This window comes from Paenibacillus glacialis, assembly GCF_001637205.1.
GTDB lineage: Bacteria > Bacillota > Bacilli > Paenibacillales > Paenibacillaceae > Paenibacillus_AQ > Paenibacillus_AQ glacialis.
On record NZ_LVJH01000002.1, the window covers coordinates 173015 to 230685 of the forward strand.

The 57671-nt window shown below is 40.9% G+C and carries 63 protein-coding genes and 2 tRNA genes (2 of these 65 running past the window's edge); 12 read left to right on the top strand and 53 right to left on the bottom strand.

The features are described from left to right. The 23 genes from pheT to PGLA_RS01325 form a co-directional block, all read right to left on the bottom strand. A protein-coding gene (gene pheT, locus PGLA_RS01225; protein ID WP_068527524.1) for a phenylalanine--tRNA ligase subunit beta crosses the window boundary here: on the bottom strand, positions 1-1541 show its 5' portion. The gene continues 910 nt to the left of window position 1, outside the view; only the first 1541 of its 2451 coding nucleotides appear in the window; the start codon lies at positions 1539-1541; its stop codon lies beyond the left edge, outside the window. Positions 1542-1567: 26 nt separating this feature from the next. Further along, on the bottom strand, positions 1568-2602 hold the full coding sequence (pheS, locus tag PGLA_RS01230; RefSeq protein WP_068528333.1) for a phenylalanine--tRNA ligase subunit alpha: 1035 nt from the start codon (positions 2600-2602) through the stop codon (positions 1568-1570). A 536-nt stretch (positions 2603-3138) separates the two neighbouring features. Further along, the gene (abc-f, locus tag PGLA_RS01235) at positions 3139-4995 is read right to left on the bottom strand and encodes a ribosomal protection-like ABC-F family protein (protein ID WP_068527526.1); all 1857 of its coding nucleotides are present in this window, start codon (positions 4993-4995) and stop codon (positions 3139-3141) included. Positions 4996-5409: 414 nt separating this feature from the next. Beyond that, positions 5410-5745, bottom strand: coding sequence for a holin (locus tag PGLA_RS01240; RefSeq protein WP_068527527.1), 336 nt, complete (start codon positions 5743-5745; stop codon positions 5410-5412). 256 nt (positions 5746-6001) lie between these two features. Continuing rightward, positions 6002-6607 (bottom strand): M23 family metallopeptidase, encoded by a 606-nt coding sequence (locus PGLA_RS29330; protein ID WP_068527532.1) that lies wholly within the window; start codon positions 6605-6607, stop codon positions 6002-6004. Further along, the gene (locus tag PGLA_RS01250; RefSeq protein ID WP_211269480.1) at positions 6604-7011 is read right to left on the bottom strand and encodes a phage holin family protein; all 408 of its coding nucleotides are present in this window, start codon (positions 7009-7011) and stop codon (positions 6604-6606) included. Before PGLA_RS01250 ends, PGLA_RS29330 begins: the two co-directional genes overlap by 4 nt. A gap of 90 nt (positions 7012-7101) precedes the next feature. Beyond that, positions 7102-7227, bottom strand: coding sequence for a hypothetical protein (locus tag PGLA_RS29335; RefSeq protein ID WP_281197247.1), 126 nt, complete (start codon positions 7225-7227; stop codon positions 7102-7104). A gap of 30 nt (positions 7228-7257) precedes the next feature. Further along, entirely contained in the window at positions 7258-7587 is a 330-nt protein-coding gene (locus PGLA_RS01255) for a hypothetical protein (RefSeq protein ID WP_068527535.1), read from the bottom strand. Between the two features lie 17 nt (positions 7588-7604). Next, positions 7605-9221: a tail fiber protein gene (locus PGLA_RS01260; protein ID WP_068527538.1), complete on the bottom strand. Its 1617-nt coding sequence runs from the start codon at positions 9219-9221 to the stop codon at positions 7605-7607. A gap of 11 nt (positions 9222-9232) precedes the next feature. After that, positions 9233-9874, bottom strand: a complete 642-nt coding sequence (locus PGLA_RS01265) for a hypothetical protein (protein WP_068527541.1) — start codon at positions 9872-9874, stop codon at positions 9233-9235. After that, entirely contained in the window at positions 9867-11039 is a 1173-nt protein-coding gene (locus PGLA_RS01270) for a baseplate J/gp47 family protein (RefSeq protein WP_068527543.1), read from the bottom strand. Before PGLA_RS01270 ends, PGLA_RS01265 begins: the two co-directional genes overlap by 8 nt. Then, on the bottom strand, positions 11029-11397 hold the full coding sequence (locus PGLA_RS01275) for a DUF2634 domain-containing protein (protein ID WP_068527544.1): 369 nt from the start codon (positions 11395-11397) through the stop codon (positions 11029-11031). Before PGLA_RS01275 ends, PGLA_RS01270 begins: the two co-directional genes overlap by 11 nt. Beyond that, entirely contained in the window at positions 11385-11771 is a 387-nt protein-coding gene (locus tag PGLA_RS01280) for a Gp138 family membrane-puncturing spike protein (protein ID WP_068527546.1), read from the bottom strand. The genes PGLA_RS01275 and PGLA_RS01280 overlap by 13 nt, the downstream gene beginning before the upstream one ends. Continuing rightward, complete coding sequence (locus PGLA_RS01285; protein ID WP_068527549.1) at positions 11768-12562, bottom strand: phage protein; 795 nt, start codon at positions 12560-12562, stop codon at positions 11768-11770. Before PGLA_RS01285 ends, PGLA_RS01280 begins: the two co-directional genes overlap by 4 nt. Further along, positions 12555-12881, bottom strand: coding sequence for a phage baseplate plug family protein (locus PGLA_RS01290; protein WP_068527550.1), 327 nt, complete (start codon positions 12879-12881; stop codon positions 12555-12557). The genes PGLA_RS01285 and PGLA_RS01290 overlap by 8 nt, the downstream gene beginning before the upstream one ends. A gap of 16 nt (positions 12882-12897) precedes the next feature. Continuing rightward, entirely contained in the window at positions 12898-13449 is a 552-nt protein-coding gene (locus tag PGLA_RS01295; protein ID WP_068527553.1) for a phage baseplate protein, read from the bottom strand. Continuing rightward, positions 13449-15569, bottom strand: a complete 2121-nt coding sequence (locus PGLA_RS01300) for a phage tail tape measure protein (RefSeq protein WP_068527556.1) — start codon at positions 15567-15569, stop codon at positions 13449-13451. Before PGLA_RS01300 ends, PGLA_RS01295 begins: the two co-directional genes overlap by 1 nt. Positions 15570-15612: 43 nt before the next feature. After that, positions 15613-15801 carry a hypothetical protein gene (locus PGLA_RS27250; RefSeq protein ID WP_139331556.1) on the bottom strand — a complete coding sequence of 63 codons (189 nt, stop codon included), beginning with the start codon at positions 15799-15801 and terminating at the stop codon, positions 15613-15615. After that, positions 15764-16072: a hypothetical protein gene (locus PGLA_RS01305; protein WP_068527557.1), complete on the bottom strand. Its 309-nt coding sequence runs from the start codon at positions 16070-16072 to the stop codon at positions 15764-15766. Before PGLA_RS01305 ends, PGLA_RS27250 begins: the two co-directional genes overlap by 38 nt. A gap of 20 nt (positions 16073-16092) precedes the next feature. After that, positions 16093-16485: a phage structural protein gene (locus tag PGLA_RS01310; RefSeq protein ID WP_068527560.1), complete on the bottom strand. Its 393-nt coding sequence runs from the start codon at positions 16483-16485 to the stop codon at positions 16093-16095. A gap of 12 nt (positions 16486-16497) precedes the next feature. Continuing rightward, positions 16498-17502 carry a DUF3383 family protein gene (locus PGLA_RS01315; protein WP_068527563.1) on the bottom strand — a complete coding sequence of 335 codons (1005 nt, stop codon included), beginning with the start codon at positions 17500-17502 and terminating at the stop codon, positions 16498-16500. 5 nt (positions 17503-17507) lie between these two features. Further along, positions 17508-17987, bottom strand: coding sequence for a phage neck terminator protein (locus tag PGLA_RS01320; RefSeq protein ID WP_068527566.1), 480 nt, complete (start codon positions 17985-17987; stop codon positions 17508-17510). A gap of 236 nt (positions 17988-18223) precedes the next feature. Continuing rightward, a complete protein-coding gene (locus PGLA_RS01325; RefSeq protein ID WP_145939449.1) occupies positions 18224-18589 on the bottom strand; it encodes a hypothetical protein in 366 nt (121 codons plus the stop codon). 295 nt (positions 18590-18884) lie between these two features. On the opposite strand from PGLA_RS01325, the gene PGLA_RS01330 reads away from it, so the two are divergent. Next, positions 18885-19316, top strand: coding sequence for a helix-turn-helix domain-containing protein (locus PGLA_RS01330; RefSeq protein ID WP_068527574.1), 432 nt, complete (start codon positions 18885-18887; stop codon positions 19314-19316). Between the two features lie 16 nt (positions 19317-19332). Further along, the gene (locus PGLA_RS01335; RefSeq protein ID WP_068527577.1) at positions 19333-19743 is read left to right on the top strand and encodes an ImmA/IrrE family metallo-endopeptidase; all 411 of its coding nucleotides are present in this window, start codon (positions 19333-19335) and stop codon (positions 19741-19743) included. Positions 19744-19855: 112 nt separating this feature from the next. On the opposite strand, the gene PGLA_RS01340 is transcribed toward PGLA_RS01335, so the two are convergent. From PGLA_RS01340 to ilvB, 15 genes are all read right to left on the bottom strand, one after another. Next, positions 19856-19926, bottom strand: a tRNA-Gly gene (locus PGLA_RS01340). Positions 19927-19938: 12 nt separating this feature from the next. After that, positions 19939-20012 (bottom strand) — tRNA-Pro (locus PGLA_RS01345). A 333-nt stretch (positions 20013-20345) separates the two neighbouring features. Continuing rightward, complete coding sequence (locus tag PGLA_RS01350) at positions 20346-21305, bottom strand: aldolase catalytic domain-containing protein (protein ID WP_068527580.1); 960 nt, start codon at positions 21303-21305, stop codon at positions 20346-20348. 121 nt (positions 21306-21426) lie between these two features. Further along, positions 21427-21582, bottom strand: coding sequence for a FeoB-associated Cys-rich membrane protein (locus tag PGLA_RS01355; protein WP_145939450.1), 156 nt, complete (start codon positions 21580-21582; stop codon positions 21427-21429). Positions 21583-21622: 40 nt separating this feature from the next. Then, the gene (feoB, locus tag PGLA_RS01360; protein ID WP_068527587.1) at positions 21623-23665 is read right to left on the bottom strand and encodes a ferrous iron transport protein B; all 2043 of its coding nucleotides are present in this window, start codon (positions 23663-23665) and stop codon (positions 21623-21625) included. Positions 23666-23745: 80 nt separating this feature from the next. Further along, the gene (locus PGLA_RS01365; protein WP_068527590.1) at positions 23746-23982 is read right to left on the bottom strand and encodes a FeoA family protein; all 237 of its coding nucleotides are present in this window, start codon (positions 23980-23982) and stop codon (positions 23746-23748) included. Between the two features lie 19 nt (positions 23983-24001). Further along, positions 24002-24217, bottom strand: coding sequence for a FeoA family protein (locus PGLA_RS01370; RefSeq protein WP_068527593.1), 216 nt, complete (start codon positions 24215-24217; stop codon positions 24002-24004). A 243-nt stretch (positions 24218-24460) separates the two neighbouring features. Then, positions 24461-25561, bottom strand: a complete 1101-nt coding sequence (locus PGLA_RS01375; protein ID WP_068527596.1) for an ATP-binding protein — start codon at positions 25559-25561, stop codon at positions 24461-24463. 232 nt (positions 25562-25793) lie between these two features. Then, positions 25794-26201 (bottom strand): hypothetical protein, encoded by a 408-nt coding sequence (locus PGLA_RS01380; protein WP_068527599.1) that lies wholly within the window; start codon positions 26199-26201, stop codon positions 25794-25796. Positions 26202-26436: 235 nt separating this feature from the next. Continuing rightward, on the bottom strand, positions 26437-26976 hold the full coding sequence (locus PGLA_RS01385) for a peroxiredoxin (RefSeq protein WP_068527603.1): 540 nt from the start codon (positions 26974-26976) through the stop codon (positions 26437-26439). 153 nt (positions 26977-27129) lie between these two features. After that, the gene (leuB, locus tag PGLA_RS01390; protein ID WP_068528340.1) at positions 27130-28209 is read right to left on the bottom strand and encodes a 3-isopropylmalate dehydrogenase; all 1080 of its coding nucleotides are present in this window, start codon (positions 28207-28209) and stop codon (positions 27130-27132) included. Between the two features lie 276 nt (positions 28210-28485). Further along, on the bottom strand, positions 28486-30027 hold the full coding sequence (locus tag PGLA_RS01395) for a 2-isopropylmalate synthase (RefSeq protein WP_068527605.1): 1542 nt from the start codon (positions 30025-30027) through the stop codon (positions 28486-28488). 190 nt (positions 30028-30217) lie between these two features. Further along, the gene (gene ilvC, locus PGLA_RS01400; RefSeq protein ID WP_068527608.1) at positions 30218-31210 is read right to left on the bottom strand and encodes a ketol-acid reductoisomerase; all 993 of its coding nucleotides are present in this window, start codon (positions 31208-31210) and stop codon (positions 30218-30220) included. Between the two features lie 358 nt (positions 31211-31568). Then, positions 31569-32060, bottom strand: a complete 492-nt coding sequence (gene ilvN / locus PGLA_RS01405; RefSeq protein ID WP_068528342.1) for an acetolactate synthase small subunit — start codon at positions 32058-32060, stop codon at positions 31569-31571. Between the two features lie 8 nt (positions 32061-32068). After that, on the bottom strand, positions 32069-33811 hold the full coding sequence (ilvB, locus tag PGLA_RS01410) for a biosynthetic-type acetolactate synthase large subunit (protein WP_068527610.1): 1743 nt from the start codon (positions 33809-33811) through the stop codon (positions 32069-32071). Positions 33812-34361: 550 nt separating this feature from the next. Here ilvB and PGLA_RS01415 point away from each other — a divergent pair. Beyond that, positions 34362-34811 (top strand): GNAT family N-acetyltransferase, encoded by a 450-nt coding sequence (locus PGLA_RS01415; protein WP_068527613.1) that lies wholly within the window; start codon positions 34362-34364, stop codon positions 34809-34811. A 7-nt stretch (positions 34812-34818) separates the two neighbouring features. Here the strand turns inward: PGLA_RS01415 and PGLA_RS01420 are convergent, their stop codons facing one another. The 9 genes from PGLA_RS01420 to PGLA_RS01460 all read right to left on the bottom strand — a co-directional run bounded on the left by PGLA_RS01420 (position 34819) and on the right by PGLA_RS01460 (position 42996). Next, positions 34819-35160 carry a hypothetical protein gene (locus PGLA_RS01420; RefSeq protein ID WP_068527615.1) on the bottom strand — a complete coding sequence of 114 codons (342 nt, stop codon included), beginning with the start codon at positions 35158-35160 and terminating at the stop codon, positions 34819-34821. A 158-nt stretch (positions 35161-35318) separates the two neighbouring features. Further along, positions 35319-36281, bottom strand: coding sequence for an ABC transporter permease (locus PGLA_RS01425; protein ID WP_068527617.1), 963 nt, complete (start codon positions 36279-36281; stop codon positions 35319-35321). Then, the gene (locus tag PGLA_RS01430; protein ID WP_068527620.1) at positions 36282-37361 is read right to left on the bottom strand and encodes an ABC transporter permease; all 1080 of its coding nucleotides are present in this window, start codon (positions 37359-37361) and stop codon (positions 36282-36284) included. Next, complete coding sequence (locus PGLA_RS01435; protein ID WP_068527623.1) at positions 37354-38892, bottom strand: ABC transporter ATP-binding protein; 1539 nt, start codon at positions 38890-38892, stop codon at positions 37354-37356. The genes PGLA_RS01430 and PGLA_RS01435 overlap by 8 nt, the downstream gene beginning before the upstream one ends. Before the next feature lie 124 nt (positions 38893-39016). Beyond that, on the bottom strand, positions 39017-40051 hold the full coding sequence (locus tag PGLA_RS01440; protein ID WP_068527626.1) for a BMP family lipoprotein: 1035 nt from the start codon (positions 40049-40051) through the stop codon (positions 39017-39019). Positions 40052-40383: 332 nt separating this feature from the next. Next, positions 40384-40743, bottom strand: coding sequence for a 50S ribosomal protein L20 (rplT, locus tag PGLA_RS01445; protein ID WP_068527629.1), 360 nt, complete (start codon positions 40741-40743; stop codon positions 40384-40386). A 30-nt stretch (positions 40744-40773) separates the two neighbouring features. Beyond that, a complete protein-coding gene (rpmI, locus tag PGLA_RS01450) occupies positions 40774-40974 on the bottom strand; it encodes a 50S ribosomal protein L35 (protein WP_068527635.1) in 201 nt (66 codons plus the stop codon). An 18-nt stretch (positions 40975-40992) separates the two neighbouring features. Further along, on the bottom strand, positions 40993-41490 hold the full coding sequence (gene infC / locus PGLA_RS01455; RefSeq protein WP_068527638.1) for a translation initiation factor IF-3: 498 nt from the start codon (positions 41488-41490) through the stop codon (positions 40993-40995). Positions 41491-41754: 264 nt separating this feature from the next. Further along, positions 41755-42996, bottom strand: a complete 1242-nt coding sequence (locus PGLA_RS01460) for a glycosyltransferase family 2 protein (RefSeq protein WP_068527641.1) — start codon at positions 42994-42996, stop codon at positions 41755-41757. A gap of 576 nt (positions 42997-43572) precedes the next feature. Here PGLA_RS01460 and PGLA_RS01465 point away from each other — a divergent pair. Then, on the top strand, positions 43573-44100 hold the full coding sequence (locus tag PGLA_RS01465; protein WP_068527643.1) for a phosphatase PAP2 family protein: 528 nt from the start codon (positions 43573-43575) through the stop codon (positions 44098-44100). A 51-nt stretch (positions 44101-44151) separates the two neighbouring features. Beyond that, the gene (locus PGLA_RS01470) at positions 44152-45285 is read left to right on the top strand and encodes an MGDG synthase family glycosyltransferase (protein WP_068528347.1); all 1134 of its coding nucleotides are present in this window, start codon (positions 44152-44154) and stop codon (positions 45283-45285) included. 31 nt (positions 45286-45316) lie between these two features. Here the strand turns inward: PGLA_RS01470 and trmB are convergent, their stop codons facing one another. Next, entirely contained in the window at positions 45317-46057 is a 741-nt protein-coding gene (trmB, locus tag PGLA_RS01475) for a tRNA (guanosine(46)-N7)-methyltransferase TrmB (RefSeq protein ID WP_068527646.1), read from the bottom strand. 223 nt (positions 46058-46280) lie between these two features. Next, on the bottom strand, positions 46281-46466 hold the full coding sequence (locus tag PGLA_RS01480; protein ID WP_068527649.1) for a hypothetical protein: 186 nt from the start codon (positions 46464-46466) through the stop codon (positions 46281-46283). 239 nt (positions 46467-46705) lie between these two features. On the opposite strand from PGLA_RS01480, the gene mnmL reads away from it, so the two are divergent. Genes mnmL through PGLA_RS01500 form a run of 4 tightly spaced genes read left to right on the top strand, consistent with a single transcriptional unit; the run spans position 46706 to position 50226 of the window. Beyond that, positions 46706-47659, top strand: a complete 954-nt coding sequence (gene mnmL, locus PGLA_RS01485; protein ID WP_068527652.1) for a tRNA modification radical SAM protein MnmL/YtqA — start codon at positions 46706-46708, stop codon at positions 47657-47659. A gap of 1 nt (position 47660) precedes the next feature. Continuing rightward, positions 47661-48242, top strand: coding sequence for a tRNA 5-(aminomethyl)-2-thiouridylate-methyltransferase MnmM (gene mnmM, locus PGLA_RS01490; protein ID WP_068527656.1), 582 nt, complete (start codon positions 47661-47663; stop codon positions 48240-48242). 38 nt (positions 48243-48280) lie between these two features. After that, entirely contained in the window at positions 48281-49249 is a 969-nt protein-coding gene (locus PGLA_RS01495; protein WP_068527659.1) for a type I phosphomannose isomerase catalytic subunit, read from the top strand. A gap of 53 nt (positions 49250-49302) precedes the next feature. Then, positions 49303-50226, top strand: coding sequence for an alpha/beta fold hydrolase (locus PGLA_RS01500; protein WP_211269482.1), 924 nt, complete (start codon positions 49303-49305; stop codon positions 50224-50226). Positions 50227-50309: 83 nt separating this feature from the next. Here PGLA_RS01500 and PGLA_RS01505 read toward each other — a convergent pair whose 3' ends face one another. Continuing rightward, positions 50310-52085: a B12-binding domain-containing radical SAM protein gene (locus PGLA_RS01505; protein ID WP_068528349.1), complete on the bottom strand. Its 1776-nt coding sequence runs from the start codon at positions 52083-52085 to the stop codon at positions 50310-50312. An 18-nt stretch (positions 52086-52103) separates the two neighbouring features. Continuing rightward, the gene (recQ, locus tag PGLA_RS01510; RefSeq protein WP_068527665.1) at positions 52104-53969 is read right to left on the bottom strand and encodes a DNA helicase RecQ; all 1866 of its coding nucleotides are present in this window, start codon (positions 53967-53969) and stop codon (positions 52104-52106) included. 181 nt (positions 53970-54150) lie between these two features. Between recQ and PGLA_RS01515 the strand changes: the two genes are divergently transcribed. From PGLA_RS01515 to PGLA_RS01525, 3 genes are all read left to right on the top strand, one after another. Continuing rightward, positions 54151-55122 (top strand): RluA family pseudouridine synthase, encoded by a 972-nt coding sequence (locus PGLA_RS01515; RefSeq protein WP_068527668.1) that lies wholly within the window; start codon positions 54151-54153, stop codon positions 55120-55122. 238 nt (positions 55123-55360) lie between these two features. Then, positions 55361-55699, top strand: a complete 339-nt coding sequence (locus PGLA_RS01520) for a hypothetical protein (RefSeq protein ID WP_068527671.1) — start codon at positions 55361-55363, stop codon at positions 55697-55699. 164 nt (positions 55700-55863) lie between these two features. Beyond that, positions 55864-56052 (top strand): hypothetical protein, encoded by a 189-nt coding sequence (locus tag PGLA_RS01525; protein WP_068527674.1) that lies wholly within the window; start codon positions 55864-55866, stop codon positions 56050-56052. Positions 56053-56136: 84 nt separating this feature from the next. Here the strand turns inward: PGLA_RS01525 and PGLA_RS01530 are convergent, their stop codons facing one another. Together PGLA_RS01530 and odhB are read right to left on the bottom strand one after the other, a co-directional pair. Continuing rightward, positions 56137-56457: a rhodanese-like domain-containing protein gene (locus tag PGLA_RS01530; protein ID WP_068527677.1), complete on the bottom strand. Its 321-nt coding sequence runs from the start codon at positions 56455-56457 to the stop codon at positions 56137-56139. A gap of 127 nt (positions 56458-56584) precedes the next feature. Further along, positions 56585-57671: the 3' portion of a 2-oxoglutarate dehydrogenase complex dihydrolipoyllysine-residue succinyltransferase gene (gene odhB / locus PGLA_RS01535; RefSeq protein WP_068527680.1), read on the bottom strand. 221 nt of this gene lie beyond the right edge of the window; the window shows 1087 of its 1308 coding nt (coding positions 222-1308); its start codon lies off the right edge, out of view; the stop codon is at positions 56585-56587.

The following is a 57671-nucleotide window of genomic DNA, read 5'->3' on the forward strand; positions in this document are numbered from 1 at the left end:
GTTAACATTCTCCGTAATTCACGACGTAAGGCTTGAGGTTTCGTATATGCTCCAGGAGTCGTTGGTCCTTCAATAGGCGTTGTCGGAATATTATCGTACCCATAGAGTCGAGCAATCTCCTCCATAAGATCAACGTCCGTTGTAATATCACCGCGACGAGTGGGAACTCTTACTTCGATAATCCCCTGAGCCGTATCAGCACAATCGAAGTTTAAGCGAGCAAATATAGTTTTCACTTCAAGCATAGATAGTTCCGTGCCTAAGACACCGTTCAGCTTCTCAAGACGTAATGTAATGGTTACCTCTTTAGCAGGTTCAACGATGGATTCAACAACACCATGATGTACCGCGCCCCCAGTAAGGCTAGCTATCAATGAAGCAGCTCTGTTCAATGCCTGAACAACTACACCTCGATCGACTTCTTTCTCAAACCGTAGACTTGCTTCTGAACGAAGACCTAACTGGCGAGATGTTTTACGTACAATAGCCCCGTCAAAATGAGCAGATTCCAACAGAATATTCACTGTTTGCTCTGTAACTTCGGAATTCGCTCCGCCCATAACACCCGCAAGGGCAATAGGTTTCACTCCGTCCGTAATAAGTAGCATATGAGGCTCCAACTTACGCTCTTGATCATCCAAAGTGATCAACGTCTCTCCGTCTTTAGCAAAACGAACATCGATAGCACCTTTGTTCAACTTATCCGCATCAAAAGCATGAAGAGGTTGACCATATTCCAACATCACATAGTTGGTGATGTCTACGATGTTATTGATAGGACGTACACCCGCTGCCATCAAGCGATTCTGCATCCATTGTGGAGACGATGTGATCGTTACACCCGTAATATAGCGAGCAGCATAGTGGGTACAGTATTCAGGAGTGCTAATACGAACCGAAATATGTTCTGCAGCTGCATCACTTACTTCAATAAGTTGATCTAATGGATTGGGGATATTCACTTCGCGTCCTAGAATAGCGCCAACTTCATATGCAGCACCGTGCATACTGAGGCAGTCTGAACGGTTAGGCGTTAAATCGAAATCAAGCACTTGATCATTTAACCCAAGTACATGACTAATAGGTGTGCCGATCTCTACGGATTCAGGAAGGACAAAGATACCTTCTTGTTGGGCTTTAGGTAGTAATTTCTCATTCAATCCTAGTTCTTTAGCAGAACAGATCATACCTTGAGATAATACGCCACGAAGTTTCGCCTTCTTAATCTGCATACCATCAGGCATGGTAGCACCGATAAGTGCTACCGGAACCTTCTGACCTGCATCCACATTCTTGGCTCCACAGACAATCTGTAATTCTTCTTCCAGCCCTGCATTTACGATGCAGACATTCAATTTGTCAGCGTCAGGGTGTTTCTCTTTACTAACAACATAACCAACAACAATTTTGTCCACGCCTTTATTGCGGTTCTCAACCTCATCTATTTCAATACCTGCACGTGTAATTTGCTCCGCTAAATCCTTAGGCGCTACGTTCTCTAATGTAACGTAGTCCTTCAGCCATTCTGTTGATACCTTCATGACGATCCCCTTCCTCTTTTCAAAATTTAAATCCGTGAGAACTGCTTCAAGAAAGCCATATCACTATTGTAGAAATGACGAATATCGTCAATACCATATTTCAAAATCGCAATACGTTCTACGCCCATACCAAATGCAAACCCAGTATATTTCTCCGAATCATAACCGCCTGCTTCCAACACCTTCGGATGAACCATTCCGCAACCTAGAATCTCTAGCCAACCCGTCTGTTTACACATCCGGCATCCACTTCCTCCACATTTCACGCACGTTACATCCACTTCAGCACTAGGCTCTGTGAACGGGAAGAAACTTGGGCGAAGACGAATCTGTGTACTGGGTCCGAACATTTCTTGAACGAACTGCTGTAACGTGCCCTTAAGATCACTCATACGAATGTTCTCGCCGATCACAAGACCTTCAATCTGATTGAACTGGAAGGAGTGCGTCGCATCATCATCATCACGGCGGTATACTTTACCTGGGCAGATGATTTTGACAGGAGATTCACCATTCATGCTCTGCATCGTACGCATTTGCACCGGAGAAGTCTGTGTGCGCATCAACAATTCTTCTGTAATATAAAAGGTATCCTGCATATCGCGAGCTGGATGATCCTTAGGTAGGTTAAGTGCCTCAAAGTTAAAATAATCCGTCTCCACTTCAGGACCTTCCGAAATGTTATAACCCATTCCAATGAAAATTTCTTCAATGTCTTGAATGACCTTGTTTAAGGGATGAACGCCACCTTGTGCCATTGGTCGTCCAGGCAATGTAACATCCACTTTCTCTGCTTGTAGACGTTTCTCTGTCTCTGCTTTTTGAAAAGCATTTTGTTTAGCTTCGATCACACTCTCGATCGCCGCACGCACTTCATTTCCCACTTGACCTATGACTGGTCTTTCTTCTGCGCTCAATGAACCCATTCCACGTAGAATCTCAGTCAATGCGCCCTTCTTACCCAAATACTTCACACGTAGATCATTCAGCGTCTCCGGACTGTCCACCTCTTGCAACTGAGCCAGAGCCTCATTCTTCAATGCTTCCAATCTCTCTTTCATAGCCATTCAAGCCCCCTTAATCCATAAATGTACGTTAAATTTTAAACAAAAAAGGCCCTTCCTCCCGAAAAAAGGGACGAAAAGACCGTGGTACCACCCTTGTTAGAAATCGTGTCAGTTGAACACAACATTCTCACTTTAAACGATGTAACGGATCGTGAACCGGTACCCTCTACTGTCATCGCTAGATATCCTGACTTACACAGAATACGACAAGTTCAAGGAACTGCTCCGGAGGGAACTTCAACAGCCTATTTCTGTAGAAACGCTCTCAATCAAACGACGTTTCCTCCCTGTAAAGAGGCACTGCTTACTCTACTCCATCATGGCATTTCATTCATAACACTCTATTCACCAATTATAGCATAATTGTGCCTACTGGCAAGAAGAAGCGGCTACATCTTCCCTCAAGGACGGATACCCGTCCCTTCGGAAATATAAGAAATAGCGTATCAAGTAAAACTTATGCGTTCTTTTATTTCAATTTCATTCCACTAATTTACAACAATTAAGCCGAGTAACTCATCTTAGCTTATTTAAAAACTTTTCAATTGCTTCTGAAGCATTCGTATACTTTGGAGACGCTCCATTTCCTCCACTTCCGTTCCTCCCTCATCACTAAGCAATCTTGCAAGTGTCCACTCTAACTCAATTCTTTCATTCTCTTGTGAAGAATCATCGCTTCTTCCCACTCTTTCACGCCTTTTGATATGCTCCTCTTCATCCTCTACAGTTCCTTCGAATAGCCGAGGTTTCTGATCCTCAGACAAGGTCAGCAAGCGATTCGCCAATTTACGTACTAACATTCGATCATGTGAGACGATGATAAAGGCACCTGAGTAAGACTGAAGTGCATCTTCAATGACTTCTCGTGTAGCAATATCAAGATAATTGGTGGGTTCATCAAGAACAAGTAGATTAGCCCCACTGAAATAGAGCTGTAGAAAAGCGGCCCTACATTTTTCTCCCATGCTCAGATCCCCAATTCTTTTGAACACATTCTCACGGGAAAATAGAAAACATCCAAGAATAGTTCGTGCGTTGGTCTCTGTCATACCAGGTAAAGTAAGAAGGCTATCTAACAGGGTCTTCTCCAAGTCTAGACCTTCTAGCTCCTGTGAGAAATAACCTATCTTCAGTCTTGGATGCGCTCGCACCTCACCCGCTTGAGGAATAAGCTTGTTCATCATCAGTTGTAATAAGGTAGATTTCCCCGTACCATTAGGACCGCGAACCGCAAGGCGATCCCCTCGAGAAAGAAGAAGGTCCAACCTATCGATTAATATTGTATGTTCTGTAAAACCAAATGTGACTTGCTTCAATTCTAAGAAGTGACGCGCAGCGAACCCCTCTGCCTCCAAGTTCATCTTTATACTCGGGGCATTCCGCGGCTTCTGAACGCTTTGCGCATCTAACCTTTCCATTTCCTTCTGCTTCGCATGATAACGAGAAATATTCTTCTTCGCCTTCGACTTATAGAAACTGGTGGCACTTGGCATTTCTTGCTTAGAAGCCGCTTGATCGGCTTTATTGAACCATTCCTGGTATCTACGTATCGATTCTTCTAGCGCTTTCCTTGCTAGCTGTTGTTGCTTATACAACGACTCTTGTTCACGGATCTCCCGGTCTTTCTCGCGACGATAGTCACGATAACCGCCGTTGTATTTCTTCAGACCTTGATTCGTCAGTTCACACACACCAGTAGCTACTTGATCCAGAAAGGTTCTATCATGAGAAACAAATAATACAGTCCCCTCATAATGGGTCAACCAATTCTCTAACCATAAAATACTAGATTCATCTAAATGATTCGTCGGCTCATCCAGTATTAGAAATTTAGGACGATGTACAAGTAAAGATGCGAGACGCACTCTTGTTTTCTGCCCTCCACTTAATTGAGAGAATGGCATTCCCCATAGCTCAACACCAATGTGTAGTACATTCAGAATCTTCTCCACATCCACTTCCCATTTGAATCCGTCCATTTGTTCATAACGTTCCAACCAATGCCCATATTCTTCTAACAAAGATTCATTCGAAACGATTGTATTGGTACGGTGACCAAGTTCATCTTCTAATCGCTTGATATGGCACTTAATTTGATATAACTCGGTGCTATCAACCTGCGCTGCTTCCAGCGTAGTCATCCCTAGTAACCCTGCCGAGGTTTGTTTCATAACCCCCCACTGAGCTAATGGAAGGCCGCGTTCAATTGTCCCTTCGGTGGGTTTTTCCTCACCTGCTAATATTTCAAGAAGCGTCGTCTTCCCAACACCATTGCTCCCAAATAGTGCTATTCTTTCGCCTTCATATATATCAATGTCTACTTGTTCAAAGCAGACTTTCCCCTGCCATTCTTTAGCCAAATTTCTACCACGTACGATATTCATCATCCATCATCACCCTTTCTAAATGTGCAAAAGAAAACCGCAGGCATAGGCCTACGGTGAAAGGTTATCGATAAGATGACTTAAACAGAGAGAAACCGTCAAAGAGGCCACAAAGCCCATTTGTAACGATACACCCTAATTTGGACACACCTATCCTCACCTCTACACACCGTAGAGACTGCCTGTTTCAGTTACATGCAGTTTATTGAGAAATAGATGGTTTACTTCATGGGCGTCGTGGTTACCTCATCATTCGTATTTGTGAATTACTGGTTACAGTATATCAGAAAGAATTTGGGAATGGAACTCTTAGTTATGTAAGTTTGCGCAAAATGTAAAAAAGGCCCCTTGCCGAAGCAAGGGCACTGAATAAGGAAGGTCATTGACCTCATCTATTTTACTTCGATCCAAACCGATTTACTTTTTTTCATTATCCTTATTGTCCTTACTGTCGTTGCTATCTCTATTAACTAAATTCACTATCGTGTTACCAGCTCGTTTATTAAAAGCTAACTCGAACAATCCTGTAGCTGCTAGTCCTGCCAGTCCTCCGCCCCACAGCCTTTCTACTGTCTGTAGATCTGTAAACGGGTAAAATGCTAACCCCAGCAGTAGCCCAATGAGCACCCCAACTAAAGGAATAATATTCTTAGGTAGATTTATCGTGATTTTGACCAGTTGAACAACCGCCATTACAAATACGGATAACAGCGAAGCAAAAGACAAGACATCATTTAAATTCTGATTCACCATACGTTATCACTACTCCTTTTCAAATCAACAGAATGAAGTAAAGTAATTCACTATACCTTGGAGGTCTTCATAACTTGCTTCATGGTCAAGATCCCCTTGAGAATAAATATGTTGTAAATGTGATAATAGTCCCCGATAGGACAAATTGATTGACTTGGAATTTAGAAGGGTGAAAGTATACAAACAAATAAGCCCCACCGACCGAAGTCAGCAGGACTTGTGGTCAAATTCCCAAGCGCTTGTGAATTTGCTTTGCTTATCCATTCTGTTTGATCTGTCCTGAAGCCATCCGTAATTCATCAGCCAATCTACCAATCTCCTGTTTATCTGCTGATGTCTTGGCATTCCCCCATGCTGGCTTAAGATACTTATCGATGATGGAGTTTGCATCTTTCTTGTCTAGGTTTAATATCTCCTCGTTGGAAAAAAAGTCTTGCAAGTACTTCGTAGGCTCCACCACACCGTTTTCCGAATCCGTATATCCATAGGAGGGTGCGCAAGATTTACGGATCTCATAATGAAGATGTGCACCTGTGGACACTCCTGTACTACCTTGAAGACCCACTTTTTGTCCTTTTTTCACCGTATCCCCTACACTTACCGATGCAGCAGACAAATGAGCATAACAATGAAGATATCCTTTGTTATCCTTAATTGCGACCACGATACCATAACCTCCGAATCCCGAACCTTTCATACCCTCTTTAGCATGAATGACTTCACCAGCTACCAATGCATTGATCGGACCCGTGGAGGGTGTCGTTACGAGATCAACGCCTTTGTGGAATTTTGGGATTTTATATACAGGATGCATACGCATGCCGAATGGACTTGTTAATCTGTAAGATTCAAATGGATTCATGATTGATCACCACCCTTTTGTTTGAGAATAGATATGATGTCTTTAATCTTATTCGGTAGGGGCAGACCCATCCTTCCATAGTTCTCAGTCACTGAAATCAGTTCATTCGTCAAATAAAAATAAATCGAACCGACCATAATGACATCGGTCCCAAACAACTCGTCTAATCGATGTGCCAGAATCACAACAAGAATCATAAGCCCTTTTTTAGCCAATCCCCAAAACCCAACATTACTACTAAGTCCGTTACCTACTTTTAATGATGCAACTATCCCCGTTAAATAATCGATCACAATCGCAAGTAGAAAAAATGAAATCAGTTCAGACCATTCTCCAAAGAAATAAGTCCCTATAGTCCCAAATAATGCAATGCCCCACTTTAAGCTCAAATCCAATCTTTCCATGCTATATCTCCCCCGTTTCTATTTATAAAAATAGCCCCCGAGGATCCGAGGGCACAAAAAAACACGCTTCATGTATCGAGCGTGTTTACTTTAATTCTGTGGAGTAACGACGATTAAATCTTTTTCTTCCTGTGTGATAACTTTAGGGACATAAGCCTGCAATTTTTCGTCTGTTACTTTACCAGATACCCACATTAGAGATAAGTACGGAAACATATATATTCACCCCTTTCAAGTCATTACTTATTATCCCATCGTGACTGAATCCATCAATGCCATGATTGCTAGGTCTGCCGCATCTTGCCGCGCCAATAGCTCTTTGTATTTGTCCTCTGTGATCGGCTCGACTGGTTTAGGTAAATACGTTTCGCGATATGTTGTGTAATCACTCTCGCCGATCATTGTTACATTGACATGACCGCCTTGATAATCCTCTGTACTAGCTACCGAAAACTCATTATCCGCATCATTGTAGACTTGCGATCCCGCCAAGAATTGATCAATATCAAGACCTTTGTAATCGTAAACCCCAAACGTAGTTAAATTAGTGATTAAATAAAAATACAATGTTCCCATAGTATCATTCTCCTTTTTTATGCTAATGATTGTAGAGCGAATAAAGCAAGAGGCGCATAAGATACTTTTATTGTTTGTGCCGGTATGTTTATCACAGCTGTAAATGCTACATTAACGTACATGCCTGACAGGTACAAGTTATCTCCGACTAATTTAGTCATTGTTGCATTACCTATTTGGCTCTGTGTATCTGTTGAAATAGACTTCACTAAAACTAAATTTTTAGTGAGACAATGCAGCTTTCCGGTATTTCCATAAATATAGGTATTAGCACCATCGCCATCGGCTATCAGTGGGGTACCCTCGTTTTCGTTAACTTCCCCACCTTTTAAAATCGTACCGCTATCATTACAAACGCGTATATTAGTTGTCCCCGAAAGGTAGGTGTAGTAGTACAACTCGTTACTGTTGATGTACCCAATGTAAGTCATTCCATTATACGGTATACGCTTGCTACGATTCCCATTTCTATCTCTTTGCTCAAATTCAGACCCTGTCGTTCTACCTACAATACTTCCATCATCTAAGAGTTTCTGAGGTTTAAAATCGCTATGATGCACATCACTTATAAATGACGCGTATTGTGTGAAGTCGTGTTTCATGGTACTTGCTGTACCGACCATACCCAGTATATCAACGCCTTTTTTTATGTTTCCAGGTATCAATGCAGGCGCCGGAGTAGCCACCCAAGATGCGCCATTATAAAAGCCGTGCGGCGGCTGTAAAAAAACGCGGTCACCTGTAAAAACAGTCGCGGCAATCGCTGGCATATGTTGGTTTTCTGCGCTTCTATTAGGCATGGCACCCTCAAACCACTTACCGTTCCACCAACCCGAATTTCCTTTTAGTATCACGTTTGGGTCAAGATACCCAATTGCTGTGTCTACTACGGTAGGACTTCCAGGAACCCCGAATATGGTTGTTCCTGCTCGGATATTAGCTGAAATGAAATTAGGGTCCCAGGCTTTTACCTGTGTATTAGCTTTTCCGTCATAGTACCCGATAGGGGGCGTTATCGTGACATCACCAGCCCCGTTACCCACACCAGTAGACCCCTGGAGCGTTCCTGCCCTGTTAGGCATGGTCCCAACCATCGCGTTTCCTGCGGCTGTACTGAATGTCTTCCCTGCCAATACATCGGCTAATGCTGCGGTTCCTGTCGCTGTTACGATTGCCGTAATTTTAGGTATGAGGGTTGCCCACAATTCATCTGTAGTCGCATGGATACCCTTGGCAATGAGCGCGGCAACCACTTCCGCTTTACGCTCATTGCCAGCTTGCTTTCCCGCTTGCGCCTCATCATATGCCATCTTCACCGCCTTCGGCGTCGCTGCCTCCGTCTCTGACGTACTATTCACAGCACTATTCAGTTGTATGATCCCTTTTACCGTTAACGATGCATCAGGAATATCTACGTCAATCCCCGCAATCGCTTCAGCTATTTTATCCTCAACATATGTTTTCTCTGCTGCCTTACTTTGCAACTCCTGAAGTGATTCAGCAGTCAGATTCATGAACCAATTCAACCACGCCGCAGGCGGACGATCTTCTACTTCCCAACCTATATTTCTTTTGGATTCGGGAGGCTCAATTCCAATTGCTCCCCACTTTGGTGCTTGTTTATTAAATGCCACGATAACCCCTCCTATATCGGTAATTCGTAATCATTGCCTGGTACATATACTTCTCCGAGCGTGCCACCAACGGTCATATCTGGGTCAGATAATCCAAAGACATCCTGTTGTAATCCATCATAAATGGATGACAACCGAAATGTACCTGTCAATTCGATCTGAGCAATACTAACGCCAGCAGCTACTGTCTTTTGAATGATCTTCGCAAATTGTGATGGAGACATTCCCACTTCATTCAGTCTTTTCATTGGTATTCGCATTAAGGATAGAGATGCCGCTTCCGGCTCAAATGGATCACTGAACTTTTCTTGAATCTGAATATCTTTATAATCACAATCCAATGCCAGAGCAAGTACTCGTATAATCGTGTTAATGTCTGTTTTCGATAAATTTCTAGCGATCTTAGACTTTAACAGCACCCTATACACTTCATCTGTCGCTGCACCACGTGGCTGAATGACATTCTGCCCGATACGATCCAACGTCGACCCTTGGGCTTTATCAATGTCACGCCACTCGCGAACCTTCTCAAGAGAAGTATTTAACTCGTCCATCTGACCGTATAGAATACCGATTAATTTGCCGATATTACTATTCGGATTTTTGTTGAATACGTCCGCGAATCGCGACATCATGTCCTTCACACTAAACATGACGATTCACCACAATGTCCTTGGCATTAATCTGCGCGACTTGATACCGTTCTAAAGTAACGTTACCCTCTTCCATAACATCATTTTTACCCACTTTTAACGTAAAATCCTCTATACCTTCAATTTGATCTACTGCACTGACCAACTTGTTGTATACAGCAGGTGCACCCATCGATAGTCCATTGTAGTAACTGCCACCATCTTCTCCACCAATGTAACGAACAATCGCTGAACGAATCTGCTCATCCCCGTCTGCGGGGTACTGTTCATTGGTCGTAAGCGTGACAACAACCTGCAAAATCACTTCTTGCGCTCGACTGAATTTCACCTCATGACCATAGCCACCAATGTCTAGGACCGTATTCACAACATCTCCGTATGACTCAATGCCACCCGCTCCGGTTGAAAATATAACTTGTGCGATCTCGTCATCATCTCCACCAAGCACATAACATTGATAGGTATGAGGAGGGCGCCCAGCAGTGTCCAATTCATTAGTGAAATTTTGAATAACCGTAGCTGCTCTAACCGTACTAATTCTGAGCAAAGCTCCAATTAGGGCGTCAATCGAAGCCGCACCGCCACCCGCAACTGACTGAGTAAATAAATCTCGAAATTCGGAGTCTGTCATTTTCTCTCGTCCACCTGCGGTTGGTACTACATTGGTCACACCTGTAACATCCGGAGTTGGATTTACAATGACGTTAATCAAACCAGCAGAGACATTACCTCCCTGACCTGGTTCTACAGCTTCAATAGGAACTATTGCTGTGCTGTTGCTATCAAACGTTATATCTTGCGTTGTATCGAAGTAGACTTTCGCTTCTGTTGCGACACGAAATCCTTGTACCAACGTGTGACCCGCTGCTCCCGTCAATTGAACAGAACCTCTAGCATATTGATCTAAGACCCGAGTGATGCCCACATGAGGTCCCAATCGATCCAAGCTACTGCCTTCTGCACTATTAATATAACTACTGTTGTATACATCCTCTGCTGTGACCCATAACTTAGAAAGAAACCATGCAAAGATACGTAGAATAATGCCTAACGGTGATCTTTCGGAAGTATTTACTTTATCTCCAAACGTCTCTTTAGCCTTATCATTCATTTCTGCAAAAAGGTCCTCAAACCGTCTGCGCTTAAATCCTGTTCTATCCAGCACCAAGACTCACCTCTTTCGCTTGTATCCGTTCTCCCTCTGTACTCGTAGCATCAAATGTTACCAGTAGCGTCCGGGAATTCTTCTCGATTGTGAAGTTGATTAAATCCACAGACTGAATTCGTTCTTCCTGCATCAGTCCTTGTGTCAATTCTTCACGCATCTCTTCCTCATTTATCTGTTTCCCCAGAAACTTAGAGAATGTAATACCCATATCCGGGTTCAGAAACCACTCGCCTTTATTCGTTCCAATTCCGATGTGACAACATTGAGCGATTTCCTCTGTACCTTCAACCATCACTAAATTGCCTGAGGCACTCATCAGAATATCTCCGGTCTCATTCAACTTTAAAGACTGCATGCAAACACCCCCACAATAACTGCATCATTCACGTCATGTCTTCTTTCTGTGTCTGCGGATGCGACCTGCCCATTCAGAGCATTCTTGATCTCCCGATCAGCACACACAACATATACCGTGTCCCCAGACTTCAAGGATGGTCTATAGACCTGTTCTATCTCATTCACTTTGGATCGATGTCCAAGCGCTGGGACGCCCTGAATCATCGCAGGTTCACTATCTGACGTTCGGACCAACGGCTGCACATCAGCCTTACATGTGACTTCATCAAATGAAATGACGCGACATGGGAAGCCCACATGAACTGCACTCAATTGGTGTACCATCATCTGAGCAATCACTTGGGACAATGTTGAAGCAGGATCATTTTTCACATGATCGCCTCCATTTCCGTGGTGAAATCTCCCGTGCGACTAATATGATGCTTACCACTCCTAACATATAAGCGGCCTTCAAATTGTGGAGATACCAGATCAACAACAGACGCGGTTGTAATACGGTGCTGTAATTGTGATTTGAGATTATATCCTTTGAATCCACCCTCTTCAAATCGTTCTGGCTTCCCAATTAGACCTGTCCCTTTGGATAATCGAAACACCTTGTCGCCTACACGACGTAAACTTCGCACATAGAGTTTTCCTTTGTTAATAAAAGCCGATGTGCCGCAATCTTTCGCTACCTTAGCAAGGATCTCAATGACAATCCCCTTGGCTGTGTAACCCTCTTTATACTGATAGTCCACATTCAAGTCCATTTGAGCTATAGGTAGATTGATAATTGCAGCCATTTGCTTGATGATATAGCTAGCCGATGTATTCTTAGCAAATGCGGTTTCGTTCACTTCTTTCTTAGCGTAATTCTTATCTTCACTGTCTAACACAAAGATAGATGTTACCTTATCAACACCCTCCCATTGTGTCTGAACCTTTGAGATATAGCCCTGAAGCATAAGACCCACATCTCCACGATAGCCACCATTCAATTGCAATAGGGCATCACACTTTATGTTGTTCAACGTCTTATCCGATAAGTTCCAAATTTTAATTTCACTCTCATTCGGCAAAATATCATTATCAAAAGGAATGGTAGCTTCCATTGCAAAATCATCCATACTGAATTTACGATTGGCGACAATCATTTCTGCCACTCGCCCAAAGTTAGCCATCCTCTTCCTCCCCATTTTCAATGACATATAAAAAAACACTCTCAGAGAGTGTTTCCCATGTCACATCTATACTGTTCTCAGATTCATCGTATGGGATGATCGATACTTTAGGGAAACGATGATCCATGACATCATAAAAGAGGGGCATCGCATAGATCAGCTTCTCACCTACAATTAATATTTCCCCATCTCGTTCTAAATCGACCGTAAAGAAATCATAATCCTCGTTGTAATTCACTTCAAAGGTAAATACCTCATCCGAAAGTGAAACATCAAACCGATACGGAATAAGATTCTTTTCAATATCAATATAATTCATACATCCTCACCCTCCCCTACATCGGCATTTCCCATGGTGTTCCCCTCTTATTTGTGGATTTCGGAACCTTTGGCGTTATCGTCTTCTTGGGAGGCGTCTTCACCACATTCGAGTTGCTACTCCCCTTATTCGTACTATTCTTTTTGCTAAGAGGTTGCTTAACTCCAGCATTCGCAGCCTTGGCGACTTGTGCTTTAATCGGTATTGAAAGAGGAACCTTAACATAAGATGAACCCGCAATTCGAACCTCTTTCATGCTCAACGTGAACGAGAATCCATCCATAATCGTATGATCATGCTTAGGCGAGAACCCTGAGATTAATCCTTTAAAAGTTGTTCGACCCGAAAAGTGAACTACCTCTCCTTGATCCTGAGCCTTCACAATCATCGTCCTTATCCTATCTGCATCGTCACCAACAATGATGCCACTAATCGAAAGTGTTCGGGCTTTACGCTGAACATGGTCGCTAAGATCGATATCCCTATCCACTGGCTGATCAGTGATTTCCACTTCATAACTCGGGCTCTCATCCTCTACTAGAATGTAATGACCGTTGAGTAATGCCATTATCCCATCGCCCCCAATCCGTTACGACGTAGTACGCTTTCCAATATTTTTTGAACTTCTTGGGCAACAACAACGCCCATATTCTGTGCATTCGGAAGCGTACCTGAGCCACCTTCCACAGTGACAGGAACGGTTACATTAATAGAGACTCCACCATTACTTGGTGCTACTCTAGCTGGATAGCTTCTTGCTGGATCTGCGGATGAATAGGCTTTATTCTCCGCAGCTGTCATGACTCTCTCACCCTTGTGGAGTTCAGCAATGAAACCATCGAAAGGAACATAATCTAGTCCTACAGCTAAACTACCATTAAGCGCGGGGCGACCACCACCTCCTCCTGTAACACCTTTAGAAGCCGACCCAGTAGGAATCGTAGGAATTGTAGGGATATTTACTTTAACCTCATATCCACCTAACAATTCAGGTAGCTTAAAACTAAGCGCACTGTTCACTTTTGCGATCATATCATTAAGTATGCTAATAATTGCATTAGCACCCGTTTTAAAGTTATTAGTTACCCCATCCAAAGTATTAAAAAAAAGTTGAGAAATTTTTGAGCCAAACCCTTCCAATATACCCCATATCTCACCCCATTTTCCTGTAACTATGCTTACAATAACCTGCCATACTGTAGAAAAAATCAATTTAATAAAATCAAATCTAGCTTTTATAAAATTTCCAATCATACTGAATATCGCCATCGTAAAATCTACTAATTGATTCCAATAACTTATTACAAAGGCTACTATAGAAATAATAGGTCCACCAATAATCATCAATAGACTTAATCCCCAAGTCCTTAAAAAACCCATAAGTCCAGTTAGTTTTTCGGCTATCCATGGTACAATTGTTCCTAAATTTTTAAAAATTAGGATAATCCCAGCTATTGCAGCACCCACGAGTAATGCAATTCCTATGATAGGTAGAAACGGTGCCGCCATTGCCCATACAGCTGGAATCACAGCACCTATAATCACCGCCGCCACCCCCGCTAAAGCAGGACCCAACACATCAATATGATCAACAAAAAAACCTACCATATCAGAAGCAGTTTGTAGTAATGGTAAAAGCATCATTCCAAGAGGAATTAGAACCCCTGTCTCAATCTGCCTTCCCATGACTTCAAGTGCTTCACCAGGTGATTCAAAATTTGTCTGATCCATCTGTGCCATCGTATCTTTCGTCATATCAAATTGACTTCTTGCTGACCCCATCGCAGCGATAATTGGTGCATCCAGTGATTTAAATTGATCTCCCATGAGGGCCACACCTATTGAGTTTCGTTTCATAGGATCTTCAATCTGAGAGAGCATCTGCATAATTCCTGAGAACGACTCCTTAGCCTGAGGTCCACCGGCAGTAAAGGTACTGATCATTTGATCTGCATTCAGTCCTAGGGATTCGAATGCCTTTTTCGTCCCCTCTGATCCATTTGCAGAAAGCGTGCTAAATTGTCCAATCGCAGCGCCTACGGTATCCAGACTAAGTGCACCGTTATCCGAACCAGCGGCTAAAGTATCGAACATTTCATTTGCAGTGAATCCCAGCGCTTGAAATGGCTTAGAGTATTGATTAGCCGTTTCTACAAGCTTCCCTGACTGATCTAATCCTTTTTGTGCACCTTGCGCTAATAGACCCATGGATTGCTCTGAAGTAACTCCAAAAGTTTGCATCATCGTATCTGCGGTCTTAACAGAATCTTTGATTCCATAACCGAATGCATCTCTTAATAGCAAAGCATTCTTAGTCGTATTCTGAAGATCATCCCCAGTCTGCTTCGTGATCTGCATCGTTGTTGATATAGCGCTCCCTAATTCTCCCCACGACTTCCCAAAATTATCTTTGTACAAATTATTAGCAATAGCCTCTGTGGCTTTCATCTGTGCATTTGTAGCTCCAGTAGCTTGTTGAATGGTCGTCATGGCTTCTGTATACTGACTTGCTGCTGTTATCGCCTGCTGACCTATTGATATTACTTTGGGTATTACCATACCTTTGGAGGCTACATTAAATTTATTTACCATATCCTTTAATTTACTTGTCTTCTTTTCTGCTTCGTCAAAATTAATAACTTTGATGTCTATCACATACGTACGATTACCTATGATTCCCTCACTCAAATAAACCACCTCACATGAAAGAAAGAGCACCCGAATTGGGTACTCATTTCTTATTCATTTCCTTTTTTTGATGCTCCATGTAAATATCCAGGGCCGCATTCGCTTCTGCGAGATCGTCGTTATCCATCTTATCTAGATCACTGTACGAAATCTTCATATCAGATAACATGAGCCGCCACATGAACCAATTCTCTTTAGCTTTCCTGCGGGCTTCCGCCTTGCTGATGGTCATCCGAGTCACCGTCCTCGTCTTGCCCCGAGATGAATGCATATGCTGCATTGATGACTTCGGTGTATTCCTTATAGTTCGAGAAATCATCAATTTTCAATTTGGGATTCACGACAACATGCTTTAGCACTTCTTCGGCTAGACGTTCCTCAAGAACAACACCGTGTTTGTTCATCGCTGCATCCTTAATTTTGGATACGGTACGTACCCCTGGATGTTGGAACATATATTCTTTCTCCAAAGCTTTAGATGTATAATTTTTCTGTTTAAACATGAATGATCGTCTCCTTTAATTTACTCGACCACATGGTCAAGGCATTGAATTTCATACTGGCGGTCTTCTGCTTCATTACCATACGTACGTGTTGCTGGCTTTTTAACAAAGGCTTGCGTAACTGTAATCGTTTCCTTAGGTTCTCCATTAAAAATAATCGAGATCGGCACAAGAGTACCTGTTCGTGCTAGCTTGTCCAAGTATGCCACCTGCGGACTTGTTGGAAATAAAGTCAATGTGAGTGTTCCCAATGGGTTATTCACTTTCGTCATGACAACATCACCCTGAGACCCTACCTTAGCTGTCTGTGCATCTTCATCCTTCTCAAATTCCACCATATCTTCTGAGAATCCAGTAATATATATCCCACCAATGGTCACCGTCAGGTCCATCGGATCATAAGTTGTTGCCATAGTTATCTCTCCTTACAGCTTAATTACGCCGCTTATTTTAGTTTTGTGAATAGCTCCTGCCAATTCGAATGAGAATGAACCGTCATTGTATTCCCGCTTCTCGCGATCCGCTGGATCGACTTGAGAGCGTGGTTTAAAGGTTGTGCTATAGAGTGGTAAACCGTCCTCATCTCGAGCAATCATGCCATTCATATCCGCACGCTTCAGAACTGTCTTCACTTCTCCCTCAATCTGAGAAATCCCCGTATTGTCATAGCGAACCTTATCTTGTCGATTGAAAAGCTTCTGTACAGCAAGTTCGATGCTCTGTGTGATATAGTCTTGGGAATGAATAATATCGATATATTCACCACTAACGGTCTTGCCTTCACTTGTAACGTCATCGCCTGCTTTAGTGACATACGTATTCGCACCAAGATCGTGAATACTTAGCAATTCCGTTGTATCCATATCTACAGGTACAATGCCTCGTAACGTCAGATTCTTCCATGTCAGACTCCCTGGAGCTGTTGATGCTGCTCTACCTACCCATGCAGCCTCAGGATAATGAGATACATCTTCATGATAGAACAGGGCAGTACGTGTGAATTTCTTAGCCTTCAATGTAGCAAGATTCGCTTTATCACTACTATGAGCAATAAACATCCGTGTACCGTTCTGCTCCACTGCCTCTGCAATAGCAGTAATATCAGCAATTGCTGTAGATGTTGATAGAAGGAAATACCAATCCTTCGTAAATATCTTACCTACCAAATCCTCTACTGTTTCTCCAACCGTCTTATGAAGCATGATGGCAATTTCAGCTGGTGAGTTATCTCCTTGATTCAAGAGCGCGTAAGCTGCCTTATATACTTCGGTATTCTCTGCAAAATCTTTCTTAACCGCTTCTAAATCCGCATACGTTGTATACTCCAACCCACTTGCGCTTGCACCAATAATCATAGGTTTACCAAAACCAAGCTTAGGTGTCGGACGCTGAATATCAATCGTTACTGTTACATCACTTGTTACTGACACATTCCTCAACTCCTCTGAATTTTTGTTTGCTCAATCCATTCTAAATCTGATTCCAAGATATCTAGGGTTCGGAACTCCACGTCAAATCCTTGTCGACGCTCCCATACCGTACCGTTCTGAATATCTCGATTTGTTACTGGTCCTACTTTTGCTACCACCACATTAACCTTTTCTTTCAGTTCTGCATGTCCCCTTGACTTAAACCAATCACGGGCTGTCCATGCATTCTGTAATCGCACTACCTTATCGTCATCGAAAGATAAGAAAGACATGGTGAAATGTACCGTCTCCGTCTTAACGAGCTTATCCCCCAATTGCATGACGGCTGGAAATCCACGACTACTATGGAACACATCTGAGAAATCGCAGGTAATCAATGCACCTTCTGGATTGTCACCCGTTCCATTCGTTACAACAACTTCCTGACCGACATGAGCAGATAACCCCGTGATAATAACGGTACGAATATCCTCCAATGCAAGCATAGGAACCTCCTTTCTTCGTGAGTACATCATAGAGTGGTCTTACCTCTGCTCCCCCGCACCGCACCCATGACGATTCACGTCTAAGGTCAATGAACTGACCCACAGCACAGCCGAGTTCTGCAACGATAAGGGGTAGCAGATACACCCGAGAGTGTGTTCCTCTCTATGAATCTACTATATCGCTGAACCCCCGCCAGAATGCTGTCACGTTGCCGCCACCTTACCGTCATTGTTTCTCAAATCACTCCCCACAGCTTCAAGCTTTCTGTGATCATGCATACACCCTTCTCAATCCTGCGATCTACGGTCCTCTCACTCATAATGCTTCGAAATTGTATAGATGTAAGAACATAACTCCGTGATTTGAAATACCGATGTTCAATAATGCGTTTCACTTCGTCATCTAATATAAGAGAGTGTGCTAGAAGCACATGCTCGACCAAGTGCTTATATGATTTATTCACCTGTTGCTCTTGTATCGTTAGATCCTGTTTATGTGATAATCCCGTAACCATCTGGCACATCTTGGCGTAATCTCTCAAAAGAGCTTTCGTAGCTTGTTTATCCTGTTTAGTTACTGCGGATAATACGACGTTCATCATGTACCCTCCCTCATTTCGTATGGTATAACTAATCTGATACAATGATCTGGTGACTCCTTCACAACAAATCCCAATACTTACCTCATGTGAATAATGTAAGGTAATCACGACATTTTGTAAAAGTTCATATTTAGGTAAATTAGCCCATTATCGATTAAAGTTTGTACATTGTCGTTAATTCACGTCTTAAATCTCATTATTACGTGTATATACGTCATTATTGAGTATTGTATGACCGTCTTTATGGGGTTATAATAATATACACGTGTCGGCAATACCGACAAAGGATGAGGGAGTGGACAAGGTGAATATCGGGGATCGAATCAAAGAACAACGCAAATTTCAAAAACTTACACAAGCTGAATTAGCAGAACAAGCGAACTTGTCCCGCTCATATCTAGCAGATATCGAACGAAATCGTTACAACCCAAGTGTAGATACTTTAAAATCAATAGCGAACGCACTTCATATCAATCTTTCACTGTTAATTGAAGAACAACCAGATGACAACACTACAATACCCGAATGGGCAACCTCTAAGGATAAAAGAGACTTCAAGAAAATTCTTGAGGATGATGGAGAATTGATGTTTGATGGAATACCACTGAATGAGGAAGACAAACGCAAAATTAAAGATGTGCTCACGGGATTGTTCTGGGAGGCCAAACATATGAACAAAGAAGCACGGAGAATAGGTCAGGAACAGAGACAAAATAATAAAGACTAACGATAGGGTGAATGATATGGATGATATTGTTAACAAGCTTATTCGTAAACACAAAACGAATGACCCTTTCGCTATTGCCCACAACATGAACATTTCCATTCGTTTTGCTGATTTAGGCAGTCATACGCGGGGAATTTATCATAGAACCCTGCGTCGCAGATTCATCATATTACATAATCAGCTTTCTCCCGAATGGCAACGTTTTATTTGTGCACATGAATTAGGTCATGACCGTCTTCATAAAGGCATTAATCGATTCTTCATCGATGAGCATTCTTTCTTTCATGCGGGGAAATACGAAAGGCAAGCCAATCGATTTGCAGTTCATCTGTTAACGGCATCTGATTCCCTCGCTCCGAACGAATGCGTGCAACAGTTTTTACAACGAAACCACATTCCTGAAGAGGTGCATCCTTTTTATTATTAATGATTTTCGCACGTCATAAAACAGAACATAAGTTCCTATATGGGTGTATTTAATAAAAAAAGACAAACAAAAAAGCCCTTGATGATCAAGGGCTTCAAAGTTTAACAAATGAAGCGGGTGATGGGAATCGAACCCACGCTATCAGCTTGGAAGGCTGAAGTTCTACCATTGAACTACACCCGCATACAATAAGAATCGGGACGACACGATTTGAACATGCGACCCCCTGGACCCAAACCAGGTGCTCTACCAAGCTGAGCTACGTCCCGACATGTCTAATGACACAAACAATCTTTAAGAGTACGAGAAATAATATACCACATATAGACGCCAACAGCAACTATAATTTAATGATTCTCAATATTTGATATTCTGACTTACGCTCGTCGTTATGCTACGTCTTCTTCATTCTCTCTCGTTATATATATGCTGTGTATTCTCACAATATTCATCGCTTAGCTTACGAGTTCATACAAATATTGCCCAATGATATCTCCCATCTTGATCACCACATATAAAAAGGCATATCAAATGATCTTCTCATTTGATATGCCTTTATGAAATTCCTATATAACACAGACCAATAAATCAATCAAAAAGCTCTATTTCTGATCAAATGTCACTTCAGGAGTCATTAATTTATCATAGAAATCTACAGATTTGTCCTTAGCATCTGATGCTCTTAACGCCATTGCGGATCGTGGATGCTCATCAAGTGTTCCTGTAATCATGTAAGGAATGATATATCCCCACTCTTCCTTCTCACGCAAAGGAATCATCAACTGTTCAATCACATCTAGTACAGGACGGAGCTTGTACTGCGTATTTTTCAACTGCGATACAAGTAACTCTGTAGGACAGTTCCCCGCAGCGCGACCCATTCCGTATACAGAAGCGTCTAACAGTTCAACGCCCTTCTCTGAAGCAATCAACGTGTTAGAGAAAGCTAGCTGCAGGTTGTTATGTGCGTGAATACCAAGACGTTTATTAGGTAAATGAGTCTGGAACTTCTCTACCAAGAACGTAATATCCTTATGATCCAGGCTTCCATAAGAATCCACGATATAGACGATATCAACAGCACTATCTTTAATCATCTCAAATGCTTCAACAAGCTCATTCTCCATCACATTAGATAGAGCCATGATATTTAGTGTCGTCTCATATCCACGATCATGGAATGTTTGAATTAATTGAAGAGCCTTGTCCACATCTTTGATATAACAAGCTACACGGATAAGATCAATCATGCTCTCTGAGCGATTAGGAATGTCGTTCTCATCCACACGTCCAATATCAACTAGTGCGGAAAGCTTCGTAAATCCCTTTTGAGGAATGACTTTTCTAAGAAATTCATCATCCAAGAATCTCCAAGGACCCGCTTGCTCTGCCCCCTTGAGTAATTTAGGAGAATTCTTATATCCAATTTCCATATAGTCAACACCAGCTTCATTTAAACCAGCGTATAATTTCTGGACAAATTCAATACTGAAATCCCAATTATTAACTAGACCTCCATCACGAATGGTACAGTCTACAATTTTACTTTGGTTTAATTTCATCGAACTAATCTCCTCTCACCTTTACAATATTACTTCATCATACTTGAATCAAGAACACGATGTAAAGGGGATTAAACATGCGAATCGAACATTTCCATCCTAACTTTTCAGTAATCCATTTTTATTGCGTATCACGATGTGGACAGGAACAATTCGTAGTCTCTTGTAATGAACAACCAGAGCAGGCCGTTTCTCCCTTCTGAAGACGTCGAACATTCTTTACAACGATAACGATAACCAGAGAAAAGATTAATCCCCCCAGAATCCAATTAATCAATAGTATCGCCTCTCTCTCATTAGAATTATACGTTTGACGATCAACCGAGACCAAGCAGCTTCCCACCCTGATAGACGATAAAAGAGACAATCCAAGCCGTACCCGTCTGGTATCCTACCGTAAACAACGTCCACTTCCACGAATTCATTTCTCTCTTAATCGCAGCAAATGCAGCAATACAAGGCATATATAATAACGTGAATGTCATAAATGCATAAGCCTTCAGCGGTGTGAAATAAGTCTGAAGCGAGGCCATAAGCTCCACTGAACCTTCTCCTACTTCACCTAGATTGTTCAGAATACCCATTGTAGCTACTACCGCTTCTTTTGCAACAAAACCGGTTAGAAGAGCAACGGATGATCTCCAATCTCCGAAACCTAGCGGTGCAAAGAATGGTGCTATAAACGCCCCTACAGATCCAAAAATACTATCACTGACTTCCTCCACCATATGGAGTGAGAAATCAAACGTTTGACCGAACCAAATAATAACCGATGCAGCAAAGATAACCGTACCAGCTTTCTTAATAAATCCTTTACCCTTATCCCACATATGAATCATCAGACCTTTAATTGTAGGAATACGGTACGGAGGAAGCTCCATGACAAAGGCTTCTGCTTCACCTTTAAAAAGTGTCTTTCTAAGTAGAATTCCTGACAATATGGCAACAACCATCCCTAATATATAAAGAGAGAAGATGACTAAGCTCTGAGCATTCGCAAAGAATGCAGCTGCAAATAGTGCATACACTGGAAGACGTGCTCCACAGGACATGAATGGCGTCAATATAATCGTTAACCTTCTATCTTTCTCATTCTCTAATGTTCTTGTAGCCATAATAGCTGGAACACTACATCCAATCCCCATTATCATCGGTATAAAAGATTTACCACTCAAACCTATTTTTCTTAACAATCGGTCCATCATGAAAGCCGCTCTAGACATATATCCACTATCTTCTAGAATCGCTAGAAAGAAGAACAAAATCATAATCTGAGGTACGAATACAAGAATGCTCCCAAGACCTGCTATGATCCCACCTACAATTAGAGAATCCAACCATTCTGCTGCTCCGGCACTGTGAAGTAATGTAGTCACTGCATCCGCTAACGTCACATTAATGAGATGATCAATATAATCGATGGTGAACGTTCCAATAAATCCAAAAGTGATCGTAAATACCACATACATGACTAGTAGAAACAAAGGAATAGCGAGAATACGATGCGTTAAGATTTTGTCGATTTTATCAGATACGGTTAGTCCACCAACACTCAGTTTCTTTTTGACCGACTTGCTTATGACTTTGGAAATAAACTGATAACGCTGGTCCGCTACGATTGTCTCCATGTCATTGTCATATTCTTGTTCCAACCGGCCTCGTGTTGTAGTGATTAACGCCATAAACGCACTGTTCGGCTGAAGTTTAGCAATTACAATTTCATCGCCTTCAAGTAACTTTACCGTTGCAAACCGTGGTGGATACACCTGGTTACACTGAGGTGTAATGAAGCTAAGTAACTCATCCAGACTCTTTTTGATTTGTTCATCAAATATAGTTATCGATTCGCCCAATTGTCCTGTCGCTGCGCTTTGGGCCACTTGAAGTGACTTTTCAATCAACTCCTTAGTACCCTGAGCTTTGTTAGCCGAAGTTGGAATTACGGGTACACCTAGCTGTTTCTCTAACCGAGGAATATCAATTTGGTCGCCTCTGGATTCAAGAGCGTCCATCATATTAAGCGCGACAACAACCGGTATACCAAGCTCAATCAGCTGTGTTGTTAAGTACAAATTCCGCTCAATATTAGTTGCATCCACGATATTGATGACCACATCCGGTTTTTCTTCCAATATATAATTTCTAGAAATGATTTCTTCTAATGAATAAGGTGATAACGAGTATATTCCTGGAAGATCAATAACCCTAATATCTTCTTTAAATCTTCTAGCTTTACCCTCTTTTTTCTCTACTGTTACGCCTGGCCAGTTACCCACATGCTGTGTGCTCCCAGTGACCTCATTAAACATTGTTGTTTTCCCACAGTTCGGGTTTCCTACAAGCGCAAATTTAAACGACATTCATCTTTCCCCCTACATACCAATTGAGAATAATTCTCATTGTTTCATATGTTTTAAAAGCTACCTATGGTGAGTAGCTTTTAGCTCTCGAGCTTTTGAATAATAATATTACCTGCATCTGCTTTCCGAAATGTTAATTCATACCCTCGTATATTCACTTCAATGGGATCCCCCATCGGTGCTACCTTTCGGACTAGAATCTCCGCACCACGGGTGACACCCATGTCCATTAACCGTCTTTTCACCGGTCCTTCTCCGCTCACACGAACTATAACTACTTTGTCTCCAGGTCTGCACTCATTTAAGGTTGTCTCCATCTCTACTCTCCCCTTCAAGCTACATCTGAACTAACAATTGCTGTGCAATTCCTTTGCTAAGAGCGAGTCTTGAATCCTTCACACTCACAATCAAATTTCCACCATTCTCTGAGATGACCGTAATTAGGGCGCCCGGAACCATTCCCAATCCTTCTAGAAATTTTCTAGTGGGTTCCTTTGCTCTGCAAACATTGATAACAGCCGATTTACCAAGAGGCAACATTGTTAAAGGCATTCCTCTATCCCCTCTCTAATTCATCTATATCGTATTCCAAATCATTGGATTCTATATTACTAACACTCACTTCGCTTGATCAAGTGAGATTGATAACCACTATCAGCATGAATATGTTCTAAATGTACTGATTTCTACAGGAGGTTGTCTGTGATTAAAGTCACGCTTTATCCGTTCTAACAACTAACGAATACAAAGAAGGCATCCCTTTTAACAACGAGAAATGCCTTTAAGAAACCTGGTTTAATTATGAGGAAGCGTTATCATGAAATCCGTCCCTTTACCCAACACGCTATCTACGTAAATATATCCTCCATGATTTTTTATAATACGATAACTCACAGAAAGACCTAAGCCAGTCCCACTTTCTTTCGTTGTAAAAAAAGGATCAAATAGGCGAGACAATGTGTTATTATCCATGCCTTTCCCATTATCCGAAATGTGGATCTGAACATTTTTGTGATCCTGTTCCGTATGAATTTGAATCATTCCAGGATGATTATGGCCCAAATCTGCGATAGCATCCATTGCATTCTTAATAATATTTAGTATCACTTGTTTTATTTGCTTAGCATCAACCGATATATATAAAGGGAGTTCCCTATCCTGCATAGTGATTTGACAGCCATTCATCAACGCTTCACTTTCGGTAAGAAGAACGACATCCTTCAATAAAGATGACACATCAATGACGGACGTTTGGGGCGATGTTGGCTTAGAGGAATTTAAAAATTCACTAATAATATCATTACCTCTATCAATCTCCATCATAATGATCTTTGCATATTCATCTTTACCAATCTGTAATAAGTGAGGGCGTAATAACTGGATAAACCCCCGAATCGCTGTTAATGGGTTACGAATTTCATGTGCGATAGATGCCGAAATTTTACCTAACATGGCTAGTTTATCATTCTGATATGCTGTTTGCTCTATTTGCTTATAATCCGATACGTCCTTAGCACTCAGTAAGAAGTCTCCATTCATTTGATCTCCATAGGTCACCGTAAGGAGCCAATGCCCTCCTCGATCATCACAAAATTCATGATGTTTTTTTCGATGAAAAATGGTCTCACGATATATCCGTAACAATTTTCTCTTGTTCAAGCGACTTAATTGCGGATGGCGTAAAATCCCTGTTAATGTGCACCCGATGAGGGAAGCACGGGGAATTTCGAGTAGCTTGGCCATTTGTACATTTACAAACGTTAGTATTCCATGACTGTCAAAGAGAATAATCCCACTATCAAGGTGTTCTAGTATATTCTCGTATTTATCCTTAACAAGTTGTGTTGATTGAAATGTCTGAAAGGATTCTAATACTGTTTCTTGGATTTCACTCAACTCGATTTCCCCCCTTTTTGTCAGGATTGATAAAAACTATGCACAACTGACGAATTTTTCCATATTATTTCATATGTCAATCATAGCCAGAGTCGAGGAATAACGTCAATCAGAGATACTGTCGAAAAAGATAAGATAAGGGTATACACTACAAACTATTCAATTTTTAACATAATAAAGAGCCTTCGCAACCGCGAAGACTCTGATCAAAACGTATCTTTCAATACGGATGTTATGCTTTATTATGAAGACGTAGTCTTCTTTGGCTCATCACGGCAAGTCTTGTCTTAAGTTCTCTTTCCCACTTCTCATCTTCCAATTTCTTAGCTACGACGAGCAAATCTAAAGCCATATCAATTTGATTCTGTACAATATTTTTTGGATCCTCAGTTTCGCGGTTTACTACATTCTCAAAAATAGCCTCTTCATCTTCCGTTACATAATCTTGAAAATCCACCTCAAAGGCTCCATCTCCATGCGCATATTCTGCAAGGATCTCGTATTCATTCTCTACTTTGTAATGAACCTCTACCCGATGACATACTGGACAAAAAAGTAGGGGAACATTATGGACTTGGGTGCGGTAATGCTTCAATGTTCCTTTCGTACCAACCATACTCGCTCCACAGCAAAAACTCATTATAGTTCACCCTCCTCAGATTTCATCTTTCATTCATGCTTTAAGTTATTCTTTCAAAAGGCTCACAATACCTCTTTTTTTCTTATATATATTTTATATATATTCAACAATATTTTTAAGTTTCAATCATTTTATCACTTTCTATAAAAACACCCCATTAACCGCCATTTCGTAGCAGTTAAGGGGGTGCTCGTCAGTAAAAGCATATTAGCATATCAATGATTAGATAATTCAATTACAGGTTCTTGTCACCAGGTTTCCAATTCATTGCGCATAGGCCACCAGATTGAAGAGCTTGAAGAACACGGATCGTTTCTTCTACGCTACGACCAACATCATTATGATTTACAACTTGATATTTCAATTCGCCTTCCGGATCAATAATGAACAAACCACGAAGTGCGATTCCTTCTTCTTCAATAAGAATACCGTAGTCATTAGCTACTTTTTTAGTAATATCGGAAGCCAATGGGAAGTTAATGTTGCCCAAGCCATTGGAATCTTTAGGTGTAGTCAACCAAGCTTTATGACTATGAATAGAGTCCGTACTTGCACCTAACACTTCAGCATCTAATACTTTGAATTGACCATAAGCATCACTTAATGCTGTAATTTCAGTTGGACATACGAATGTAAAATCCAATGGATAGAAGAACAATACAAGCCATTTACCACGATAATCGGACAAGCTCACTTTTCCGAAATCTTTACCATCTCCAGAAACAATCTCCATTGTAAAATCAGGAGCTGCTTTACCTACTAAACGTTCTGCCATGATCCAATTCCTCCTTAAAATATGTAAGAGAAAATATGCTATTCTCTTGTTTAAAGTGTCAAAAAGCTACAATATAAATGTTATCATTCACTCAAATCAAAGTCAAGATTACATCAATTATTTTATTATAATTATTATAATTAAGTTAACAATTTATTTTTTCATTGCCGCAAGGATTAAATCTCCCATCTCACTCGTTCCAATCGCTTTACTCTTATCCACAGCGATATCGCTAGTACGATGACCCGCATTCAATACTTCAGCAACAGCTGCTTCAATGGAATTAGCAGCATCTTCATATCCAAATGTTAGTCGGAACATCAATGCAAGAGAGAGAATCGTTGCAATCGGGTTTGCCAATTGTTGTCCAGCAATATCCGGTGCAGATCCGTGGACCGGTTCATATAATCCGTAGCTTCCTTCTCCCATAGACGCAGACGATAACATCCCAATGGATCCAGTTAACATTGCTGCTTCATCACTCAGAATATCACCGAACATATTCTCAGTTACAATAACGTCGAAGCTAGAAGGGCGACGTAGAAGTTGCATCGCACAGTTATCAACAAGGATATGTTCCAATTCAACATCTGGGTATTCCGGAGCTAAACGGTTCGCAACTTCACGCCATAGACGAGACGTTTCAAGCACATTCGCTTTATCAACGGAAGCTAGCTTCTTACGTCTTTTCTGTGCGATCTCGAATCCTTGACGGACAATACGCTCTACTTCGGTTACATTATATACACAAGTATCAACCGCTTCTTCACCTTGATCACCTTGACGTCTAAATTTCTCTCCGAAATAAATCCCACCAGTTAACTCACGCACAACCATCAAGTCTGTACCTTCAAGCACTTCCGGTTTAAGCGTTGATGCATCTTTCAAACAATCAAAGACAACTGCAGGACGTAGATTGGAGAAAAGTCCTAATTCTTTACGAATACCCAGTAGTCCTGTTTCTGGGCGAAGCTCCTTTGGATTATTATCCCATTGAGGTCCTCCAACCGCTCCAAGAAGAACTGCATCCGCATTTTTACAAATGTCTAATGTCTCTTGCGGAAGGGGCGTACCCTTCTGATCAATCGCAATTCCACCAAATAATGCTTGCTCCGTTTCAAAGGTATAACCAAAAAGCTCTTCCGAACGTTTCAATACTTTCAATGCTTCTGCAACAACTTCTGGTCCAATTCCGTCTCCGGAAATAACCGCTATTTTCTTAACTTCTGACATCATAATCGCTCCTCTTTATATAAAATACACTGTTTTATTTCACCTATATACTGTTGTATCATACTTTCTATTGATTTGACAAAGATATAGAATCTATGAGATTGATAGCTTTCACCTATAATACGATGCTCGATGGATTGTCAGTTTTCACTTCCTCCACAAGAATATATTGGGTAAATTAATATGTATTTCAATTCAGGATATACAAAAATGCAGGCTCCACTCATGACAATCCATGGTAGACCTGCACTTTTATGTATCGAATCTATACAAGCATTACAGTTTAACATTCTCACGATTACTGAAAGTAACACGCTTTTCTATCAGTCGATTTAATGCATCCACATAAGCACGTGCACTAGCTTCCAATATATCCGTACTCAGTCCTCGGCCCTGTGCAGAGACACCTTTCTGAGTAAGCACGACATGTACTTCCCCAAGTGCATCTTTCCCATGGGAAACTGATTTAATAGAATAATCGTCTAGTGTCACTTCTTCTAACGTCGCTTTGTCAATCGCATTATAGATCGCATCTACCGATCCGTTACCTTCTGCTTCCTCGATTAACACTTGATTCTCTTCTTTAACAATACGAACTTTAGCGGTTGGTACCGATGTATTTCCATAAGTAACATAAATTGTTTCGAGCTTAAATACTTCTACAGTATCTATAAGTTTCTCTTCAATCAGTGCAAGAAGATCTTCATCGGATACTTCTTTCTTCTTATCAGCAAGGTCTTTGAATTTAGCGAAAGCATCATTCACCTGAAGATCATCCAACTCATAACCTAAATCAATTAGCTTTTCACGGAATGCATGTCGTCCAGAATGTTTACCTAGAACAAGCTTACTTTCTTTCAGACCAATCGATTCAGGTGTCATAATCTCATACGTCGTTTTCTCTTTCAACATGCCATCTTGATGAATGCCCGATTCATGTGCGAAGGCATTAGCACCCACAATAGCCTTATTTCCAGGAACAACCATCCCAGTTAACTTACTAACTAAGCGACTGGTACGAGCAATCTCTGACAATTGAAGCGAAGTCGTAGCATTGAAGAATGATTGACGTGTTGCCAAAGCCATCGCTACTTCCTCAATCGCTGTATTTCCTGCGCGTTCACCAATGCCATTAATTGTACCTTCAATTTGGTCTGCACCATTCTGAATAGCCGCTAACGTATTGGCCGTAGCCATACCTAGATCGTTATGACAATGCGCACTCAATTGAATCTTCTCAACATCCGGCACATTTTCTTTGACGAATTTGAAAATCGCGCCATATTCCGATGGATTCAAATATCCAACGGTATCTGGAATATTTACAACAGATGCACCTTCTTGGATAGCCATGCCAACCATCTGAGCTATGAAATCATATTCGGTACGTCCAGCATCCTCCAAGGAGAACTCAATCTTCGAGAAATACTTACGCGCATAACGAATTGCAGATTGTGCTGTTTCTAACACTTGTTCCTTATCCATCCGTAGTTTGTGCTTACGATGAATAGGTGAAGTCGCTAGAAAAATATGAATACATGGATCTTGAGCTCCTATTAGAGCTTCACGAACAGCATCAATATCTTGCTCACGAGAACGTGAAAGACCGATAACTGTCACATTCTTAACTGCTCTTGCGACAGCATTTACAGCTGCAAGATCTCCTGGTGAAGCAGCTGGAAATCCTGCTTCCATTCGATCAATACCCAATTTTTCTAATTGGTGTGCAATCTCTACCTTCTCACGAGTATTCAAGTTCACACCAGGAGATTGTTCACCATCTCTTAACGTGGTGTCAAAAACATAAATTTTCCGCATGACAGACACCTCCTTAATTTATGAATCCCTATTAAAATATCCAATGCAGCTCACGCATGTATGTGTGCACGGCCGCATTGGAATACCTTCTAAACGTTATACTTTATCCCTCCAACGTCTTAAAGCGTAGAAATGTCAGAGGATTTAAACCAGCTTTCTATACATTAGTATGATTCATATTATGAAATTATTATTTCTTGCTCCAATGCATCATTTCACGTAATTGTGATCCAACCACTTCAATTGGATGATTTGCTTCATTACGGCGAGTAGCATTCATGAAAGCATTGTTAGATTGGTTCTCAAGGATAAAGTCACGAGCAAATTTACCTTGTTGAATATCTGTCAATACAGCTTTCATTGCTTTCTTCGTTTCATCAGTAATTACGCGTGGACCTGTAACATAATCACCATATTCAGCTGTGTTCGAGATAGAATCACGCATACTTGCCATTCCACCTTCATAAATCATGTCCACGATCAATTTCATTTCATGTAGACATTCAAAGTAAGCCATTTCAGGAGCATATCCAGCTTCAGTCAATGTTTCAAATCCCGCTTTAATTAATGCAGTAACTCCACCACATAGAACCGCTTGCTCACCGAACAAATCAGTTTCTGTTTCTTCACGGAAAGAAGTTTCGATTACTCCAGCGCGTGTACAACCAATTCCTTTTGCATAAGCTAAGCCGATTTCTTTAGCTTTACCTGTTGCATCTTGCTCAATTGCGATCAATCCAGGAACTCCGAATCCTTCTTCATACGTACGACGAACCATATGACCAGGTGATTTAGGTGCTACTAGAAGAACGTCATTTCCTGCTGGAGCAACAATTTGTCCAAAATGAACGTTGAAACCATGTGAGAACATCAACGTTGCATCTGATTTAAGATTAGGTGCGATTTCATTGTTGTATACAGAAGCTTGTGTTTCGTCAGGCATAAGGATTTGAATAACATCTGCACGACGAGTTGCTTCCGCTACTGAAAGAACTTCAAAACCATCATTTTTAGCTTTGTTGAAAGATTTACCTTCACGAAGTCCGATAACTACGCTCACACCACTATCACGCAAGTTCTGCGCTTGTGCATGTCCTTGGCTACCATAACCAATTACTGCCACTGTTTTACCTTTTAATACATTAAGATCTGCGTCTTTTTCATAATAAGTTGTAACTGCCATTTTATAAGTCCTCCTTTAATTTTAAAAGAACCCTCCATGATGATCCATAAATTGTTACAAGTCAATTTAGAATTCATTTACATGTAATTTTGAAATTGTCTCAAACCAATTTAGAAATTGTCTCATATCAATTTAGAAATTGTCTCATATCAATTTAGAATTCATCTATATGATTTCGAAATTGTCTCACATCAATTTAGAATTCATCTTTAAAGAACGGGTGTTTCAAAGATCCACTAACGTTAGTGTAGTCTTGTGAATCTTTCAAACGCCCGCTCTTTAAGAGAGGGCATTTATCTCATATCATTACATCACATTGTTACATACATTACTTTGTTACATACATTACTTTGTTACATTACTTTGTGTCATTTCCACGAGTCATTGCAGTAACACCCGTCCGAGATATCTCACGGATACCGTACGGTTTTAGCAATTCAATCATTGCATCAATTTTGGTCGTATCTCCAACAACTTGGACCATTATGCTATGTGTACCAATATCGACAACCGATGCACGGAACGTCTCCACGATACCCATGATTTCTGGGCGTTCGTTTGTTTCGGACTTCACCTTAATCAGAGCTAATTCACGATCTACCATTGGTTTGGAACCCAAATTAATAACTTTTATAACATCAATCAGCTTATATAACTGCTTCTCGATTTGTTCTAGTGTTTTATCGTCGCCGATCGTCACAACAACCATCCGAGATAATCCAACTTCTTCAGACTGTCCAACCGTGATACTTTCAATATTGAACCCGCGTCTTCCAAAAAGTCCAGAAACTCTTTGAAGTACGCCGGGTTGGTCATTTACAAGTATAGAAATCGTATGTCTCATACTCATACTCATATTCACTCATCCCCCATCAACATTTGATCAATGGTCGATCCCTGAGTAACCATCGGATATACATTTTCGTACTTGTTAACAACGAAATCTAATAGAACTGGACCTGGTGTTTCAAGTGCTTCCTGCCATGCAAGCCTTGCTTCCTCTTTCGTCGTTGCCCGAAGTCCTTTAACACCATAAGCTTCCGCTAATTTAACAAAATCAGGACTGCCAGCAAGATCAATGTGACTATATCGATTCTCGTAAATAAGCTCTTGCCATTGTCGTACCATTCCCAATACCTGGTTATTAATGATAACGATCTTAACAGGAATATTATTAATAGCACAAATTGCTAATTCCTGCGAACACATCTGAATACCACCATCTCCATTTATGGAGATAACTAGACGTTCTGGTTGAGCCATCTGTGCACCAATCGCCGACGGTAAACCATATCCCATCGTTCCAAGTCCACCTGACGTAATCCAAGATCTAGGATGATTGAACTTGTAGTATTGTGCTGCCCACATTTGATGTTGACCAACGTCCGTTGTAACAATGGCTTCCCCTTTTGTCGTTTCATTCAGCATCTCGATAACCCATTGAGGTTTCAATACGTCTTCTGCATCTGTATATCTGAAAGGATATTCAAGCTTCCACTCTTGAATTTGCTTTCTCCATGCGTCCGCTTTGTCTGTATGACTCACCAACGGATTGATCATCTCAAGAACCGTCTTCACATCTCCTACAATCGGAATATCTGCCGCAACATTCTTGCCGATCTCTGCAGGGTCAATATCAATGTGGACAATTTTGGCATGAGGTGCAAATCCATTTAATTTACCTGTTACACGGTCATCAAATCGAGCTCCAATATTGATCAGAAGATCACATTGTTGAATCGCATGGTTCGATGTATAGGTACCGTGCATTCCTGGCATACCTGTCCATAACTCATGTCCACTTGGAAATCCACCAAGTCCAAGGAGTGTAGTCGTAATTGGGATTCCAGTTCGAGTTGCAAATTCGAATAACTCTTCATGTGCCCCTGAGTAGATTACGCCTCCTCCTGCAAGAATATAAGGACGCTCAGCTTCACTAATGGCCTGTGCTAACTTATCAACTTGCAACTTGTTAGGTACAGTACGAGGATTGTAGCCTCTAACATTGAACTCTTCAACAGGTTTAAATAGCGTCTTCGCTGCGGATACATCCTTAGGAATATCAATCAATACCGGACCTTTACGTCCTGTATTAGCGATGTGGAATGCTTCATGAATCACTCTGGGTAAATCTTCCACATCTCTTACCAAGTAGCTATGTTTCGTTATTGGCATCGTAATTCCGGTAATATCCGCTTCTTGGAATGCATCCGTCCCGATTAGCGTTGTAGCCACATTCCCTGTGATAACTACCATAGGTACAGAATCCATATATGCTGTAGCAATTCCTGTAACTAGGTTTGTTGCTCCAGGTCCAGAAGTTGCAATACAGACACCCACTTTACCGCTAGCTCGTGCATATCCATCTGCCGCATGTATTGCTCCCTGTTCATGACGCGTCAATAGGTGCTTGAAATCATCGAAGCCATACATAGCATCATAGATATACAGTACAGCTCCACCAGGATAACCAAACACACAATCTACACCCTCCAATAGAAGGCTGCGTAGCAATACTTCCGAGCCAGTAATGACTTCCGGTTTCATCCATTTCTCTCGTAATTGCTCTGTTGACGTCTGCTTTGGAATTTGCTCGTTCATCAGTCATCCCCCTCTCAAGATTACACCTATTACAATATTTCGGAACAAAAAAAACCTTCGTCCTTCACAACAGACTTATCTCTGTGTGAGGGACGAAAGTTTATATCTTCCGTGGTACCACCCAAGTTTGCTTTAAGTTTCACAACAAAAAGCCTTATCAAGTATAATTTCTTATACCTGTGGTCTATAACGTGGACCAGTCGATTTTCCCTAATACGCATTAATGCTTTTCAGGAAAACAGCTCCGAGGTGAGCTCGTATAAAAGGGATTTTGGTGGAGGTTGCAGCAAATCCTCTCACTCTCTGAACAAAAGAGCCCTTAAAACTTCGTCCTCTTCATTGCCGATTACATAATTTACTCGTTAAAATGTTAAATGTATTATATGATCCATCCACCACTATAGTCAATACCCATATTTTTATTATTTTATAAAATCAACCCTTTTCAACACTTTTTCTCTCTAATTTGTAGCACAAACTCTCCCCTATGACACATATGATGAAATAAATTTACTGAATTTATCGAATAGCGAGGGGAGGAATTACCTGCATGATCCGATACAGAAGACCTAAACAGGATGATTCCACTATTATACAATTAATTGAATCTGAACTTGTCCCATTATCTAGTATGGACGGTAAACAAATCTTAGAAATAAAAAAAGACCTACCTAAGCGCTTAACAAACGGAGTCACTCTTGTGGCTTCACCTTATTATGAGGGTGACGCTGTAGGATTTGTCCATTTCATGTTACACGGTGACTTATTATATATCGATATGTTGGCCGTCGCATCCGCTGCACAGCGCAAGCGCTGGGGAAACTTGTTAATGGTTCAGGCAGAACGCTTTGCGCAGTCTCGCGGATGCAAACGATCCAAAGTTATGGTAGATACCATTAATACAATCGGACTTTCCTTTTATAAAAAGTTAGGATATGCTCCAACGCGTATACATCCATCTAGTAAAATTTATGAATTGGAAAAGCAGCTACAGGTTTAATCAGAATTTAGAAGAATCCTCCGTAAGGTGGATATCCTCCACCATAAGGGCTGCCATAGTTTCCGTATGGATTTCCATATGCATTAGGTACAGCTTTGGGTCCGCCAAAACCTCCATATCCGAAACCACCAGTAACATAAGGCGCTGTTCCAATCGCCAACAAGTCGAATAATACTAATGGAATAATGGCTTTAACCTGTACTTTTTTTCCAGTATTTCGTTGCATGATGAGACGATTTCCGGAAATTCTCAACAATTTACCGGTAATAAGAGTACCATCCTTTTTGGTTGCAGTAATATTCTTCCCTATCCATCTACGCGCTTGACTCTTCGTAACCGAGTGCTTCATGATCTCCCTCCTCCTTATCATTTCACATTTCAGATATAGTGTATTCTAGGGATTGACCTAACGCTTGTTCATTAGCCCTGTTCATTGCCCAAGTAAAATCCAAAGAACCACACCCCAATATATCGGAGTGTGGTTCTTTGGATTTTGATTTCTATATTTTAACGTTTACCTGGATCGTATGGTTCACCTAACGCTGAAGGTGCAGAGGATCTTCCAACTGCAGCTACAAGTACAACAATCGTTAATACGTAAGGAAGCATGTAAATGAACTCTTGTGGAACGCTCTGTGCCCAATCAAATAACTGAAAGTAGCTACCCATTGCTTGAAAGAGACCGAATAACACAGCAGCTCCCAAGGCTCCGATTGGGTTCCATTTCCCGAAAATCATCGCAGCAATAGCGATAAATCCTTGACCTGAAATCGTATTATGAGCAAACATACTCGTAGTCGTTAGTGCAATTGTTGCACCACCAAGAGCTGCGAAAGCACCACTCATCATGACTCCAATATAACGCATACGACTTACTTTGATACCCATCGTATCTGCAGCACTAGGATGTTCTCCTACTGCACGTAAACGCATGCCAAACGATGTCTTGAAAAGGACATAATACGATACAAATACCAAGATAACCGCCAAATATGTCGTTGGGTAATGATGAAACAATACATTCCCAATAAAGGGGATATCAGCCAATCCGAAGAAATTAGTCTTCCGGAACACTTCTTGTAGAAGTGGCGTTTCTCCTTGACCGTCAAAGAGAAGTCTAACTAAATACAATGTGCTTCCTGCAGCTAAGAAGTTAATAACGATACCGCTAATCGTCTGATCTGCCTTGAAGGTTATCGAGGCTACCGCATGAATCAGTGAAGCAATTATACCAAGTACAATCGCTGCCAACAATCCAATATATGGCGAGGCAGCACCCATTCCTGCCCCCTCTGCATAGTAAGTTCCTATGGCAGCAGCAAAAGCTCCAAAGACCATAAGCCCTTCAAGACCAATATTAACCACACCAGAACGTTCCGAGAAGATACCTCCCATAGAAGCAAAGATAAGCGCCGTAGAAAACACCAGCGTTGTGTTGATAAGTTGGCCAATCGTTGTTATCCAGTCCATTTACAACACCTTCTCTTTCTTACGCTTGAGGTACAGAGGCTTAAGCACCCAGCGTACAATTCCTTGTGCAGCAATAAAGAATATGATGGAACCAATCACAATTCGAATGATTTCTGGAGGAACCCCCGCACCGAAGCTCATACCTGATGATCCGGATGTCAATGTACCAAACAAAGTAGCACCAAGAATCGTTCCGAATGGGTGGGTCATACCAATCAACGCTACGGCAATTCCGTCAAATCCAACACCTGGTGACCCTGTAAATATGGTTTGATAATGAAAGACACCAAGTACCTGGAATGCACCACCGAGGCCAGCAAAAATACCACTGATAAACATTGCCTTCACGATGTTGCGTTTCACATTCATACCTGCATACTCTGCTGCATTTGGGTTATGTCCTACTGCTCTAAGCTCATACCCCTGTTTACTCTTCCACATATACACATAAAAGAACACAGCAGCTAAAATAGCTATCAAGGTACCCATATGCATACGTGCATTATCCATCAACATTGACAACCCACCAAGCGAAATAGATGCTGTCGGTTGAATATCTAATGATTTCTGTTGACCCTCAAGAAGTAGAAAGTTTCTCACAATATAATTACTGAAATACAACGCTGTCCAATTCAGCATAATTGAGACGATAACTTCATTTACGCCACGTTTTGCTTTTAGATAACCAACAATACCTGCCCACAATCCACCGCACAAACCACCGGCAATAATCGCTAGTGGGGCATGAATCAAGGCTGGTAGACCCGTAACCTTAATACCTACAATCGTTGCAGCAGTCATTCCAATGATATACTGACCTTCTGCACCAATATTGAATAGACCTGCACGAAAGGCAAAAGCAACAGCAAGTCCTGTCATGATAAGAGGTGTGATTTCTCGAATTGTCTCACCAAATCCATACGAATCACCAAAAACAGATGAAAACAATGAGCTATATGCAAGTATCGGATCATAGCCACCTGCAAGCATAATCAGAGCACCGACAATAAGTCCAAATATTACAGCAACCACAGGGATAATAAGACTATCGAGTGTAAATATTTTCATCAATTTATTCATGTCGCTTACCTCCTGCTGTGCTACCAGACATCATAAGACCTAACTCTTGATCGTTCGTCTGTTCAGGCAGTACCTCTCCAACAATTCGACCTTCATAGATCACGACAATTCTGTCTGCTACATTCATAATCTCATCTAGTTCAAAAGATATAAGCATTACGGCTTTTCCTTGATCTCTTTGAGATATAAGTTGCTGTTGTACGAACTCAATCGCACCTACATCTAGTCCACGGGTAGGTTGAGCTGCAATAAGAAGTTCTGGATTCTTATCTATTTCCCGGGCTATAATCGCCTTTTGTTGGTTACCACCAGATAACGATCTGGCTTTGGTCTCAATACTAGGCGTCCGAACATCGAATGCTTCGATAAGCTTCTTAGCTTGTTTTTCAATTTCTAGTTGATTCAAGAAACCACCTTTATTAAATGGCGCCTTGTAATACGTTTCTAGAATTAAATTCTCACTCATCGTGAAATCAAGCACCAGACCATGCTTATGACGATCCTCTGGAATATGAGATACTCCTTGCTCTGACACAAATCGAGGATTACGATTCGTGAGTTCCATATCCTTAAGTTTCACTGAGCCACTGTCCACTTTGCGTAAACCTGATAATGCCTCAATTAGTTCACTTTGTCCGTTACCATCAACGCCAGCAACACCAAGTATTTCACCTGCTCTTACGTCCAAAGACAAACCATTGAGGACTGAGATGCCATCCTTATTCTTCAATTTCAGATCCCGAACCTGAAGAATTGCCTCTCCTGGAGTAGCGGGTTTTTTATCAATTTTAAAAGAGACATTCCGGCCGACCATTTTTTCTGCTAACGTATTGGGATTTGTTTCTGATGTCTTCAATGTATCTACGACTTTACCGCGCCGAATAATCGTTACTGCATCGGAAATGTGCATAATTTCTTTAAGCTTATGTGTGATTAGAATAATGGATTTCCCTTCATCAACCAATCGTCTCATAATAGACATAAGTTCCGTGATTTCCTGTGGTGTTAACACCGCAGTAGGTTCATCGAATATAAGAATATCTGCGCCACGGTAAAGTGTTTTCAGTATTTCAACTCTTTGTTGCATACCTACTGAAATTTCAGAGATTTTAGAATCAGGATTTACTTTCAAACCATATTGATCAGATAATTTTTTGATTTTCGCTGTTGCCGTCTTATAATCAACGTGAAATCCTAATTGTTTAGGCTCCATGCCAAGAATAATGTTCTCTGTTACTGTAAAGGGTTGTACAAGCTTAAAATGCTGATGTACCATACCAATACCCAGTTCAATCGCCTTATTGGGATTATCAATATTGACAGGCTTACCTTTTATTTCAATACTTCCTTCATCAGGTTGGTATAATCCAAATAAGATATTCATTAATGTGGATTTGCCCGCACCATTCTCCCCCAGGAGTGCATGGATTTCTCCTTTATGCAACTTCAGACTAATAGAATCGTTGGCAACGATGCCTGAAAATCGCTTTGTAATTTGCTTTAGCTCCACGACTGGGTTTGCTGCATCCATGTTATCACCCTTATACTTTATTTAAAAGCTCGTCCAACCGAAAGCCTTACAAGTAAGAACAAGGCCAGTCATAATAACTAGCCTTGTCATTGTACTTAGTTTTTTATCTTTTTAAAAATTATTATTATTTTTTCATATCTTGAGGAACTTTAATTTCACCGCTAATAATCTTAGCTTTGTACTCTTCTACTAGAGCCAATACATCAGCAGGAACATTCCTATCTGATGTTTTAGCAATACCTACACCATCATCTTTTAGACCAAGTTCAACTTTTCCACCCTTGAAAGTACCATCAATAACTTCTTTGGATACTTTTTGAACAGCTGCATCAACACCCTTAACCATCGATGTTAAAGTAACTTTATCCCCAAATTCCAACGATTGGTCTTTATCTACACCGATAACCCATACTTTTTCACCGTTTTTAACACGTGCAGTTGCTTCGTTAAATACGCCTGTTCCAGTTGCACCAGATGCGTGGAAAATAATGTCTACGCCATCATTGTACATTGTGGAAGCAATGACTTTACCTTGGTCTGGCTTATCAAATGCACCAGCATAAACGTTTTTAACTTTAATATCAGGGTTTACAGCTGCTACACCCGCATTAAATCCAGCTTGGAAACGTGTAATAACTGGAATTTCTGCTCCACCAACGAAACCAATTTTACCTGTTTTCGTCATTTTAGCTGCAACAACACCAACTAAGAATGAACCTTCATGCTCAGAGAAAGTAACCGATTGCACATTTGGTGAATCTACTACAGCATCAATAATTGCAAGCTTAGCATCTGGGTTCTGATCAGCTACAGTTTTCATATCTGCACCAAGATCAAATCCAATTCCCCAAGTAAGAGCGTATCCACCTTTAACATATTTGTTAAGGTTAGGCGTGTATTCAGTTTTATCCTTACTTTGAAGGTACGTTACTTCTGCGCCTGTATCCTTTTTGACAGATGTAAGTGCTTCCCATGCAGATTGATTAAATGACTTATCATTAACCCCACCTACGTCAGTTACCATACCAATTTTCATATCTGTTTTAGCGCCACCAGTTGCTGCTTCACCCGCTGGCTTTTCTTCATTCTTACCACAACCAGCTAAAACTACGGATAAAGACAATCCCAATACAAGTGATGCTTTAAGTATTTTTTTCATTTTCTATATTCCCCCTTTAGAATGTATCCCTAACAATTGAAGGGACCTTCAATGAACAAAACAAATTATACAATCAAAATTGTATTTAATCCAGTAAATTGCTCACTCAATGTCAACTTTTTTAAATAAAGATAGAATAGAAAGCGCTTTATCGATTTAAATCACGTAAGTAATGTTATGGTTATGTCATGTTATGTAACACATAATTGTTAATTCCCTTACTTTGTACCTGCTAAAAAAACGGTGTTTTATTTCCATTTCTCTCATACTATTTCCATTTTCCCAAGAAAAAAACCGCCATAAAACAGCGGTTTTTTATTTAGTATATTATCTTAAGCATTAATTTTTTCTTTAGCAACAGCTGCAATCGAATTAAATGCGTTGATATCATGAACAGCCAAATCAGCAAGCATCTTACGGTTAATGTCAACACCAGCTAATTTCAAGCCGTGCATCAATTTGTTGTAAGACAATCCGTTCAAACGTGCAGCAGCATTAATACGTACGATCCATAATCTACGGAAATTACGTTTAGTCTGACGACGGTCACGGTATGCATAAACCAATGATTTCATTACTTGTTCTTTTGCTGTTTTAAAAATGCGGTGTTTAGATCCAAAATAACCTTTAGCGAGTTTCAATACTTTCTTATGTCTACGACGAACGACAAATCCGCCTTTTACTCTTGCCATATTAGTAAACCTCCCAATAAATGTTGTTAATTATTTCAAGTTAGATAAGCCTTGTTTTAGACGTTTAACGTCACCCGGAGCCATTGTAGGGTTCGTTCCAAGTACACGTTTTTGACGCTTGGACTTGTGAGACAAAAGATGGTTTTTGAACGCTTTATAGCGCATTACTTTACCTGTTCCGGTAATTTTAAAGCGGCCTTTAAGACTGCTATGTGTTTTCATTTTAGGCATTATAGTTCCTCCTCGGGATTATTGAGCTTTAGGAGCCAATATCATAATCATACTGCGACCTTCAAGCTTCGGGAAACGCTCAACACTTGAGTGCTCAGCCACTTCTTCTCTTACACGTTCCAGAATCTTCTGTCCAATGCTTGCGTGCGCAATTTCACGTCCACGGAAACGCACAGAACATTTAACCTTGTCGCCTTCTTTTAAGAATTTAACAACGTTGCGAAGTTTAGTCTGGTAATCATGTTCGTCAATGTTTGCTCGGAACCATACTTCTTTGGTATCCACGATTTTCTGGTTCTTACGAGCTTCTTTGTCTTTCTTCTGCTGCTCATAGCGGAACTTGCCGTAATCCATGATGCGGCACACCGGCGGTTTTGCCTGAGGCGCTACATTTACCAAATCGAGATTAAGATCCGTTGCCATCTGCAGTGCTTCACGAATCGGAGTAATTCCGATTTGTTCACCTTCTGCACCCACCAAGCGAACCTCTTTCGCCCGAATTTCGTCATTGATCATATGTTCCTTACTGATAACCGTCCACCTCCAAATTGATTCATTTCGCTTCTGTAAAACAAATAAAGGGATGCTGGTTCAATCTACCAGCATCCCTTTTGATCAATTCTTCATGAAATATCCCATTCATAAATCACTGGATCAAATACCAGCCAACTATTCTTCCATTGGTCAGGTGAGAAGCCGGTGCTTCTGCTTAAATCCAAATATTCATTTAACATGCTTGAATAATATATCACACCAGGCATAGCAAGTCAACTTTAATCGTTATACTTGTTTGCTCTGTACGACTTCTTCCATTCTAACCACTCGTGTATGCTCTGTATGGCTCCACTGTTTATTGTTCTGCGTAAAGAAAGCATAGAACGTTATTGGGTACCATGAAAGCAAATAGATTGGAAACAGTATCAGGTACTGATATACCTTTTTATACGTTACTTTCTCTAATGCCATTGCAACAAAGAAAGTAGAAATATTTGCAACAATAGCTATGAAGCTTAGCCAAAACGGTAAATATCCATATATATTTACAATGTTAGGTCCACCAAAAAATGCCATATCTACCCACATCGTCGCTGTCATCAGAAACGTAAGGAGTACAATATATACGTTCACCCCGTATAAAGCTAAGTCAAATTTAACAAGGCTTCGTTCCTTAATACTTTGCCATAATAATGGAAAAAAGTATCTGCGTGCTACTGTAAAATGACCTTGCATCCAACGAAGGCGTTGTCTTGAGGATGCTTTGAAAGTGAGTGGTTTCTCATCGAATACTTTGGCATCATAATTAAATTTAGGATATACGCCATTTTTGACGCTACGCATCGTAAATTCAAGATCCTCAACCAAACTTGTAGCTCCCCAACCCATTTCTTTCAGCAATTTAGTCTCAAAACACATTCCGGTTCCGCCCAAAAAGTTAGCCATATTTAAATTGTGACGAGATAACTGCCACAGGCGATTAATGTACCAATACGAAATTCCATAAGCCGCAGTAATCCATGAATCTTCAGGATTCTTCGTATCAATATATCCTTGGATAACACGTGCGCCTCCAGAAAGATCATCATTCATTTCACTAAGGAAATTCGGTGCTGCCAAGTTGTCAGCGTCAAACATAACAATGGCATCATATTCACGAGGCATACTCCAAAGTTCCTTCAACATCCACTCAATTGCGTACCCTTTCCCACGAAGGGTTGGGTTCGTACGTTCACAAGCATTCATGCCATGCTCACGAACGATATCTGCGGTACTGTCTGTACAGTTGTCACAAATAACAAACACATCATATAGTTCTTTCGGATAATCAAGCTTTTTCAAATTCTCCATAAGAGCCCCGACAACCTGCTCTTCATTATGTGCCGCAACTAACACGGCGAATGATTTGGTCGTTGGAAAATGTTCTTTCTTCTTTTTCCTATACAGACCAAACAAAGAGAATGTAAATTGGTACACACCTATCACGGCCAAAACCATCTGGAGCGCGACGAAAATAGCGTCTATCATAATTCTCTTAACCCCCCTTTTTTACCCCTCAATACTTACTTTCTGTTTCTGTATAATCTTTTTCTCTTTTTCTTGTCCCTTATGACCCTTTTTGAACATGTCGTTTTTATTACCTTAATAATAATGTATGTTTTTGAATACTTTGTCAAAAGGCCTAAGACCCTTTCTGATCCAAAAACAAGTCAAGAACCGTTATTTAGCGGTACTATAGCATTTTAGACTTAACATACTGATGGATTAGTTCTTATTTTCATCTATTTACTAGTAATTTATTTCTCTTCCCTCCTTTTTTTAATTCTAAATTCTATTCGAAACAATTGTTCCTATATATACAGACGTAATTAGCAACAGAAAAGTTGAACTTAGATTTATTATCTTTAAACATATTTGTTTGCATCTGAATCATTGTACGTTCTACTAGGGTGAAAGTCAAAAAGCAGTAAACCTATTCATAGCTTTCCCTTGAAAATTTAAGCAATTAAAAATATGATGAAATGAATAGATTAATACATGGAAATGATACTAATAAGCTAGCTACCAAACGCCAAGGCTATGAAGCCATAGGAGAGGAATAACATGAGACAACTCATCTTCAAACTTCAAAAATTGGATCAGCGTTTATTCCAATGGATTAACGGTCGGCTACATAATTTCCTCCTAAATTTCTTCCTATATTATCTAACCCATTTAGGAGGTGCTACATTTACGATCAGTACCAGTCTATTAGTATGGGTATTTGGTTCACCTCCATGGAGCACTGCTGGGGCACAAGCTGCTATCGCACTTGCTGTAAGCCATATTCCCGTCGCAATTGCTAAGAAACTATATCCGCGCATTAGGCCTTACCTGGCTTTGCCAGAAACGAATACATTCCGTAATCCACTAAGCGATCATTCATTTCCATCGGGCCATACGACTGCAGCATTCGCCATTGCGATTCCTTTTATAGTTGCAATTCCTGAATTATGGTCACTATTTCTGAGTCTCAGTATCATCGTTGGCTTCTCTAGAATTTATCTTGGACTTCATTATCCATCTGATGTTCTAGCAGGCGTTGTTATTGGCACATCTGTAGCCACAATGACAGTTGCAATATGGAACTAAAGTGGATATGGTTATAATATGGAAAAACTTGCAGGAATAGGTGAGAGTAAAGTGATAAAAAAAAGAGTGTTGTTGTTATCAGAAGGCTTTGGTGCAGGGCATACTCAAGCAGCTTATGCACTCGCCAGCAGTTTACGGAAACTGTCACCGGACATTCAGACAAAGGTACTTGAGTTGGGAAGCTTTTTAAATCCTAGAGTTGCTCCATTAATCATTACAGCGTACAAAAAAACGATTACTTCCCAACCCCGTTTAGTGGGTTTGATGTATAGACATCAATATAAGAAATCGCTCAATCGTCTTACGACTTTAGCACTTCATCGCATTTTTTATACGCATACCAGAAATGTCGTTAATCAGCTTCGCCCAGATGTTATTGTGTGCACTCACCCTATCCCAAACGCCGTCATTTCTCGTCTTAAACGTCTAGGTGTACATGTCCCTTTATGTACTGTTATTACCGATTACGACGCCCACGGCACATGGATCAACTCTGAAGTGGATCGATTTCTAGTCTCCACCCCTGAAGTCAAATACAAGCTTATGAGACGTGGTGTTCCATTGTCTAATATTCTTGTTACAGGAATACCTATACATCCTAACTTTTGGGAGCATCCAAGTAAGGATAATATCCGTGATAAATTTAAGTTCAAGGATATGCCCACTGTATTAGTCATGGCAGGCGGTTGGGGGATCACTAGTGATGAGATTGTTAATGACTATCTTTCAAAGTGGAGTGATCGTATTCAGATCATATTTTGTCTTGGGAGTAATGACAAATCCCGTCTCAAGATGGAATATGATCCGAAATATAATCATCCTAACATTCATATATTTGGTTTCATAAAAGAAATCGATGAGTTAATGGAAGTTTCTGATATGCTCGTTACGAAACCTGGCGGAATGACGTGCTCGGAAGGATTATCCAAAGGTATTCCTATGCTTTTTCACCACCCACTTCCAGGTCAAGAAGAAGAAAACTGCCAATACTTCACATCTCAAGGATTGGGTGAACCGATAACTTCGATCGCTGTCATTGAGAAATGGATGAACAAGTTGATGTATGAATATCAAGAAATTAGTAATCGTAGACAGGAACATCTCGAGAACATTGCTAAGTATCATCCGATGCAAAGCGCAAAAAGCATTATTGATATGTTTGAATTAAACAAGGTGCCCTCATAAGAGGACACCTTGTTTAATTCGCTATCATAAATCAAACCTCTAAGGATGGCTTATTTTCTTGAAGACGGTATTTCTTCAACCGCTCATCCATGTATCGTTGTAATGCTCGTTCACCAACCATAACTTCACAGCGGTTGATATACATTCCCTTACCTACGAACTTAGATTCATACTCCGTCATAACATTCCATTCCGGAAGACCTTCACGATGTAGATCTAGAGAAATGTTATTCATCTGTAATCCATAATCAGCAAACGAGTTCAATGAGAATTCAAACAATGTTTGTGAATCAGTCTTGAGGTGAATTTCGCCATTCGAATTCAGAAGCGACACATATTTCTCTAAGAAACGTGGATGTGTCAGACGACGACGTCCATGCTTAGCTTTTGGCCACGGATCACTGAAATTAAGATATACACGCTCTAATTCATCTACTTCAAAAATTTCATCTACATACTCTACGTTAGCAAAAGCCAACCGTACATTTGGAGGAAGCGTGTATTCCGTTTCTGACCATACATTCATGGCTTTCTCTGCAGCACGTCGAATCAGCTCATCGTACATATCAATACCAATGAAGTTTATATTCGGATTGTTAAAGCTCATTTGGCTAATGAATTGTCCTTTACCCATTCCAAACTCAACATGGATAGGATTATCGTTCCCAAACAAGGATGACCATTTTCCTTTATACTCTTTAGGGTTCAGAATAACGAGTTCTTTCTGTTCTTCCAGACTTTCTCTTATGCCTTTTCTACCACGTAAACGCATATTTTCACTCCGCTTTCATTTCTATATGGACTCATATCAAGAGATCATTCCCGAAAGTCACTATTGCAATATTGTGCCGAAGTTCTAAGCAAATGTAAAGAGTCTTTCATGCATCTTATTATTCTTACTCAAAGAAAAAAGGAATTCTGTTCCCCAAAAATAGAGGGAATTACAAAATTCCTTATCGTTATATTTGGAATTTGTCCCAACAAATTAATGTTTTTTACTCTGTTGGATGATTTTTTTGAATATTGAATGTCTTCTCAAAAGCGTTACGAATCTTTCTTTGAGCTGTCGCTTTCACTTCATGATTCCCGTTAAATTCTACACCTGTTAATGCTAAAGCTTCATCCGGAGTCAAATTTACTGCAACCGTATTCTTTCCATCAAGCTGAGCTACTGAATTCATGCAAATCACCTCACGGATTATTATGTTTCATAACGTCATGAACTATGAATTCTAGGTATAAAAATCTCCTTTATTGGTGTCTGACGTCAAATATAATATTAACATATTATGTAAGGTATTTCAATGACTAACCCTCCAATTTCCGCCTGTTTTATATTGCTTCAGATTACTTTTTTCCTTCTTTTTGTTATACTAGTTGCTGTATGTCTTATACAAAGGATTTCATAAAAGGAGCACCTATGAATCATTCACCTATTGCTAACCCGTTACTATGGGGAGATAAAAGATTTCATACATGGAATTACGAAATGCACAACCAGTTTAACGATAAAGTATTCAAAGTCATGCTTGATGCTGGATTTACCTGCCCGAACCGTGATGGTTCCATCGCTAAAGGTGGATGTACCTTCTGTAGTGCACGGGGCTCTGGAGATTTTGCCGGAAGTAGACGTGAAGATCTTGTCACTCAATTCAATACCATTCGAGACAAACAACATCAAAAGTGGCCTAATGCACAATACATTGGCTACTTCCAAGCTTACACTAACACCTACGCACCTGTTGAGGAGCTAAGAGAATACTTTGAAGTGATTCTAAAGCAACCAGGAGTTGTTGGATTATCGATTGCTACTCGTCCAGATTGCCTTCCCGACGATGTAATAGAATATTTAGCAGAACTAAATGAACGTACTTATCTCTGGGTCGAGATGGGACTACAGACCATCCACGATTCCACTTCAGAACTTATTAACCGTGCTCATGATACAGCTTGCTATGAAGAAGCTGTCACTAAATTGCGTAAGCACAATATACGTGTGTGTACTCACATCATTTACGGACTCCCTCAAGAAAGCCATGAGATGATGTTAGAGACGGGTAAAGCGGTAGGCAATATGGATGTCCAAGGTATTAAAATTCATTTGCTCCATTTGATGCGTAAGACACCGATGGTGAAGCAATACGAAGCAGGTTTGCTACGCTTCTTAGAAAAGGATGAGTATGTTAAATTAATTGTCGACACCTTAGAAATCTTACCTCCTGAAATGATCGTTCACCGTCTAACAGGAGACGCTCCAAGAGATCTCCTCATCGGACCTATGTGGAGCTCCAAGAAATGGGAAGTTCTTAATGCTTTCGACGCCGAGCTTAAAGCAAGGGATACATGGCAAGGTAAGTATTGGGGGGAAAATTAAGATGGGCTTTCTCTCCGTTCTTAGCTTTGCCCACAAGTTAGTCACCGAACGACTGCAGCATGGAGGAATCGCTATTGACGCAACCATGGGCACTGGTACTGACACGCTATTCTTGGCAAAAACAGTCGGACCCAAAGGACATGTCTATGGGTTCGATATTCAAGAAGAGGCTCTTATCCTCACCCAGCAAAGACTAGATCAACATGTACAGTCTGTCATATCGCCAGTAACCTTAATGCTTCAAAGCCATGCCGATATGCTTACGAGCATTCCACAAGCGGATCACGGCAAACTTGCTGCCATCATGTTCAATCTTGGTTATTTGCCATCAAGTGTCTCTAATAAAGAAATAATAACGATGACAGACAGCACCATAACCGCTCTTCAGGCTAGCCTCGAGCTCCTTCGACCAGGAGGCGTTATAACCATTGTGTTATATCCTGGACATCCAGGAGGAGATACAGAGTCAACAGTTGTACAAGAATGGGCTTCTACTATTCCACAATCCGTTGCACAATCCATCATTTATCGACAGCTACAGCGCTCTGATGCGCCTTTTACTATAGCTATAGAAAAGAAATAAGCTGTTAAATTAAGACCACTCGAGAGGATGACAACATTATGATTAAACCCTATCCATTACAATTTCAACCTGAATTCAAAGAACGTGTCTGGGGAGGAAGAGCTCTAGAACAATTCGGACTCAACTTGCCTGAAGGTCATATTGGAGAAGGTTGGATGATTGCAGATCATCCGAATGGCACAACCCAGGTGATGAATGGTGAGCTTGCTGGACTTGGACTAGATCAAATTCGTGAGCAATTAGGTAAAGAATGGCTTGGAAGTAAAGGCTTTTCTGAAGTGAATGGCCGTTTCCCCCTACTTATTAAATTACTTGACTGTAATGATGACTTATCTGTACAAGTCCACCCTAAAGATGATTATGATGGGTTGCCAAAAGGCGAACTGGGTAAAACTGAAATGTGGTATGTACTTGATGCAAAACCAGGTTCCAAAATCATATATGGATTAAACGAAGGCGTTACAAGAGAAAGTCTACAACTAGCTTTAACTAATGGCACAGTTACCGACAGTTTAAGAGAAGTACCTGTAGAAGCAGGTGATACGTTCTATATTCCTTCCGGTACGGTTCATGCTCTTTGTGCAGGCGTACTTGTAGCAGAGATCCAACAGAACTCAGACACGACATACCGTATCTATGATTACAACCGTCCAGGACTCGATGGTAAACCTCGTGATTTGCATATTGAAGATTCCTTGAATGTTATTGCTTATAGCGGTTCAGGGGCTTCTATGATGAAGACAGACGCTGTTGTTCCAGGAGAATGGCTCGAACTCGCGAAGTCTCCTTATTTTATCGTTGAGAAGGGTGTGGTGTCCGGCAACTGGTCGTTGACAACTACCCCTGCAAGCTTTGCTATTCTTGTTATCTGTGAAGGGCAAGGCGCATTGAAATGGGAAGGCGGATCGTTAGACTATACAGCCGGACAATGCTTCCTATTACCTGCCAATTTACTTCATTATGAACTTGAGGGCAACGCGACTGTTCTACGGACTTATCTTCCTTAATAGTATAGGTATTCAACTGCACTAATAATTGTCATTGTAAGGGGGGACGTTTGTTGGAAAAGCGTTCATTTACGTTATTGAATCGTCAAGGGTTGACTCTTCACATTTACGAGTGGCTTCCCGAGGTCTCTGTCCCATTAAAAGGTGTCGTACAAATTGTCCATGGCATGGCCGAGACTGCGGACCGCTATTCGCGGGTGGCTTCAGCTCTTTGTGATTCAGGGTATGGGGTTTACGCTCATGATCAGCGAGGACATGGCAAGACAGCCAAGAGTATTGAAGATCTTGGAGACTGTGGGGAAGATTGTTTTCACGGAATGTTCAATGACATCCTAGAACTGAGTGCTTTACTCAGAGATAAATATGATGGTATACCTCATTATTTATTTGGGCATAGTATGGGGTCATTTCTAACCCAACGAGTCATAGAGCATCATAGTGAACAATACTCAGGCTTTATCCTATCTGGGACGAATGGCCCACGTTCAAACCTAGGCTTAGCCGAGAGTGTAGCTCAGATTCAGATAAGACTCCAAGGTGCACCCCACCATAGTCTCTTGCTAAATGCATTGGTATTTGGACGATATAACAAACACATATCACCTGTTCGTACCCCATTCGACTGGTTATCTCGTGATGAGGATGAAGTCGATAAATATATACAAGATCCTTACTGTGGTGAGGTCTGTACAGCTGGATTCTTTCGTGACTTTTTCGGATTATTACGAGACATTCAGAAACCAAGCAGTTATCGTAAAATCCAAAAAGACAAACCGATCTATTTATTTGCAGGTGATCAAGATCCTGTTGGATCGTACGGGAAGGGCGTCACTCGTCTTTATCAAATATACCTTAAATTAGGGATAAGCGATGTCGAGTGCCGACTGTATCCTGGTGGAAGACATGAGATGCTCAACGAAACCAATCGTGACGAAGTGACATCTGATCTGCTCAATTGGTTGGCACGACACACCTAAATAATAACAAACTAAAAGGCTATCTAGTCCATTGCGGACCAGATAGCCTTTTGATTATTCTCGAGAAAAGATTCTTTTGTAGCTTACAGCAATGCTGCTGGTTCTAGCTTGTACGTAAACCATCGTGGACGCTCCGTCTTATCTTGTTGATATAGAACAATCAACAAGGTCTGCTGATCACTTCGGTCGGATAACGACGTGTCATCTTCTTTCAACAACTCATCCAAATCGAATGGGAGTACATCCATCACAGCATGTTTCTGTAGTCCACGCTCATCTAACTGAAGTGCTGCAAATTCGGCAGATACTCGCTCTGGATGTTCTGCAAGAGTCTTCATGAATACCGACCATTTATCTTTGGTTAATCGTGCATCCCACCAGATCGTACGTGGTTTATATTTGTGATTCATGAAATAATCTAATTTCATCAAGCCTAATATAACGTCCATCCGTCGAACGCCTCGGAATTCAAGGAACTTATGAAGACGTAAGAACAGATCCTCTAGTTGATGACCTATCTTCTGCCACCCTTGTCCTTCCCAGTAATCACCGAAGTCCTGGAAGAAATCAAATGGAGAGTCAAATTCATTCTTCATAAGATACTTCAACGTGTGATCCATTCGATGCGCATTCCAGAACTTCTCAAGAACATCCTCAAGTCGTTTCAAGTGGATAATATCAGCAAACGAGAGCTTATTACTACTTAATATTTCATAAGGTGCGTATTCCATATATTTATACTCATATTTGTCCGCATCAACTCGTAGTCCCGTCCCACGCAACATTTTGAGAAATCCTAGTTGTAATTCTTCGGGTTCCATTGCAAATACATCATTGAACGTCTTCCGGAATGTATCATAATCCTCATCCGGTAATCCAGCAATAAGATCGAGATGTTGGTCGATGTTCCCGGAGGCTTTAATTGTATTAACAGTACGAGATAACTTCGTGAAATTCTGACGACGTTTAACTAGTTCATTCGTCACATCGTTCGTAGATTGTACGCCAATCTCGAAGCGGAATATCCCTGGAGGGGCATTTGCTGCTAAATATTCTAGCACTTCAGGTCGCATAATATCAGCCGTAATCTCGAACTGAAATACACATCCCCTATGGTTCTCAATAATAAATTCAAACATTTCCATAGCGTAGTTACGATTAATGTTGAACGTTCGATCTAGGAATTTGATAATCTTCGCACCGTGATCGATCAAATACGTAATATCCGACTTCACACGTTCAATATCATAATAACGTACACCAACTTCAATACTGGATAGGCAAAATTGGCAGTTAAATGGACATCCCCTACTCGTCTCGAAATAAACAATACGTTTGCCTAAATCCGGGATATCCTCGGCGAATCGATACGGTGACGGGAGCGTATTTAAATCGATCTTCGGGCGTCCAGGATTGATAATGATCTCCTCGCCTTTACGGTAGGATGTACCATATACGAAATGGAATTTCCGATCACCCTCGATGGTCTGTAGCAGGTGGTGTAGCGTCTCTTCTCCGTCGCCCATAACGATGTGATCAACGTTCTTAATACGTTCCATCCAATGTTGTGTATCATAGGACACTTCTGGTCCACCTAGTACAATGGTTACCTCAGGCATAACTTGTTTAACAATATCGACAACCTTGATGGTCTCTTCAATATTCCAAATGTAACAAGAGAACCCAATGACATCAGGCTTCCTTTGATATAGATCAGATACAATATTCATCACAGGGTCTTTGATCGTATATTCAGCAAGTTCAATATCGAACTCTTTCTCGCTATATGCTTTTAACAATCGAATCGCAAGAGACGTATGAATATATTTGGCATTTAATGTAGACAAAACGACTTTCATCATTCACACAACTTTCTTTTATTCATCATCATCTGTGTATTCGTCATGATTCTGATTTTGAAAAAAATCAAGAAATGGCTTCCCGTATTTACGGAATTTCACTTCTCCGACACCTTTTATATTCAGAATTTGTGACTCTGTCTGTGGACATACAACACTCATTTCACGCAATGTTGCATCATTAAAAATAATGTAAGAAGGTACATGTTCCTTACCCGCTAGCTCACGTCTAACGAGACGTAATTGTTCAAATATCGTCTCGTTAACCGCAGAAGGCGAAATATCTCGACTTCTTGTTCTACCATAACCTCCTGAAGCTATTCCACTCGTCCGTGTAGGACGTGCAACTCGCTGCATGACCTGTCGTTGGCCTTTCAGTACGTCTCCAGCCAAAGGCTGAAGCTTTAGTACTGGATATTGTCCTTCAGAGAGAGATAAATAACCGTCTGAAGCCATCACGTTGATCACTTCAGAGATTTCTTTTTCAGTCCGATTGGACATCGCTCCATACGTGGATAAACTTTCAAAACCGTACTGCAATACTTTCTTGTTACGAGATCCTTTGAGCACGGACGCAACCATGGATACACCGAACCGCTCACGCATCCGATGGATGCAGGAGAATATCTTCTGAGCATCAATGGTCATATCGACAAGCTCCCTCTCATCCGTACAGGAACTGCATGTACCACAAGGGTTGCCTTCATGAACTTCCCCAAAATAATCTAACATCGCATTACGTAAGCAACGATTGGTATAACAATAGTCTAACATTTGCTGTAGCTTTCGGTAATCGTTATGTCTTCGTTCATCATCTAGTTGATTCTGCTCAATTAGAAACTTTTGAGTCATGATATCCTGACCGCTGAACAGCAGGATACATTGACTCGGTTCACCATCACGTCCTGCGCGGCCAGCTTCCTGTACGTATGCTTCCATATTCTTTGGCATACTGTAGTGGATTACATAACGCACGTTAGATTTATCAATACCCATTCCGAATGCGTTGGTAGCCACGATAACCCGGATATCATCATACAGGAAACCTTCCTGACTCGCTGCTCGTTCGATATCACTCATTCCCGCATGATAACGACCTACAGCAATGCCAGCACTCTGAAGACGTTCATATAATTGATCAACATCTTTACGTGTCGCTGCATAGATGATGCCTGTCTCATGCGCATGCTCAGCCGTATATGTCATAACGTACTCTCGCTTGTTCTCACCCCGCAGTACTGACATCGCCAGATTATCGCGTCCCAGACCTGTAACGAATACCTGTGGCTCTTGAAGACGCAAGAGCTTTACAATATCGTCCATAACTTCTGGCGTAGCCGTTGCCGTGAATGCAGCTACAATAGGCCGTTGAGAAAGCCCTTCTACAAATGGAGCAACCGAAAGGTAACTTGTCCGGAAATCATGTCCCCATTGAGATACACAGTGTGCTTCATCTACGGCTATACAAGAAATCGGAAGATAAGACATTTGTTCACGAAACCAATCCAATTCCAACCGTTCTGGTGCAACATACAGCAACTTCAGATCACCCTGTGCAGCGGCTCGGATTCGATCATTGACTTCCTTTCCACTAAGCGTACTGTTAATGAACGCTGCAGAAATGCCCGCTGTAGTGAGCGCATCTACTTGGTCCTTCATTAACGAGATCAGTGGGGATACGACTAACGTAAGTCCAGGGAGCATCAAAGCTGGAATTTGATAACAGATGGACTTCCCTCCACCTGTCGGCATGATCCCTAATGTATCTCTGCTATCTAGTAAGCTTGTGACAATATTTCTTTGGTCTTCACGGAAATCCGGATAACCATAATATTTCTGCAGATAATTCTGCGCTCGATCCAATGTCATAGATTCCATTATCATCATTTATACTCCTCAATACACTTAATACACCAATAATAAATCTATCTGTAATACAAGTTTACTGGGCTTTGATCGAATGAGCAACCCAAGTGGAGTGATATGACTTTCTCTATCGTAGCATTGCACCATCACACATGGTATTATTGGACAGGAAACCACATGAGGATGGAGAATTCATGAAATGAAGAATAAACAGCGTTCTGGCCAAGGCCAACAACAATCTTTTAATAAAAAAACTAAATCTAACGCAACACATCGTGATAGTGCATCTAATAACAAACAATATACAGTTAAAGAAAGCTCCGAACTATTAGCATTTTTATTAAGTACGCTATCAAAAGTCGGACGTAACTCTGTTAAATCTATGTTAGCTCGTGGACAAATCTTTGTGAATGGCAAAGCAGTTACTGCATATAATTTCCCACTTCAGCCCGGCAACACAGTAACCGTTTCTAAAGATAAGATTATAGAAGAAACCCCACTTGTAGGGCTCCGTATTCTGCACGAGGATGATGATATTATCGTTGTATACAAGGAGGCAGGGTTACTATCCGTCGCTGCTTCGCAGGAAGATGAGCTCACAGCTTATCGTCAACTAACGGCACATGTCCGAGAAAAAAATCAAAGCAGCCGTATATTTGTCGTGCATCGTCTTGACCGCGATACGTCAGGTGTTATGATGTTCGCCAAGAAAGAGGACGTGAAGAAGAAGCTTCAGGACTCGTGGCAGGATATGGTCAAAGAGCGTACTTATATTGCATTGGTTGAAGGGAAAATCAAGAAAACGGAGGGTACGATTAAATCCTGGCTGAAAGAAAGTAGCACCTTAAAAATGTATTCCAGTCCCCATCCCAATAACGGCCAGCTAGCGATTACACATTATAAAACAGTACAAACCAATAGCTATTTCTCTCTGCTTGAAGTGAATCTCGAAACAGGAAGAAAGAATCAAATTCGCGTACACATGGAGGATATTGGTCATCCAATCGCTAGTGATAAGAAATATGGTGCAAAGACCAGAAGCTTAGGAAGACTTGGTCTTCACGCACAAGTATTAGCTTTTGAACACCCTACAACAGGTGAAGTCATGACCTTTAAAACAGAAATTCCCAAGACATTCCAAAATCCTTTCAAAGACGCTCCCACCCCATAACGAGGCAGCATATTTATATGCTATGAGGACAAGAACCTGGTCTATATTCATCCTACTTGGATAAGTATAGACCAGGTTCTTTATTTATATATTTCCTAAAATATTTATATCCATCATTCATGAAATCAAACCAGGACATGAGCATATGCAGAAAAAAATTAAAACCACTTGCTTTTCTTATTAATCCCAGTATAATACTTGGTATAAACTCAAGTTCAAATAAAGGAGATACCTAATCATGAATATAACTCCAACTTTATATGCTTCATTGTGGACAGATGATTATTTGGATCTTCTTAATTATGCTAAGCAAATAGGAGATCTTTCGTGGCAAGAAGAAATTATCACTAAGTTGACTTGCACTACTGAGGAAGCCTTACAGGCCCTCATTCAAGATGAGGAAAGAGCCGTGTTATGGATTGAATTCGATGCTATTAACGATAAGCTTCTTGAAATATTTGAACAAATGGAACATGCGAAGGATGACGCTGAGCAACTGCGTTTGACGGAGAAAATGTGGGATTTGAAACTTCAGAGGGTTAATCTTCATCACAAAATTAGAGCCATAAATAACTAAAATAGGCATGCAGTTGACTGCTCTGCCAGACTCATTATGGGTTACTTCTGAATTTAATAAGCTATACTATCACTTTCTAATTTCATTTGAGAAACATTATCAATTAGAAGATGAATATGGTACAATAATGTTCGAATCCACTTTGATGAAAAGGAGTCGAACATATGAAGACTGTATCGGCACAGCAGGCCTCTTTGCAAATTGATGACTATTTGGATCTACTAAATTTCGCAAAAAAAATAGAAGATCTCAAATGGCAGAAAGAGATTATCCGCAAACTTAAAAGAATGAACGATTCCGCTTCATCTCCTAAAACATATGATTATGAGTCCAATCCCATACAACACCTATAGATACTTACGCACTTCTAAATATGTTAATCTCACAATAAAGGGCTACCGAAATCATTCGGTAGCCCTTTATTGTGTTAAGTGTACTTACTTACCATATGCGACTGGTCCATCCCACGCTAACATACCGCCCGACATATTTATCACTTGATAACCTTGTTGAGTAAGATATTCGCAAGCTCTGGCACTACGACCACCACTACGACATACCATGATCGTCACCTGATCAGGATCAAGTTCTTGATGACGTTCTGTTAGCGTCCCAAGTGGAATATGTTTCGCTTCTGTAATATGTCCTGATTCCCACTCATCATCTTCACGAACATCAATAATATTAATCTTCTCACCCTTAGCTATCATTTCCTGAACTTGTTCAACATCCAATTCATTTACCGGTGTATTATTCATATATGTCACTCCCTTTAATTACAGATTCATCACAACATGTCTACATTCTTATGGTAACACAAGTACTTCTGATTATAAAACAAGCAGACCACGTATGGCCTGCTCGTTATGTTCTCTATAATTGCTATTATCCTTCAAGTAGTAAGGATTCAGGGTCCTCTAGCATTTCTTTCACTGCAACTAAGAAGCGCACAGCTTCACTACCATCCACAATACGATGATCATAGGAAAGTGCAATATACATCATCGGACGATTTTCCATTTTCTCCTGATCAATTGCAATCGGACGTAGTTGAATCTTATGCATACCTAGAATACCAACCTGAGGTGTATTAAGAATCGGTGTAGATAACAAGGATCCAAATATCCCTCCGTTAGTAATTGTAAAGGTACCCCCTTGCAGTTCCGAGATATTCAATGTGTTCGTACGCGCTTTTCCAGCTAACTCACCGATTTGTCTCTCAATCTCGGCAAAACCTAAACGTTCAGCATCACGTACAACAGGTACTACCAATCCCTCTTTGGCTGAGACAGCAATTCCAATATCGTAGTATTTCTTAACAACAATATCTTCTCCATCAATTTCAGCATTAAGAAGAGGGAATTTTTTCAATGCACCCACAACAGCCTTCGTAAAGAACGACATGAACCCTAGACCCACATCATGTTTCTCTTGAAAAGCTTGCTTACGTCTCTTGCGAATATCAAGAATGGCAGTCATGTCTACTTCATTAAATGTCGTTAACATCGCTGCTGTTCTTTGAGCTTCTACTAGACGTTTCGCAATCGTTGCACGACGACGTGACATCCGCTCGCGTACTGTAGGTTTGGAGTTCTCAACCAACTCCTGCTTGTTTGCTACCACCGCTGGAGGACTTACCTTATTAACTTTATCTTGTCCATTTGAGGAAGGTTTCACCTGATCATTCGATGCTTCTGAGTGATTACGAACATTTTCTTGATAGATACGTCCCTTCGTATCTCGCTCCTGCACTTGTTCTAGATCAATTCCACGTTCACGTGCTAATTTCCGAGCAGAAGGTGAGGCTGCTAAGAATGCTGCACTTTCAGATGCTGAAGGTTGTTCAGGTCGTGTAATCGTAGCCACTGCAGAAGCTTTCTGCTCCACAGCAGGCTGTTTCTTGACTTCAACCTGAGCAGGCTCCTTAGAAGAATTGTTTCCAACATTCGCTGCTTCTCCACCTGATTGGATT

Excerpts from the sequence above, each read along its gene's own strand:
- pheS (WP_068528333.1), bottom strand. The coding sequence starts at position 2,602 with ATGAAAGAGAGATTGGAAGCATTGAAGAATGAGGCTCTGGCTCAGTTG.
- abc-f (WP_068527526.1), bottom strand. The coding sequence starts at position 4,995 with ATGATGAATATCGTACGTGGTAGAAATTTGGCTAAAGAATGGCAGGGG.
- PGLA_RS01240 (WP_068527527.1), bottom strand. The coding sequence starts at position 5,745 with ATGGTGAATCAGAATTTAAATGATGTCTTGTCTTTTGCTTCGCTGTTA.
- PGLA_RS29330 (WP_068527532.1), bottom strand. The coding sequence starts at position 6,607 with ATGAATCCATTTGAATCTTACAGATTAACAAGTCCATTCGGCATGCGT.
- PGLA_RS01250 (WP_211269480.1), bottom strand. The coding sequence starts at position 7,011 with ATGGAAAGATTGGATTTGAGCTTAAAGTGGGGCATTGCATTATTTGGG.
- PGLA_RS29335 (WP_281197247.1), bottom strand. The coding sequence starts at position 7,227 with ATGTTTCCGTACTTATCTCTAATGTGGGTATCTGGTAAAGTAACAGAC.
- PGLA_RS01255 (WP_068527535.1), bottom strand. The coding sequence starts at position 7,587 with ATGGGAACATTGTATTTTTATTTAATCACTAATTTAACTACGTTTGGG.
- PGLA_RS01265 (WP_068527541.1), bottom strand. The coding sequence starts at position 9,874 with ATGTTTAGTGTGAAGGACATGATGTCGCGATTCGCGGACGTATTCAAC.
- PGLA_RS01275 (WP_068527544.1), bottom strand. The coding sequence starts at position 11,397 with ATGCAGTCTTTAAAGTTGAATGAGACCGGAGATATTCTGATGAGTGCC.
- PGLA_RS01285 (WP_068527549.1), bottom strand. The coding sequence starts at position 12,562 with ATGGCTAACTTTGGGCGAGTGGCAGAAATGATTGTCGCCAATCGTAAA.
- PGLA_RS01290 (WP_068527550.1), bottom strand. The coding sequence starts at position 12,881 with ATGAATTATATTGATATTGAAAAGAATCTTATTCCGTATCGGTTTGAT.
- PGLA_RS01295 (WP_068527553.1), bottom strand. The coding sequence starts at position 13,449 with ATGGCATTACTCAACGGTCATTACATTCTAGTAGAGGATGAGAGCCCG.
- PGLA_RS27250 (WP_139331556.1), bottom strand. The coding sequence starts at position 15,801 with ATGACCATCAGCAAGGCGGAAGCCCGCAGGAAAGCTAAAGAGAATTGG.
- PGLA_RS01305 (WP_068527557.1), bottom strand. The coding sequence starts at position 16,072 with ATGTTTAAACAGAAAAATTATACATCTAAAGCTTTGGAGAAAGAATAT.
- PGLA_RS01310 (WP_068527560.1), bottom strand. The coding sequence starts at position 16,485 with ATGGCAACAACTTATGATCCGATGGACCTGACGGTGACCATTGGTGGG.
- PGLA_RS01320 (WP_068527566.1), bottom strand. The coding sequence starts at position 17,987 with ATGCTTGCATTGGAGGATATTCGTACCGTTATTATCACGGGGTTATCT.
- PGLA_RS01325 (WP_145939449.1), bottom strand. The coding sequence starts at position 18,589 with ATGATGAACGTCGTATTATCCGCAGTAACTAAACAGGATAAACAAGCT.
- PGLA_RS01335 (WP_068527577.1), top strand. The coding sequence starts at position 19,333 with ATGGATGATATTGTTAACAAGCTTATTCGTAAACACAAAACGAATGAC.
- PGLA_RS01350 (WP_068527580.1), bottom strand. The coding sequence starts at position 21,305 with ATGAAATTAAACCAAAGTAAAATTGTAGACTGTACCATTCGTGATGGA.
- feoB (WP_068527587.1), bottom strand. The coding sequence starts at position 23,665 with ATGTCGTTTAAATTTGCGCTTGTAGGAAACCCGAACTGTGGGAAAACA.
- PGLA_RS01365 (WP_068527590.1), bottom strand. The coding sequence starts at position 23,982 with ATGGAGACAACCTTAAATGAGTGCAGACCTGGAGACAAAGTAGTTATA.
- PGLA_RS01370 (WP_068527593.1), bottom strand. The coding sequence starts at position 24,217 with ATGCCTTTAACAATGTTGCCTCTTGGTAAATCGGCTGTTATCAATGTT.
- PGLA_RS01380 (WP_068527599.1), bottom strand. The coding sequence starts at position 26,201 with ATGAGTTTTTGCTGTGGAGCGAGTATGGTTGGTACGAAAGGAACATTG.
- PGLA_RS01385 (WP_068527603.1), bottom strand. The coding sequence starts at position 26,976 with ATGGCAGAACGTTTAGTAGGTAAAGCAGCTCCTGATTTTACAATGGAG.
- leuB (WP_068528340.1), bottom strand. The coding sequence starts at position 28,209 with ATGTCAGAAGTTAAGAAAATAGCGGTTATTTCCGGAGACGGAATTGGA.
- PGLA_RS01395 (WP_068527605.1), bottom strand. The coding sequence starts at position 30,027 with ATGCGGAAAATTTATGTTTTTGACACCACGTTAAGAGATGGTGAACAA.
- ilvC (WP_068527608.1), bottom strand. The coding sequence starts at position 31,210 with ATGGCAGTTACAACTTATTATGAAAAAGACGCAGATCTTAATGTATTA.
- ilvN (WP_068528342.1), bottom strand. The coding sequence starts at position 32,060 with ATGAGTATGAGACATACGATTTCTATACTTGTAAATGACCAACCCGGC.
- ilvB (WP_068527610.1), bottom strand. The coding sequence starts at position 33,811 with ATGAACGAGCAAATTCCAAAGCAGACGTCAACAGAGCAATTACGAGAG.
- PGLA_RS01415 (WP_068527613.1), top strand. The coding sequence starts at position 34,362 with ATGATCCGATACAGAAGACCTAAACAGGATGATTCCACTATTATACAA.
- PGLA_RS01420 (WP_068527615.1), bottom strand. The coding sequence starts at position 35,160 with ATGAAGCACTCGGTTACGAAGAGTCAAGCGCGTAGATGGATAGGGAAG.
- PGLA_RS01425 (WP_068527617.1), bottom strand. The coding sequence starts at position 36,281 with ATGGACTGGATAACAACGATTGGCCAACTTATCAACACAACGCTGGTG.
- PGLA_RS01430 (WP_068527620.1), bottom strand. The coding sequence starts at position 37,361 with ATGAATAAATTGATGAAAATATTTACACTCGATAGTCTTATTATCCCT.
- PGLA_RS01435 (WP_068527623.1), bottom strand. The coding sequence starts at position 38,892 with ATGGATGCAGCAAACCCAGTCGTGGAGCTAAAGCAAATTACAAAGCGA.
- PGLA_RS01440 (WP_068527626.1), bottom strand. The coding sequence starts at position 40,051 with ATGAAAAAAATACTTAAAGCATCACTTGTATTGGGATTGTCTTTATCC.
- rplT (WP_068527629.1), bottom strand. The coding sequence starts at position 40,743 with ATGGCAAGAGTAAAAGGCGGATTTGTCGTTCGTCGTAGACATAAGAAA.
- rpmI (WP_068527635.1), bottom strand. The coding sequence starts at position 40,974 with ATGCCTAAAATGAAAACACATAGCAGTCTTAAAGGCCGCTTTAAAATT.
- infC (WP_068527638.1), bottom strand. The coding sequence starts at position 41,490 with ATGATCAATGACGAAATTCGGGCGAAAGAGGTTCGCTTGGTGGGTGCA.
- PGLA_RS01460 (WP_068527641.1), bottom strand. The coding sequence starts at position 42,996 with ATGATAGACGCTATTTTCGTCGCGCTCCAGATGGTTTTGGCCGTGATA.
- PGLA_RS01465 (WP_068527643.1), top strand. The coding sequence starts at position 43,573 with ATGAGACAACTCATCTTCAAACTTCAAAAATTGGATCAGCGTTTATTC.
- trmB (WP_068527646.1), bottom strand. The coding sequence starts at position 46,057 with ATGCGTTTACGTGGTAGAAAAGGCATAAGAGAAAGTCTGGAAGAACAG.
- PGLA_RS01480 (WP_068527649.1), bottom strand. The coding sequence starts at position 46,466 with ATGAATTCAGTAGCTCAGCTTGATGGAAAGAATACGGTTGCAGTAAAT.
- mnmL (WP_068527652.1), top strand. The coding sequence starts at position 46,706 with ATGAATCATTCACCTATTGCTAACCCGTTACTATGGGGAGATAAAAGA.
- mnmM (WP_068527656.1), top strand. The coding sequence starts at position 47,661 with ATGGGCTTTCTCTCCGTTCTTAGCTTTGCCCACAAGTTAGTCACCGAA.
- PGLA_RS01495 (WP_068527659.1), top strand. The coding sequence starts at position 48,281 with ATGATTAAACCCTATCCATTACAATTTCAACCTGAATTCAAAGAACGT.
- PGLA_RS01505 (WP_068528349.1), bottom strand. The coding sequence starts at position 52,085 with ATGAAAGTCGTTTTGTCTACATTAAATGCCAAATATATTCATACGTCT.
- recQ (WP_068527665.1), bottom strand. The coding sequence starts at position 53,969 with ATGATAATGGAATCTATGACATTGGATCGAGCGCAGAATTATCTGCAG.
- PGLA_RS01515 (WP_068527668.1), top strand. The coding sequence starts at position 54,151 with ATGAAGAATAAACAGCGTTCTGGCCAAGGCCAACAACAATCTTTTAAT.
- PGLA_RS01520 (WP_068527671.1), top strand. The coding sequence starts at position 55,361 with ATGAATATAACTCCAACTTTATATGCTTCATTGTGGACAGATGATTAT.
- PGLA_RS01525 (WP_068527674.1), top strand. The coding sequence starts at position 55,864 with ATGAAGACTGTATCGGCACAGCAGGCCTCTTTGCAAATTGATGACTAT.
- PGLA_RS01530 (WP_068527677.1), bottom strand. The coding sequence starts at position 56,457 with ATGAATAATACACCGGTAAATGAATTGGATGTTGAACAAGTTCAGGAA.